The organism is Limnoglobus sp. (assembly GCF_059499385.1).
This window is the reverse complement of record NZ_JCABYM010000028.1, coordinates 55,999-113,146: the sequence shown is the minus strand read 5'-3', so window position 1 is coordinate 113,146 and position 57,148 is coordinate 55,999. Positions and strand designations below refer to the sequence as shown.

Sequence of the window (57,148 nt, the reverse complement as noted above, 5' to 3'; positions counted from 1 at the left end):
ACCCCCCTCCCTAACCCTCCCCCCCAAGGGGGGAGGGAACAAAACCAAAACCACGTTACGACAAGATCGCCCGGATCGGCGTCCCGGCGCTCAGCGTGTACGGCTTGTCCAGCGGGTCCCGCAGTTCCGTCGTCGGATCGACGCCCAGCGCGGAATAAATCGTCGCCGCCACGTCCTCCGGGGACACCGGGTTCTCGCTCGGGAACGCCGCCGTTTTGTCGCTCGACCCGTAGACCGCCCCGCCCGGCACGCCGCCGCCCGCGAAGAGCACCGTGTAGCAGTACGGCCAGTGGTCGCGGCCGTTGTTCTTGTTCGCCCCGGCGTTCGACGTGACCTGGCCGACCTTCGGCGTCCGCCCGAACTCGCCCATCACCACGACGAGCGTGTCCTTCAGCAGCCCCCGCTCGTGCAGGTCTTCCATCAGCACCGACAGCGCCCGGTCGAACGGCGGGCAGAGCGCCCGCCGCATCAGGCCGAAGTGGTCGCGGTGGGTGTCCCACGCCTGGTCGATCCGCCGGCCGGTGACGAGCGTGACGAGCCGCACGCCGGCCTCGATCAGCCGCCGGGCGAGCAACATGCACTGACCCAGGTGCGGCAGCCCGCCGAACTTCCGGGCCTCGATACTCCGGTCCGTGCCGGGGTCCAGGCCGTAGCGTTCCCGCAGCTTCGTCGGCTCCCGCGACAGGTCGAACGCCGCCCGCGTCTGCGGCGAGGTGATGATCTCGAGTGCCTTCTGCTGGAACACCGTCATCCGCTCCGTCGAGGTCGCGTCGCCGAGCCGCCCGACGGCGCGGTCCAGTTCTTTGCGAAGGTCGTCACGCTCGTTGAGCCGGTCGAGCGGCAACTCCGGCAGGAGGTCCAATCCGGGAATCGAGTAGTCCTTCAAGCTCGGGTCGCCGCCGACGAACGGGTCGAACTTCGGGCCGAGGAAGCCGGCCTTTTGCCCGCCGATGTCCACCCCGTTGTTCCACTGGAACTCCGGCAGCAGCACGTAGGGCGGGATCGGCGTCTCGATTGGCCGCAGTTTCGCCATGACGCTGCCGATGCACGGGAACGTCGTCGGCGAGTCGGCGATGACGAGCTTCCCGCCGTCGCTCGGCGACTTGCCGGTGAGCATGTAGTACGCGCCGGCGTTGTGGTCGTTGATGGCGTGGTGGACCGACCGCACTTGTGCGAAGTGGTGCATCTGCTTCGCGAGGTTCGGCAGCAGTTCGCAGACGCGGACGCCGGGGACGGACGACGCGATCGGCTTGAACTCGCCGCGGACCTCCACCGGCGCGTCCGGCTTCAGGTCGAACGTTTCGAGGTGGCTGGGGCCGCCCTCCATGAAGACGAGCAGGCACGACTTCGCGGGGCGCTTCGGCTTCGCGTGGGCGAGCAGCGACGCGAGCGACAGCCCGCCGACGGCGAGGCCGCCGACGCGGAGGAACTCGCGGCGGGTGCGGCCGGAGCAGAGGGTTCGGGCCGGTCGGCCCGCGAGGGAGATCATGGGTGTCGCCGGCGGGCGTGGGGAGAATTGAGAGTTATTATCGACGAACGGCCGCCGGTTGCAACAGGCAACCCCGACTTCCGAAGTCCGGCTTCGCCTTCGGAAGTCGATCCCGCGCGGGGGCGAGTGCCCCTTTCGCAACCGCCCCTCTATCCCTCGACTTCCGAAGTCGAAGCCGGACTTCGGAAGTCGGGCGCTCACTTCTTCGGCGGCGGCGCGGCCGGGACGGGGGCCTTGCCGTTGATGATGTCGATCGCCTCCGCCGCGGACTCCTTCAGGTCCTCGTTCTTCGAGGTCGTCTTGATCTTCTCCAACTCCGGCAGCGCCGGCCGGGCGTGCTCCCGCATGGCCGCTAGCGCGTTCATCGCCTCCAGCTGCGTCACCGGGTCGTCCGTCTTCAGGGCCGCGATGATGACCGGCACGAACGGCTTCGCCCGCTCGTCCAGCATCGCCAGCGCCCGCAGGGCCGCCAGCCGGCCGCCGAGGTCCGGGCCGGGCACGAGGTCCGCGATCTTCTTGATCGTCGCGTCCGTCAGTTGCGACCCGTCGTACAGCATGAGCAGCATGTGCAGCCACACCTGGATGGCCTTGTCCTTCTCGTCCTTGATCCCTTCGTTGATCGCCTTGAAGTACGGCGCGATCACCCGCGGGTAGTCGGCCGGGTTCGGCACGACCGGCGGCCCCATGACGACCATCGCCTGCACCAACTCCAGCCGGACCGGGGCGGACTTCTCGGACCCGATCTTCTTCGACACGGCGGTGAGCGCCTGCGCGTTCGGCGACTTCTTGTTCTCGTTCGGCCGGCCGACGATGCCGAGCACCTGCGCCACCGTCCGCCGCGTCTCCCACGCCGTGTCGTCCATCCCGGCGCTGACCAACTCCGGGATCGCCTCCGCGGCGTACAGGGCGCAGTTCCCCAGCCCGCGGGCGGCGTGCAGCTTGTACGGGCTGCCCTGCGGGGCCGTGGACAGCGTGATCTTCAAAATATCGACGACCTTCTTCCCCTCCTCCGCGTTCTCCGGCCCGATGTTGCCGAGGACGATGAGCAGGTTCACCTTCACGCCGGGGTCCGTCTCCCGCCGGACGGCGGTGATGAGCGGCTGCATCGCCTCCTTCCGGGCGGACGGGCCGAACATCGGGATGGCCTTCGTCGCCGCCTCCCGCATCGCGCCGTCCGGCGAGTCCTTCAACTCCGCCAGCCAGCCCTTGAGGTCCTTGCCGCCGACCTCCTTCGGCCATTCCGGCGGCTTGTTCCCGCCCGGCGGCGACGGCGTCGGCACGGCCGGGGGCGGCGTGCCCGGCGCGGGCTGCCCGGCGGCGACGGCGGCCGCGAGCAGCGTGAGAGCGAGTGCGTGGAGTGTTCGCATTCGTGATTCCTCGGCTTCTTCCCCAGACACAGGATACCAGGAGGGGTGTGAGGTGAATACCGCAACTCCGGGTTCCCCGTTACGGATGAAAACGGGTTCCCACCCCGGAAGTTGGCCCGATCTTTCCCTGGGTCGGGCCGGGGTCGTCGGTTACAATGACGCGGTACCGCGGGCCTGTTGGGTTCCTCCATGCCGATCAACGCGACGTGTCAGCAGTGCGGGGCGACGCTCCCCGTGCCGGACGAGTACGCCGGGCAGAACGTCCGGTGCGGCGGCTGCCAGGGCGTCGTGACCGTCCCCTCGACGGACGCGGCGGCCCCCCCGCCGCCGGCCGCCGTCCCGGTGGCGCGGGCCGTGAAGGCGCGGCCGGTGGCCGTCCCGGTCGCGGCGAAGGCGAAGCCGGAGCCGAAGGCGGACGCCCCCGTCCACAAGGCCCGCAAGGTTCGCGAAGACGAGGACGACGAGCCGGAGGAGGAAGAGGACACGCCCCGCGAGCGGAAGCCGAACCGCCGGCCGATCGCGAAGCGGCGGCGGGAGTCCATGATGACGCCGACGGCGTTCAAGTGGTTGGCCCTGTTCCTGCTCACCGGGACCGTCGGCCTCGGCGTGCTGGCCTACGCCGCGTGGGGCAGCTCCCGCAAGAACGACGGCACGGCCTACGTCCCGCCGGACCTCGACGACGACCCGAAACCGCCGCCGCCGATCGTCCCGCAGCCGGTGGCCGCGCAACCGGCCCGCCGGATGGAGTTCGCGCCGCCGGAGGAGCAACGGTTCCGGCCCGCCGACGGGCAGATCGACGGCCGCCAGATGCAGTTCCAACCCGCCTTCCCCCCGCCGCAGGTCGGCGGGCCGGCCCCCGGCGTGGCCGACCAGGACCCGCCGTTCAAGCGCGGCCCGAACGCCGTGCTGAAGGGCCAGCGCGACCGGGCGACGTTCACGGCCAGCACCGAGTGGCAGCAATGGCCGGCGTCCCACGCCTTCGACGGCGACACCCGCACGTCCTGGTTCTCGAAGGCGGAACCGGCCGGCGGCAAGCCGTGGGTCCGCGTGACGTTCCAGAACCCGGTCCTCGTCAGCCGCGTCGTCGTCCTCGGCAACCGCGACCCGTCGTACGACCGGGGCTACACCGTCCGCTCGGCGAAGATCGAACTGCTGGACGCGAACGACCGGGTGATTCAATCGAAGGAGCTGCAAGGCCAGGGCGCGCGGCACGACTTCGAGTGGCAGTTCCGCGGCATCCGGGCGAGCGCCGTCCGCGTCACGGCGCTGACGGCGGATAACATCAACTCCGTGGCCGTGGGCGAAATCGAAATCGACTAGAAGCGTGGTTGAAGAACCGAGGGCAAGGCGGCCCTGGGACCGCGGGCGTCCCGCCCGCCCACCTTCCCGGCTCCGGGGATCAGCCTCAAGTGGCTGGGGCCGCGGCGGGCGGGACGCCCGCGGTCCCAGGGGATTGAAGCCACACGAACCGGGGGAGAAATCGCGATGCCGATCGACGTGACGTGCCCGACGTGCGGGGCGGTGTTGCCCGCCCCGGACGAACTCGCGGGGAAGAAGATCCGCTGCGCCGACTGCGAGGCGCTGGTGGCCGTGCCGTTGGCGAATGCGTCGCCACCGCCGTTCGCCAACGAGGAACCGCTCTCCCCGCCGCGGCCGCGGGACCAGGACGAACGCCCGGTCGCCGTGCCGCGGCCGGAGCACAAGTGGGAGGAGCCGCTCACGCCGCCCGGCCAGAAGCCGAACGTGCTGACCGGCGGCGCGATGGCGTGGCTGTTCTTCCTCGCGATCTTCTCCCTCGGCGGGCTGGCCGTCCTGGCGCTGGCCCTGATGCCGCTGAAGGCGTGACCGTGGAACTCGTCGAACTCCCGCACGACGGCCTCGACCGGCGGTACCTCCTCTTCCGCCCGCCGGCCGGGGCCGAACCCCTTCCCGTCGTCATCTTCCTGCCCGGCACCGGCGGCACGGCCGAGTGGTCGGCCGACGAGACGCAGCTGCCGCCGTTCGCCGCCGCGAACGGCTTCCTGCTCGTCGTGCCGGAGGCGCTGCGGCCGTACCCGGACCAGCCGCCGAAGTTCCTGACCAACCCGCCGCGGTGGAACGACGGCTCGCACGCCCCGGCCGAGGAGCTGCGAACCACCGCCGACGACGTGGGCTTCCTCGCGGCCGTGATCGACGACATGCTGTCGCGGTCGCCGGCTGACCCGCGCCGCGTCTACCTGACCGGCTTCTCGAACGGCGCGGGGATGACGTTCCGCTTCGCCGCCGAGCGGGGCGACCGGCTCGCGGCCGTCGCCCCCGTCGCCGGGCACTGCTGGACGGACGCGGTCCCGGTCCGGCCGCTGCCGACGCTCTACGTCGTCGGCACGCTCGACCCGCTGATCCCGTACCGCGGCGGCTCGGTCGAAGTCCCGTGGGGGAACAAGCTACAACCCCGCCCGCCGGTGCGAACGACGCTCGAACGCTGGGCCGCCGCGAACGGCTGCACCCGCACCTCGACGGTCGAGTCCGACGCGGACGGCGTCCACGAGGAGCTGTTCCCCGGCCGCGTGGAGTTTCGCGCGATCTCGGTCGTCGGCCACGGCCACCACTGGCCCGGCGGCAAGGGCCAGCTCAACCCCCGCATCGGCGGCCCGACGACGACGCGGCTCGATGCGAACGCGCGGCTGTGGGAGTTTTTTCAACGACACGCGCGAGCGTAACTCTTCATTCGTCCTTCCTCGTCCCGAACCTCCGGTTCGGGACGCGACGCCGCGAACCTCTGGTTCGCGTGCGAGCGGGGATGCCAGCCCGTTGGCGGCGGTACGGATCGCAACGGCGAGCGGCGTGAGCGCGATGTGGCTCGGGCACGTGCAGCCACGTCGCGCTCACGCCGCGACGCTCGCCATTGACTCGGGAGGCAGCGCCACCTTGTCGCGAACCAGAGGTTCGCGACGCGGCATCCCGAACCAGAGGTTTGGGACGAGAAAGCGCGAGTGCTTGGCGGTGGGACTTCTTCCGATGGCACGGGCGACCCCAAAACGACCGCGTGCCGTGTCAACGGCGAGCGTCACGGCGTAAGCGTGACGTGTCTGGATGTCACGCCACGACCGGTTGCATGGCGGTCGGCGGAGCGGAAGGATGGGCGGCTAGTTCTGTCCAGCACCGATCCTTGACAACCGCTCAGCCGCATCGAAATCAAATTGCATCCAGAGGTTGGCGTCCGGCTGCATCCAACTGCCGTTCTGCTTTCGCACCAAGTACCGAGCAAACTCCCCACCCTTGCCATACACGGTCTGGTAAGTCAGTCCGCGTGCGTCGAACCATGCCACGACCTGTTCGCGGGATGAACCGACCGGGAGGGCGGACCTTGCCTCGTCCAAGAGGCTGCCGACGCGGATGCCGTTGTGGGGCCGGAACGCGATCTCGCACGATACGACGCAACCGGCGACCAGCAAGCCTGCCAATACGCTCAAGACAGCGCGAGGGATACGGGCGCGAAGGATTCGAGTCATGACTTGGCACTCGATTACTTACCTTCACCCTACCGCGCCCGGCGGGTGGTGTCTTGCCGAGTGGCGTTCTTGCGGTCGGGGCGGACATCTCAAAGTGGCGTTTTCGGAGGTCGGCGAGTGCATGTGCAAACTGCTTGACACATGAACATCCGTATCTTATCGTGGTCTGCCCACTTCTTGAGGAGGACCACACCATGACCGCCACCCTGCCCCGCCCGGCGACCAACCGCATCGCCGAACACCTGCCGCCGGCCCCGATCCCCGTCCCGGTCAGCCCGGAGGACCGCCGCGACGCGTGGGCCGAAACCCTCGCCGCGGCCGCGACGTTCTACCGCTCCCGCCTCGGCCACCGCGACGCGGACGTGGCGGAACGGGCCGCCCGCGCCATCTTCGACCTGGAGAAGACCCGCCTCCGCCACGGCCGCGACCTCGCCGGCTCGACGCCCGCCCCGGCCCCGCTCGCGCCGATCGTACCGCCGACGCCCGCGGACGACGACGAGCCGAGCGACAAGCAACTGATGATCGAGTGCGACGAGATGATGAACGAGATCGACGAGGGCCGCGGCCCGGCCGACCGGTCGGCGACCGTTCCCGAGTTGCAGGCGGCCGAGGACTTCGTCGGCACGCCGTTGCACGCGAAGGTGATCGAGTGCCTCCAGACGCTCTGCCGGGACGACCGCGGCCTCGACCTGTCCCGCCGCGAGTACGAGAGCATGGCGAAGGAGTTCGCCGTCCGCCGCGTCCGGCTCGGCCGCGGGCTAGAAACCTTCACAACCTGCGGATAGCCTGTGAGCGTCATCTTCCTTCAGGACTTCCCATGCTTCCCTTACTGATGCTCGCCATGCCGCTGACCCCGACCGCCGACCCGAACCCGGAGGACGCGAAGCTCGCGGCCGCGTTCAAGGCGTACCTCGACGACGAGTTCCGCCGTCACCCGGCGTTCGCGACTTCGCAAGGCAACCACGACCACGACGACCGGCTCGACGACCTCTCGCCGGCGGCGCGGGCCGAGGACATCGAGCGGGCGAAGAAGTTGCTCGCCGAGCTTCCCACGAAGATCGACGCGAAGAAGCTGTCGCGGTCGGCCCAGATCGACCTCGAAATCTGGACGCACGCCCTGAAGTACGGCCTCTGGCAAGCGGAGAACGACTCTCGCTTCAAGAACGACCCCCGCGTCTTCGGCGAGTACATCTCGGACAGCGTGTTCAGCTTGTTCACGCAATCGACGCTGCCGAAGGAGCGGAACACGGCGAACGCGGCCCAGCGCATCACGTACATCCCGAAGGTGATCGAGGACGCGAAGAAGTCGCTGGCGAACCCGCCGCGGGTGCTGACGGAGATCGCCATCAAGCGGAACCTCGGCGCGATCGCGTTCTACGAGAAGGACATCTTCGGGTTCGCCGGCACGACGCCGGGAACGGGCGAGTTGAGCGAACCCGCGAAGGCGGCCGTGAAGGCGCTCAAGGAGTACCAGACGTTCCTGGAGAAGGACTTGCTACCGCGGTCGAACGGCGACTGGCGGCTGGGGAAGGAGAAGTTCGCGACGAAGCTGGAGCTGGAACTCGACGCCGGGCTGTCGGCCGAGGACGTGATCCGCGAGGCGGAGGCCGAGGCCGACCGCGTGGAGCGGGAGATGTACTACGTCGCGAAGCAACTGTGGCACAAGAGGTTCCCCGGCAAGGCCGTCCCGCCGGACGACGCGGCCGGGCGGCGGGCGACGGTGAAGGCCGTCCTCGACGAGTTGGGGAATGACCACGGCACGCCCGAGGGCTTCGTGAACGACGCGCGGAAGTCGGTGGACAAGATCAAGCAGTTCATCCGCGAGAAGCGCATCCTCACGCTGCCGGACCCGGACCGGTGCAAGGTGATCGAGATGCCGGAGTTCCAGCGGGGCTTCTCGGCCGCGTACCTGAACCCGGCCCCGACGTTCGACCCGACGGCGGACAGCCTGTACGCGGTGTCGCCGCCGCCGGGCGACTGGCCGGCCGCGCGGCAAGAGGCGTTCTTCCGCGAGTACAACCGGGCGATGCTCCAGATACTCACGATCCACGAGGCGTACCCCGGCCACTACGTCCAGTTGGAGTACGGCAACCGCCACCCGTCGCTGATCCGCAAGGTGCTGTACTCCGGCGTGTTCGCGGAGGGGTGGGCGGTCTACACGGAGCAGATGATGCTCGACCAGGGGTACGGCGACGGCGACCTGTCGCTGCGGCTGCACCAGTTGAAGTTCTACATCCGGGCGGTGCTGAACGCGATCCTCGACCACAAGATGCACTGCGCGAACATGACCGACGCCGAGGCGTTGAAGCTGCTGATGGACCGCGGGTTCCAGACGGAGGGCGAGGCCGTCGGCAAGGTGCAGCGGGCGAAGCAGAGTTCGTGCCAGCTCTCGACGTACTTCGTCGGCCGCACGGCGTTCTACCGCCTGCGGCAGAAGGTCCAGCGCGAGCAGGGCGACCGGTTCGAGTTGGGCAACTACCACGAGGCCGTACTGAGCCACGGCACGCTGCCGGTGAAGTATTTGCCGGAGTTAGTGAAGTGACTCGCCGGGTTCGGACAGGAGAAGTGAATGGCCGTAGTGCTCCCGCAACTGGTTACGCTGTTCGTTACCGATGGTGTCGTTCAACCGCAGGTCGAGCGTCGTCAGTTCGGGTGGCGGCGCGACCGCGAGCAAGTAGCGGGCAGCTTGATCGGTGAGTTGGTTGTCGCGGAGGTCGAGTTCGACGAGGTTGTTCCAGAACGGGGCGGTCACGAGTTGGGCAAAGAAGCCGTCATCCGGCGACAAGCCCCTCAGCCCCAGCGCCCGCACCCCGGCCAGCGGTGGGACGAGGATCGACCGCAGGTGGGGACGGAACCCGTACCCGCCCGTGATCCGCAACCGCTTCAGCGACCGGAACTTGGTGGACGACAACCCGGCGAAGATGTCGTGTTCCGAGGGTCGGAAGCCCATGCCGACGAACGACAGGGATTGCAGCCCCGGCCGGATGCTTTGGAGAAGGCGTTGGACCTGGCGTTCGTCGAAATTCATGTCTTTGAACGTGAGTTCTCGAAGGGTGTCGAACACTGGCGATGCCGCCAACCGCCGCCCGGCCGCGTCGTCCAGCCCCATGTTGTCGAACGTCAGCCGTTCGAGCCTCGGCGGGCCGCCGGCCTCGAACGCCTCGACGAGATCGAGTTGCGACCCGTCGCCGACATGAAACGAGAGTTCGCGAAGTTGCTGACCGAGCGGCGACTCGAACAGCCCCTCGACGAGGAACGACATGCCGGGGCTGCTCGCCTTCTCGAAGTGGATCGTGTCGATCCCGGTCGCGAGCGGCGAGGCGCACAGGGCGCGGACCGGCTCGGTCGGCGTGGTAAGCGTCCAGAAGCGGATGGCCCGCACCTTCGGCAGCCACGGTTGGGCCGCGAACGCGGTGTACTCCTGCATGTCGCCGCCGGGCAGATGGAGTTCGCCGACGGGGGCCGATGCGAAGAGTTGGTCGCCGTAGTCGATGAGGTTCTGAACGGCGTTCGTCTTGACGGCGTACCCGAGGCCGCGGCGGAATGGGAACCGCGGGTTCCACGAGTCGTGCCACGGCAGGCTCTCCCGGAAGCCGTCCCCGGCCTGCGTCGCGAGGTCGGCCCGCCGCCACCGGACGGCGAACGGCTCCCAGTCCGGCGTCTTCGCGAGTTCGACCTGCCCGCGAATGAACTCGGCCCGCCGGTCGTCGCCGGCTTCCTGAATGAAGTCGGCGTACACCAGGCGGGCCGTGTCGTCGTCCGGGTTCGCGAGGATCGCGTGCAGCAGCGCGTCGTGGTCGGTCATACGACCGATTCTACACGCGGTCAGTTCACCAGCTTGCGGGCCGCGTCGAGGACGCCGCGGAAGTCGTCGAGCTTCAGGGCCGCGGCCATGTCCTTGTCCTTCTCGATGTCGGCGAAGTTGCGGTAGCCCTCCCGCAGCGCCTGGCGGAAGTACGCGAGGGCCGTCGCCCGATCCTGCGGCTGCTCGGCCGACGTGAGGGCGTAGACGCACGCGGCCTGATACACGAGCCGCGGGTCGCTGTTGACGGCGAGGGCCTTGCGGACGGCCTTATGAGCCTCGTCCCGCTGCCCGGCCCGCGCGAGCAGGACGGCGTGGTTCGACAGCCCGGCCGCGTAGCTCGGGGCCAGCTCGACGACCTTCTGACTGGTTTCGAGCGCCAAGTCGAGTTCGTCGAGGTTATCGCTGAGGACGCAGACCTTGTTATGCCAGGCGAGGAGGTAGTTCGGGTCGAGTTTGATTGCCCGGTTGAGTTCGTCTAGTGCCCGCGACGGGTTCTGCTTCCTCATGGCCCAACCCCGCGCCGCGAAGTCCTCGGCCGTCTTCGCCTCCAGTTGGTCGATGGCCGCTCGATCGGCGTTGACGAGAGCGGGCTTGTCGAGAAGGTTGTAACAGTCGGCCCGAAGGACGTAAGCGGTGATGCTGGGGGCGCGGTCGATGACGGCGGTGCAGTCCTCGACGGCCTGTTGGTACTTGCCTTGCCCGCGCAAGATGGTGGCCCGAAGCAGGGTCGTGCGGACGTCGCCGGGGGCGGCCTTCAGGGCCTTGGTGGCTTCCGCCTCCGCCTGTTCGAGCTTGCCGAGGGAGAGCAGGACGATCGCGCGGTTGTGGCACGCGAGCCGGGCGTTCTTGGCGAGCGGCTGGGCGATCTGGAACCGCTCCAGCGCCCGCAGCGGCTGCCCGCTCGCCTGGTAGCACATGGCGAGGAGGCACTGGCCCGCGTAGTGGTCCGGCCGGTCCTGGGTGAGGTGCGCGAGCTGCGTGACGGCGTCGGCGATCTTGCCATGCCCCACTAGTCGGACGGCCCGCACGTAGCGCTCGGACCGCGTGTCGGCCGAAGGATTCGACGGAACGCCGACGCGGAGGGCGTCTTCCCTCGTAAGCTCGCCGAGTTCTTGGCGTTGCTCCCACAGGACGGCCGGGGCCGCGGCCCCGAAGCCCTGCTCGGCGATGCGGTTCCACCGCACGGCGCGGGCCAGCGTTTCGACCTGGTCGGACCCGTCCTTGCCGCGGGCTTCGAGCATCTCCGCGTGGGCGAGCAGCAGGGCCGCCTCGCCGATCTGCCCGAGGAGGGTCGAGCGGGTTTGGTCGTCGAGGATGCGAAGTTCGGGGGTGGCCGTCCAATCGCCCGACTCGCCGACGCGGTACTTGGCGAGCCACTCGGCGGTCGCCTTCATCCCGGCCCGGCGGGTCGCCACGTCGGACGGGACGGCCAGGTCGAGTTGGTCGGTCGCGAAAGACGTTTGGAACTCATGGGCCTGGGCGACGGCCGCGACCTTCGCCCGCTCCCGGACGCCACTCCAGAGGGCGAACCCGCCGCCGGCCACGACCAGCATGGCGACGACGGTAGCGATCTGGGCCACGGCCCGCGGGTTCCGGCGGTGCCACTTGTTGAACCGCTCGACGACATCCCGGTCCGCCGCGTACCGGAGCGGGCGGTGTTCCTGTTGACGTTGGAGGTCTTCGCGGAGCTGATCGACCGACTGGTAGCGGTCGTCCGGCTTCGGGGCGAGCAACTTCCGGACGATGGCATCGATGGCGTTCGGAATCTCCGGGACGAAGTCCCGGACCGAGTGCGCCCCCTGTTCCCGCTCCGCGATGGCGTCCGGCAAATCCTCCGGGACGGTGCGGATGGGAGAGAACGGCAGCCGGCAGGTCAGAAGCTCGAAGAAAATGACGCCGAGGGCGTACAGGTCGGTCCGCTCGTCGGCCGTCTCGTCCGAGAGCTTCGCGTACTCGCGGATGGCTTCCGGGGCCATGTACGGCCACGTCCCGCCGACCCGCCGGCGGTCGTTCGTGGTGCGGTCCGCGGACAGGTTGAAGTCGAGCAGCATCGGCTGCCCGTCGTCGCTAAACAGGACGTTGTGCGGCTTCAGGTCGAGGTGGAGGATCTTCCGGTTGTGGGCGTGGGCCAGGCCGTCGGCCAGCCGCCGCATGACGGACAGCACCGCCTCCGCGTAGGGCATCCCGGTGAGGGATTCCTGGAGGGGGTTAACGTCCGCGACCTCCACCTCCGGGGACACGCCGGCGTGGGAACCGGGGCGGGCTGCCGGCTGAATGTAGGTGACGCCGGAGTCTTGCTTGGCCGAGTCGTGCTTTGTGTTCCGTTGGGTCGATGCCTTGGCGACCGTGGTGAACACGTGGCCGCTGACGTTCGGGAAGCCGGTCTCCTCGCGGACGTGGTGGATCACGTCGGCCAGGGTCTTCCGCCCGAAGAACGGCATCTGCAGGACGTGGAACGGACCGCGACGGAAGGCGTTCTGGATCGGGACAATGTTCGTGTGCTGCAACCGGGCGAGTCGGAGCTGCTCGTTGTTGTCCTTGAGCGTGACCTTGAGCACGACGGGCCGATTCGCGAGTTGGCGTTCCTTCGCCAGGAAAACGCGGCCGAACGCCCCGCGGCCGAGTTCCTCGACGATCTCGAAGCCGTAGAAGTCGTCGCTCGGCTGCGGGAACAGGTCCGCGGGCGGATCAGCCGCTTCCTCGGACCGAAAAACGTTGATGCTAGAGTAAACCGTACCGTGTGCCCCGCGGGGCATGGGTGTTTGGGAGAGATCGACACCTTCAATTTTGGCTACGGACGGCCGTTCCGGTAAAATTGCGGTGGGCTGCATGGGTGGGCATCAGGCTCGGCGGACTCGACGATCGGGTCAACGACGTACACGTTTCGTTCATCCTGAACACGTGGGCGGCTCCGGGCGATGGGGGACCGAAAAGCCTATTACGGGTTGCCCGGAGCATTGCACGGAATCGGACGGGTCGCAACGGGAATGCTAGAAAAATAGGATAAATCGATTCCACCCCCCGCGTGATTCTCACCCGAAGCCGGAATCGGTCGGTTGTTGAGGTTAGTTGTTTACTCCGGCCCGACACGCCTTGCGGCTCGATTCACGAGTTGAGAGAATACTTTTACCCACCCAAAACCATTCCCCTGGTTTCCCGATGCGATTCTTCTCGACAGTCGCCGTCTGCTTTTTGCTAGTGCGCAACGCCGGGGCGGAACCGGCCATCGACTTCGCCCGCGACATCCGACCGATCCTGTCCAACAGCTGCTTCAAGTGCCACGGCCCCGGCACGCAGAAGGCGAAACTCCGCCTCGACGACCGCGCGTCGGCGGTCAAGAAGGAAGCCATCGTACCGGGCAAGCCGGAACAGGGGACGCTAATCGAGCGGTTGACGGCGAAAGACGACGAAGGCCGGATGCCGCCGCCGGAGGCCGGGGACGCATTGACCTCGGACCAGATCGAAAAACTGAAGGCATGGATCGCGGCCGGGGCGGAGTACACGCCCCACTGGGCGTTCACGGCCCCGGTTCTACCGCCCGTTCCCAAGACGGGTATCAAGGCGACGAGCGGCAACGCTATCGACTCGTTCATTCTGGCCCGACTGGAGAAAGCGGGGATCAAGCCCTCGCCGGAAGCGGATCGGCCCACCTTGATCCGCCGCGTGACGCTCGATCTCGTCGGCCTCCTGCCGATGCCGAAGGAAGTGGACGATTTCGTCAACGACGGGTCGCCGAACGCCTTTGAGAAGGTTGTAGATCGCCTCCTCGCGTCGCCACACTACGGCGAGCGGCAGGGACGACACTGGCTCGACCTCGCCCGGTACGCCGATAGCAACGGGTACACCATTGACGGCGCACGCATCATTTGGCCGTGGCGGGACTGGGTGGTCAAGGCGATGAACGACGACATGCCGTTCGACCAGTTCACCGCCGAGCAACTCGCCGGCGACCTGCTCCCGAAGCCCACGACGGACCAACGAATCGCCACCGGCTTCCACCGGAACACGTCCTTCAACGAGGAAGGCGGGACCGACCCGGAGCAGTTCCGCGTCGAGCGGGTCGTCGATCGCACGAACACGACGGCGGCCGTCTGGCTCGGCCTCACGATGGGCTGTGCCCAGTGCCACGACCACAAGTTCGACCCGGTTTCGCAGAAGGACTACTTCCGCCTCTACGCTTACTTCAACAGCACCGACGAGCCCACCATCACCCTCGGCGGCAAGCCCGACCTCGAGAAGAAGATCGCGGAGCTGAACGCCAAGATACTCGACCTGCAAAAGACGGGCGACGTGTCCGCGATCAACAAGGTGAAGGCCGAGATCAAGAAGATTCAAGGCAACATCCCCTCGACCCTCGTGATGAAGGAGCGGGCCAAGCCGAGGGACACGTTCGTGCAAATCCGCGGCGACTTCCTCCGCCCCGGCGACCGCGTCGAACCCGGCCCCCCGGCCGTGCTACCGGCCGCGCAGGGTAAGACCCGGCTCGATCTGGCAAGGTGGTTGGTCTCGAAGACGAACCCGCTCACGGCCCGCGTCGTGGTGAACCGGTACTGGCAGCAATTCTTCGGCCGCGGCCTGGTCGAAACGGAGAACGACTTCGGGATGCAGGGCAGCCTCCCCACGCACCCGGAGTTGTTGGATTGGCTGGCCGTCGAGTTCATGGACCCGACGAGCGGCCCGGCGTGGTCCATGAAGCGGACGCACAAGCTGATCGTGATGTCCGCGACGTACCGGCAGTCCTCGCACGCCCGGCCGGAATTGATGGAGCGCGACGCCCGGAACCTGTTGCTCGCTCGGCAGAATCGAATCCGCCTGGAAGCGGAGGCGATCCGCGATGTCGCCCTGTCCGCGAGCGGGCTGCTTTCCAGAAAGATCGGCGGCCCGCCGGTTTACCCGCCCCAGCCCGCGGAAGTTTTCAGCTTCACCCAGAGCAAGCACCCGTGGCCGGAGAGCAAGGGGGAGGACCGCTACCGCCGGGCGATCTACACGCACATCTGGCGGCAGAGCCAGCACCCGCTCCTGACCACGTTCGACGGCGCGGACGGCCAAACCGCCTGCACGAAACGTAACCGGAGCAACACGCCGCTGCAGGCCCTCCACCTGGCGAACGACCCGGCGTTCGTCGAGTTCGCCGACGGGTTCGGGAAGCGCGTCCTGAAGGACGGGCCGACCGACGACCGGGGGCGCGTGAGATTCGCATTCGAGTTGTGCTTCGGCCGCACGCCGAGCGACGACGAGTCGGCCCGCGTGCTGAAGTACGCGAACGGGATCGACGAACCGAAGCGGTGGGCGGCGGTGGGCCGCGTGCTGATGAACCTCGACGAATTCATTACCCGCGAGTGACGCATGGACCCGAACTTCCTCCCCCCGGCGGCACGCCGCGAGTTCCTCCGCGATTGCGGGCTGGGCATCGGCTCGATGGCCCTGGCGTCGCTGTTGGAACGCGAGGCGACCGCGACCCCGACCGCCAAGCACCCGCTCGCGCCGAAGAAGCCGCACTTCCCGGCGAAGGCGAAGGCCGTGATCTTCCTGTTCATGGCCGGCGGACCCTCGCAGCTGGAATTGTTCGAGCCGAAGCCGGAGTTGAACAAGCTCGGCGGGCAGAAGGTTCCCGAATCGTTCACGATGGGGAAGCGGTTCGCCTTCATCAAGGGCGACGCGAAGATTCTGGCGTGTAACCGTAAGTTCGGGAAGTACGGCCGGTGCGGGATGGACCTGAGCGAGCTTCTCCCGCATCACCGCGACATCGTCGATGACGTGTGCTGGCTCCGCGGCATGAAGACGGACGTGTTCAACCACGGCCCGGCGAAGGTCTTCCTCAGCACCGGCTCCCCGCAGTTCGGCCGGCCCGGCATGGGGGCGTGGGTGACCTACGGTCTCGGGTCGGAGTCCGACAGCCTGCCCGGTTACGTCGTGTTGCAATCCGGCCCGCGCGGCCCGCGCGGCGGAGCCGCCATCTGGTCGAACGGCTTCCTGCCGAGCGTCTACCAGGGCGTGCCGTTCCTGAAGGGCGAGAACCCGATTCTCGACCTCGCGTCGCCGAAGGGCGTGGACCGCAAGCAGCAGGGGGAGTTCGTCGAAGCGGTCGGCGAGCTGAACAAGCTCCGCAAGGCGACGGTCGGCGACCCGGAGATCGAGACGCGGATCGCGGCCTACGAGATGGCCTTCCGGATGCAGACGGCCGCCCCGGAGCTGATGGACCTCAAGACCGAGACGAAGGAAACCCTCGCCCTCTACGGGGCGGAATCCGGCAAGGCGTCGTTCGCGAACAACTGCCTGCTCGCCCGCCGGATGGTCGAGCGGGGCGTGCGGTTCATCCAGCTGATCCACACCGACTGGGACCACCACGGGGGCGCGATCGACCTCGGCAAGTCGCTAGACAACATTTGCAAGGAGGTCGATCAGCCGTGCGCCGCGCTGGTAAAGGACTTGAAGCGTCGCGGCCTGCTCGACAGCACGCTCGTCGTCTGGGGCGGCGAGTTCGGCCGCACGCCGATGGGCGAAACCCGTGAGACGGTCGGCCGGGACCACCACATCGACGCTTACACGATGTGGCTCGCCGGCGGCGGCGTGAAGCCGGGCTACATCCACGGCAAGACCGATGACATCGGGTACAACGTGGTCGAGAATCAGGTCCACGTCCACGACCTGCAGGCGACGATTTTGAATCGATTGGGCCTGGAGCACACCAAGTTGACGTACCGATTCCAGGGTCGCGACTACCGCCTCACCGACGTTCACGGCAACGTCGTGAAGGACATCCTGACGTAGTCAGGTTTCGAGGACCGCGACAATACCCGTTCTCCCATCCACGCAAACGCGCTGGCCCGTCCGCAGTTGGCGCGTGATATCGGGCAATCCCGCTACGGCCGGCAGCCCGAACTCGCGGGCCACGATCGCCCCGTGCGAGAGGACGCCGCCCGTCTCCATGACCAGGGCCGTCGCGCGGGCGAAGAGCGGAACCCACGCCGGGTCGGTCGAAGGACAGACCAGCACGAAGCCGTCCGAGATTTCGGGCGGGTTCGTCGGCTCCGTCAGGACGAAGGCCGGTCCCTCCGCGACGCCGGCGGACAGCGGCGTGCCGGTGTACTTCGTCGCCCCTTCCGGCATGGCGGCCGGCCGCCCGATCGCTTCGAGATCGGTGCTGAACAAGACCGCGGGGACCTCCAGCGTCAGTTCAATTTTCCTTCGCTCCATCCGCTCCCTGATCACGGTATCGAACCTCTGCCCGCCGACGAGTTGAGGCAGCTCCGCCGGCAATAGGTAGAAGATACGGTCCCCCAACTCGAACCGGCGGCCGAGTTCGACCAGCGCACGACGGACGAGCGCGTACCCCATCAACAGGTAGTGCTTCGCCGATTCCCGAAGTCCCAGATAGGTCCGGAGGTCGAGCGCTTGCTTGCGGACCGCCGAGGCGAGCGGCGGGGCGAGCTTAAAGCGTTCGAGAACGGCGTCGATCCCGTCGCCCGTCGGCGCGTGCATGCTCGGCCCCACGGGCAACGGTTGCGGCGCGGGGGGTTGTTCGTTCCACCGCAGCGCGGCCAACTCCATTTCGTTCGCCGCCCGATGACCGAACCGTTCGAGGAACGACTCGCGCGTCGTCGTTCCGGTCGCCAGGTCGCGGAACGCCGACGCCAGGTCGGTCTCCGGGTCCGGCGTAACGCCCCGAGCGAATTCGGCCGCCGCGGCGCGGGCCTCGTCTTGGCCGAGGGTGGGTTGAAGCAGGGAGACCACGGTTGCCCACGCGTTCTCGGCAAGGACCGTCGGCTTCAGGCTGTGCCGCGCGAACTCGACGAGCGACAGCCGCACCCATTCTTCAAACTTCGCGAGCAGGGGTTGGTCGCCGAGGTTCGACCAATCCTCGGCCCTAGCGGCTTCGATCAGGCGAACGTACCGCGGCACGATTTGACTTCGGAATCGGTCCGCGAACGTGTCGGCCTCCTTCCGGGCGATCGACGCCATCCGCCAAAGCCGCCACACGGTCGCGGGCAGTCGGAGCAGCCCCTTGACCGCCCCGTCCCGCAACGGGTTCAAGACCGCCTTCGGGTCGAGAGCGAGTTCTGGGTTGTCGCGGAACGTTGCGAACGGGAATTCGAACGGCGGGTGACGGAGTTGCAACCGCGGCATCCGCGAGAGGTTCGCCATCGGCCGGCCGGCGACGAGGTCGAACGCCCCCTGCCCGTTCAACGCCGGGTCGGGCCGACAGCCGAGGTCGCGGTTCATCAATCCGATGCCGCCGTCCGCGGCGAGCAGCTGCTGAAGGACGGCCCACGTCATCGGCGTCGGCCGCGGCAGGATTTCGCTAAGGTTGTACCGGACCCAGACGGTCCCCCGCGGGTCGGCCAGGGGTTTGAGGCTCGCGATGACTTCCGTGCGAACCGCCTTGCGATCCAAGCCCGTGGTCGTGATCGGACGGGCTTGCAGTAGGAACAGTTCGTCGTTCGCGATCGCCCACTCGATGTCCCGCGGGTGGCCGACAAACGCTTCCACCTTCCCGCCTAACTCGGCCAGCTGCACGACGGCCGTGTCGCTGAGGCAGAGGGCCTGTTGAAGTTCTGTGGGAACCCTTTCCTCGCGACCGCCAACAACTCGCACCGACTTCTTGCCGAGGTGTCGCTCCACGATGCGGCTGGTCGATTTTTCAATCACGTACCGGTCGGGCGTCACCCGGCCCGAAACGACAACTTCGCCGAGGCCGAACGCGGCTTCGACGACCATACGGCCGGCCGTGGGGTCCGTCGGGTCTTGCGTGAACAGAACACCGGCGGAATCGGCCGGGACGAGCTTCTGAACCACGACCGCCATCGCGACGCCGACCTCGGACACGCCCTGTTGCTGTCGATACGCGACCGCCCGCTCCGTGTGCAACGACCCCCAGCATCGTTCGATCGCGTCCAGAACGCCGTCTTCCGTTTCGACGCCGAGGACCGTTTCCTGTTGGCCGGCGAAACTCGTCTCGGTCCCGTCCTCGTCCGTCGCGGACGAGCGAACGGCGACTGCCCCGCCTAACTTGCGGAAGGCGTCGCGAACGGCGGTCGCGAGGCCGGCGTCCGAGCGAATCCCCGTGCTGTGAAGTCGTCGGTAAGCGTCGGTCGTGAGCGCGAACCCCGGCGGAACCGGGAGGCCGTTCGCCGCCATCGCGGCGAGGCTCGCGGCCTTCCCGCCGACCCGTGAGGCGTCAGCCGGGGTGATCGAGTCGAACCATAGCAGGTCGGCCATTCGTACCCCTACCGCTTTTTCAGTACGCCACCTTCTTCGAGGATCGACCAGAGTTGCTCCCACACCATCGCCGGTGGCGGGTTCCGCGGGCCGTTGTCCGCCCACGCCTCGGCGGCGGCCCGTAGGCACTCGATGGCGTCGTCGCGGACGCGCTCGTCCCCCACGACCGCCGCGGGTTTGACGGCCGACGGGCGGGCGGCGTTCGCCGATTCCTTGTAGATTTCGCCCCGCCGCCGCGGCCGGCCGTCGAGGGCCTCGTTGCACAAGAAGTCGGCCCGCTTGTTCTGGTCGCGGCGGACGTGCGTGATGCTCACGGTCCGGAACTGCCGCCGCAGGTCCGTCGCCCGGCGGAACAGTTCCTGAAGGTCGGCGTTCTTGACCCGGTACTCGCCGTTCATCTGCTTCACGAGCAACTCGCTGTCGCTCCTGACGTTCAGGGACTCGATCCCGTTCTCGGCCGCCAACTCCAGCCCGCGGACGAGGGCCGTATACTCCGCAATGTTGTTGGTCGCCGTGCCGATGGTCTCCGCCTCCTCGACGGCCGCCGCCCCCGGCCGCGTCAACACGACCGCGTAGGACGCCGGGCCGGGGTTCCCGCGGGAGCCGCCGTCGATGTGGACCGTCGCTTCCAAGCTCATGAGTTTCCGGTCGGCGTTGGCCGCCCGCCTTAGAATGAACGCGATTCTATTCGCGAGGCAACGATGAGCGAGTGGCGGTTGGTCCTGGAAACGTCGGGCCGCGTCGGGAAGGTCGGGCTGGGCCGTGGGAATGAATTGATTTACTTGACCGTGATGGACGAGAAGCGCCGCCACGCCCGCGACCTCACCGAGGTGATTCGCCAACTGCTGAGTAAGGAATCGCTGACCCCGTCGCGACTGGGGGCCGTGGCGGTGAGCATCGGCCCCGGCGGGTACACCGGCCTCCGGGTCGGGCTAACCACGGCGAAGGTGCTGGCTTACGCGGCCGGCGTGCCGATGATCGCCGTGCCGACGTTCGCCGCGGTCGCGGAGCAAGCGCCGGCCGAAGCCGAACGGCTCTGGGTCGTCGCCGACGCATTACAAGGGTCAATCTACCTTCAGCGGTTCGAGACGCAGGACGGCCAACGACAGCCGTTGGACGAGTTGCGAATTGTGCCCGTTGGTGAGTGGTTGCCCTGGGCGAATCGCGAGGTGTGGGTCACCGGCCCCGGCGTGTCGGTTCACGCGGACAAGCTGCCGTGTAACGCCCGCGTGGTTCCACCTGCGGACCGAGACCCCCGATTGGACGGCGTCCTACGGGCGGCCGAGGGGTTCACGCCCCTCGACCGCGACGAGTTGATGCGAATCGAGCCGCTCTACCTCCGCGGCAGTTCCGCGGAGGAGAAGGCGAAGCGCGACCGGGCGTAAGTCACTTCGCCCCGGCTACCTTCCCGCCCGCGTCCGAGTATGCGAACGGGGCCGTCGTGCCGGGCTGCACGGCGTAGGCCGGCGGGACGATCGGGACGCCGGCGGATTGGTACGGCACGACCGGCGAGCTGCCGCAGGTCGCGCACCCCGGATCGCCGATCGGGCCTGGGTGCATCACCGGCCCGGCGTAGCTCGGCGCGACGACGGCCGGCTCGGCGTACCCGCCGAACGCGGGGTAGCAGCCGTTGCAGTGCCGAATGCGGTAAACGAAGTTGCGAACGACGCCGCAGCAACCGGTCGCGGACAGGGCGACGGCCGCGAACGTAGCGGCGAACAGAATGCGACGAGTCATGGCGAACGAACCTCCTTTTCGTGGCACGGCCTCACCGAGGGGTGCGTGCCAGTGTCCGATCCGTCGGAGGTCGCGGGATCCGTCCCGTGCGGCCGGCCTCGGCCGTCAGGAGGAGTATGCGCCGGTTGGCGGGACGGGCAAATCGTGGAAGAATGGTTTCACGCCGCAAGCGGGTTAAGCGCCGCGGCGTCTGGCGGTCAACGAAGGTGTGCCGGTCGGACGTGTCCTAACTGATGCGGTGTCGGTACGGGCGACGAGGTTTCTACTCCCGCTCACGGGTTCGGACAGTAGTCCACCGGCACCGGCGGCAGGTCGGCCCGCGTCGTCGAGTTGCACCCGCGGCGGAGGAACCGGCCGTGGCAACCTGTCGCGGTCGCCACGAGGAAAATGACGAGCATCAGCAGGGAGAATCGCGTTCGCATGGTTAATTCCAACTCGGTCGTCGGGGTGTCCGCCTAGGCGGGAGGTTTCGCGGCGAGCGACAACCGGCGCGGTCGCTGCGACTCGTACCCGTAAACGATGAAGGCTAGGTCGGGCTTGCGCGGCGTGCAACGCGGGTCTTGAGGGAAAGTGTGCGGATTGTGCCGGGACGCTGCCGGTCGTGCGACGTGGCGAAGCTGCCGAAACATTTCCGGTCGTCAGGATTCTGCCGGTTGGGAAGAGTCTTCCTTCTGGTCGTGCGTCGGCAACTGTGCCCGCGGAAGTTCCGGCAGTTCCAAGTAGCTTCTCGCCGTCAACACTTCGTTCATCAACGCGATCCGGGTCGGGAGGTGTTCCTCGAACCGATCCGCCGGCAGGGTGAACGGGGCCGACATCCCGATTCTGATCGGCCGGCGGCGTTCCTTCGGCTTGTTCTTCGTAGGCGGTCCGCCGCAGTACGAGGCGTAGCTGCCCCACCCGCCCTCGATCCAGCACGCGACCACCGGCGTGTTCGGCCGTGCCTTCAGAATTTCCCAAACGCCGCGGCCGAACCGCCGGAGCGGGACTTCCTCTTTCCGCCGGAGGTACCCCTCCGGAAAGATGACGACGCACTTTCCCTCGTCGAGCGCCCGAATCGCTTCCTGAATCTCCGGCGTCTCCCGGCGAACGCGGGCGTCGGCCACCCGGATGGTTTGGAAGACGTGGACCATCAACGGCCGCAGGAACCACTTGTCGAAGAAAACGGAGGTCATCATCGGCGTGACCGGTCGCGGCAGCACCTTCGCGAGGAACAGCGGGTCCCACCAACAGGCGTGGTTCGCGATCACGAGCATCGGCCCGTCGGTCGGCAGCCCCGACGAACCAGGGCCGGCCGCGGATATGCGGTAGTTCCGCCAGACCACGGCCTCCACGCACAGCTCGAAAAACGGGCGGAACAAGCGTACCCACGAGAAGACGAGTAGGAAGAAGGTTACGCCGAACGTGTACCACCAGAGGTAAGGCAGGTTCGGCCAATCCGTCGGCTCGCCGCTACCCGTGAGGACGGACAGAGGGTAACAGACGAAGGCGGCGAGAAGACCGAACGTCAGTACCGTGTCGAGGGTTGACCATTTCCTCCGCCAGCCGTGCCCGGTTGCGAGTCGTGCCCGGTCGAACAATCGCAAGTAGCGAAGCTCCGCCCCCGAGACGATCCCGACGGCGAGGCCTAGGAGCATCCCATTCCAGGCAGCCGTCCCGAACGCCCAGGCCGTAACCACACTGACCAGCACCCCGACGTTCGCGGGCGGTATCAACCCCAGTACACGGAACGGGTGCGGGAAAAGCTTTAACGGAATGAGCAGCCCGACGAGTACCATCGAGAAGGAGTAGACCAAATGCATGTACCCGTCGGACCGCCCGACCATCGGCAGCGAGAAACAAATTAGCGAGTAGGCGGCCGTGTGGCAGACTGACGCCGCGCCGGCGAACTGATCCGTCGCACGGGGGGCGGGTTTGGCGTCGCCGGCTGGGGTCATGCACGCTTCCCGAAAGATTCCTGAAATTCTATCACCTCACATTGGGGACGTTCACGCCCGCTTCGCGTGGAGGTCTTCCGCCGCGGCTTGGGCCGTTCGGAACCCGGAGGTCATCGCGCCGTCGATGGACGCCTGGTCGCGGTGGTCGCCGCACACGTACAGGCCGGGCCGCAGCCGCACCGGCCGCTGCCACGAATCGAGGACGCCGCCCGATTGGTCCGGGAGAGCGTACGGAATGCGGTCGATGCGGAGCAGCTTCCAGTCGCTAACGGGCGGGCCGAACCAACTTTGAAGCTGAGTCCGCACTTCTCGTTCAAGTTCCGCGTCCGCCGCCGCGGGCACGCCGACCACGGACGCGGAAATCAGGGACCGACCATCGGGGGCATACGTCGGGGCCGCGTCCGAGAGCACCACGAGGCTGTTCACGACGCCCTCCCCTTCCCCGTTGAGGATGAGGATCGGCTCGGCGACGGGTGACTTCGCGGCCGAATAGTAAAGGGTGACCGAGCCGCGAAAGTTGACAGTGGCGGCTTGGCCGTCGATCAGCCGGGCGGCCGCGGTCGCCTCCGTCGCGACCACTATGGCCCGGCCGCGGACCCGTTCGCCGTTTTGAAGAATCACCTCGCCGCGATCGACCGCCGCGACGGACGAGTTCAGCCGGATCGATCCTGCCGGCAGCCCGTTCGCGATTTGATTCGGGATCGTCCCCATGCCTTGCGCGGGGATCGCGGCCCCGCCCTCGGCGAACATCCGGAACACGAAGCGGCCGAACCGGCTCGATGTCGCCAGGCTCGGATCGAGCGTTACGCCGCCGAGCCACGGGCGGAAGAAGCGGTCGATCATCTTCGGCGAGAACCCGCCGGCCCACCGCAGTTCGTCGAGCGTCAGGCGGTTGTCAGCTTCGAGCACTTTCTCAAAGGGTAACCGCAAGAGTCGGGCCGCGTACCGGCCGACGCGGAACTTGTCGCCGACCGTGCCGACGGGGTTGAACAAGCTCCGCGCCGCGCCGAAAAAGCTCTCGCGCGGGTCCACGACTCGATGGAACGTTCCGCCGAACCGGACCAGCGCGCCGCGGCGGAACGGCCGCAGGTCGAGGGCGGGCAGGTCGAGAACGCGCTTCCCCTCCGGGTACGCCGGCAAGTAGACCTGAAACCCGCGGTCCAGCTTGAACCCGTCCACCGTGTCGGTTCGTACCCGCCCGCCGACGCCGTCGGACGCTTCCAAGATTTGAAACGGGATGCCGCACTGGTGCAACCGCCGGCCGCAGCACAGCCCGGCCAGTCCCGCCCCAATGATGACCACGTCCGAGTTGGGCACACTCATCCGTCACTCGTCCGTGTTTTCGATGGGCTTTCGCTTCGGCTTGATCGTCGGCACGTCTTCCCCCTCGTCCTCCTTCGGCCGCGGCGGGTAGACGAGCTGGTGCAGCAGCGCGTAGCCGGGGAAGAAGTTCGGGGCGCTGACGGGCAGCGAGTAGAGCGAGTCCTGGCCGCCCTTCTTGAAGAGGAAGAAGTAGCCGTCCTGGAGCGTGAACGTGCATTTGTCGTAGGCGACCAGCCGGCTCTTGCCGGCCGAGAGCCGACCGCCGGCGAGTTCCACCTCGAGACCTTCCGGCGTGAACCGCAAGCCGTCTGTCCACCGGACGGCCTTGCCCTCGTCGAGCCGGTCCTTCATGTGCTTCGCGATGACACCACTGACGTGGTCGCGGAGGTTGTCCAGCTCCACGTCGATCTTCTTCATCGTCGCCGCGTAGTGGATCGTCTGCTTGTCCGACCCCTCGGCCGGTTCGAACGTCATCGTGACGGTCGTGCCGGTGTACCCGCCGTTCACGTACTGCCGGATCGCCTGGTAACTGAAGACGCGAACGTCCTTGTACTCCAGCTCCTTCGTAGACTTCGTCGTGATCCGGGAGACGCCGCGCGAGTGGCAGCGGAGGACGCTGATCCGGTTGAACCACACGGCCACGGCGATGCCGGGGCCGAGCAGGACGAGGACGACGGCGAGGATGATCGGCCCCGTCGGGTTCCGCTCTTGCGTCGCGAAGTACGCGGCGACGCACCCGCCGAGGAACATGATCGCGCCGACGATGACGGCGAACACGCACAGGCCCTTCGAGGTGGAGTTGTCCCGCTCGAAGATGATCCGGCCCAGGCCCGGCCCGTCGTCGTCCGGCTTCGTGCCGCGTGTCTCAAACCGCTTGCCGAGGACGCGGGCCAGCACGAGGGCGTTCACCGACGCCGCGGGCACTTGCACGACCGGCTTCGGCTCGCCGCGGACCCAGACGCACACCTTGTTGTCCACCACGTCCACGGCCGACAGCTCCTCGGCCCCGAACGCCTCGCTCCGCCGCTTGTCGTTGAAGACGAGTTCGTTCTTGTCCAGCTCCCAGTCGTCGCCGACGAGGGCGTCGCCCTTGTCGATCCGCGCCGTCGCGTCCTTCGCCAGCCGGTCGAGGTTCCGTTCGAGGAACTCGCCGAGCGGGTCGAGCTTGGTCACGGGGAAGGCGAACGAGAACCGCAGGTCGCCGCGGTAGTCGCCGGCGGAAAGGACGATCAGGCAATCGCGGACGATCGACTTCGGGACGCCGTTCGAGAACCGCGTCCTGGCCCACGTCCCCAGTTCGGCGACATCCTCGTCCCGGAACTCGAACTCGCCGTTGCGGTCCGCGTAGACGAACCCGTCGTCGGTGGGCGTGAACCACTTCCGGCCGCGGGCGATGGCGAACCCGTGGGCCGTTCCGATCAGCGCGAACAGGGCCGCGACGCCGAGGACGATCGCGGCCGGGCCGGGATGGAACGCGACAAGCGAGAGGCCGCCGAAGGCGGCGAGCGCCGCGACCACGACGGCCGCAACGAACCACCCGTTTCCGAATGACGTGCCGACCGAAATCCGCTCGTCCATCGAAGCCCCCCCCGCGAGCGTCCTACTTGTCCACCTTCTTCTTCTCGACCGGCTTCCACTTGTACACGAACCGGTTAAACGCGAACGCCCCGGCCTTGAAGATGATGCCGAGCGACATCACGACGAACGGCACGGTACAAGCCCCCGGCGGGAAGACGAAGTCCTTCTTCTTCGTGATCGGGTTCTCTTCCTCGTTCTGCAACCCGATCTCGATGAACAGCTCCGGCATGTACATGATCGCCAGCACGATGAGCGTGATGAACAGGATGACGGCGAAGACGCACGCGAACGTCGAGGCGTGGTACTTCATGTAATCGGCCGGCGTGAGGGCGTAGACCTTCTTGCTCTCGTGCCGCCGCCGCTGGACCAGGTCGTACCCGCAGTTCAGGCAGATCATCGTGTCCGGCGGGTCCAGCTCCTTCGCGCAGAACGGGCAGCGGGCGATGTCGAGGTCGTCGTCCATCCTCCCGTAGGGGTTCGCGTCCTCATCGTCGTCGTCGTGCCGGCCGGCCGGCGGCGCGGGCTTCGGCTCCTCCTCCAGCCGCGCCTTCTTGACCTTCGGCGCGGCCGCCGCGACCTTGATGACCGTCTCGCACTCCTTGCAACGGATCTTCTTCCCGGCGACGGCCGCCGGGACGTTCATCTTCTTCTGGCACTCGGGACAGGTTACCGGGATTGTGTCGGCCATTCGGCGACCCCATCGGGCTAGTGAACGCGGCAGATACGACGACGGACGGATGATTTAATATGGTAGCAAACGAGTCCCGCGTTGCCATTCACGGCGAACCTCCGCTGAAACCGATGACCACCGAACCCCGCCTGCTCGTCTCCCTGGCCACGTACAACGAGGCGGGCAACCTCGCGAAGCTGATCGACGAGATTCACAAGTACGCCCCGCACGCCGACATCCTGGTCGTGGACGACAACTCGCCGGACGGGACGGGCAAGATCGCGGACGAACTGGCCGCGAAGGATTCGCGCATTCACGTGTTGCACCGGCCCGGCAAGCTCGGCCTCGGCACCGCGACGCTGGCGGCCATGAAGTACGCCATGGACAACGGGTACGACTACCACCAGAACATGGACGCGGACTTCAGCCACCCGCCGCGGTACCTGCCGGGCATCCTCGCCGGGATGGCCAAGAACGACGTGATGATCGGCTCGCGGTACGTCGCCGGCGGCGGCACGGAGAACTGGCCGCTGAAGCGAAAGGTCATCAGCCAGGGGGTGAACTACCTCGTGCGGTTCCTGCTGCGGATGCCGGTGAAGGACGCGAGCGGGGCGTTCCGCTGCTACCGGGTGAGCAAGCTCCGGGAGACGGCGCTCGACCGGATTCGCAGCCGCGGGTACTCGTTCCAGCAGGAGGTCCTGTTCCGCTGCCACAAGGCCGGGGCGAAGCTCGGCGAGTACCCGATCCTGTTCGAGAACCGCCGGGCCGGCGCGAGCAAGGTGAACGGGAAGGAAGCCCTGCGGTCCATCAGCATGATTATCCTGCTCGGCCTGCGGAACTTTATCGGCCTCGAACGGCCGACGAAGCGGCTCGCCCCCGCTACTTCGTGAAGATCACGTTCCCCGGCCCGAGAATTTTTTCCAGGTCTTCGACGATCACCTTGTTCGGATCCACGGCGTAGTCGTTCGCCAGCTTTAGTTCCGCGACGTTCCCGCCCTTGTCCCGCACGGAGAGGTGAACCGGGCACCGCCCCCGCGACCGGGTCAGCACGCCCTTCAGCCCCTCGAACTTGTGTAGCGTCTCGGCGTCGTCGGCGTAGGTCATCCGCAGCAGCATCACCCGCGTCATCTCTCGCTTCGCCTGGTCCACGTCCAGCACCCGCTTCACGATTACGTCGCCGGTGCTCGACCCGTCCCGCCATTCGAGGGTCCCCTCGAACAGGACGATGGCGTCGTCCTGGATCACGTTCTGGAACTGGAGGAACACCTCGCTCCACAGGATGCACTTCGCCTGCCCGGTGAAGTCTTCGAGGAACAGCATGGCCCACCGCTTGCCGTTCTTTTGGACCGTGCGGTGCTGCAACCCGGTAATCATCCCCGCGAGGAGCACGCTGGACCCCTGCGGCAGCTTAACGCACTCCGCGGCCGTGTGCGTGCGGAACCTCCGCAACTGGTCGTCGTACTGCGCGAGCGGGTGGGACGAGATGTAGAAGTCGAGCGCCTCCTTCTCGTACTTCAGCTTCTCGACCTCCGGCCACTCCGCGATGTCGGGCAGCCCGTGGTGGCCGCCCGCGGGCGCGCCGTTCGCCTCGGCCTCGTCCCCGCCGTCGAACAGGTCGAAGAAGTTCTTCTGCCCGCGCTTCCTGTCCGCCATCCGCTGCTCGGCGGCGGAGAACGCCTTCTCGACGGCGAGCGTCAGCGCCGACCGCCGGCCGAAGGCGTCCATCGCCCCGGCCTTGATGACCCGCTCGACCGCCGCCTTTGACACGATCCGGCCGTCCACCCGCTCGCAGAAGTCGAACAGGTCCTTGAACCGCCCGCCTTGCGCCCGCGCCCGGACGATCTCTTCCGCCGCCCCCCGGCCGAGGCCCTTGATGGCGGTCAGGCCGAACGTGATCTGCCCGTTCTTCACGTCGAAGTCCGGCTGCCCGCTGTTGATGTCCGGCGGCAGCACGTCCACGCCGAGCTTCTTCGCGTCCGCGATGTGATCGACCATGACCAGCCGCTTGTTCCCGTCGTCGATCTCGCTGGACAGCAGCGCGGCCATGAACTCGGCCGTGTAGTGCGTCTTCAAGTAGGCGGTCTGGTAACCGATCTGGGCGTACGCGGCCGTATGTGACTTGTTGAAGCCGTAAGAACCAAACTTCTCAATCAGTCCGAAGATTTCCTCGGCCGTCTCGCGGTTCAGCCCGCGCTCGACGGCCCCCTTCACGAAGTCGGCCTTGCTCGCGTCGATCACGTCCTGCTTCTTCTTGCTGATCGCCTTGATCGCCGCGTACGCCTTCGACAGCTCGATCCCGCCGAGGCGGTTCAAGAGCCGCATCACCTGCTCCTGGTAGACCTGGACGCCGTAGGTCTCGTCGAGAATCTCCTTCATGACCGGGTGCGGGTAGCCCCACGTCTCGCGGCCGTGCTTGCGATTCACGTAAGCGTCCACCATGCCGCCGCCGAGCGGGCCGGGGCGGTACAGCGCGAGCACCGCTATCAGGTCGCGGATGTTGTCCGGCTTCATCCGCTGGAGGAGGGCGCGGATGCCCTCGCTTTCGAGCTGGAACACGCCTTTCGCGTCGCCCCGTTGCAACAGGGCGTAAGTCGCCTTGTCGTCGAGCGGGAACGCCATCGGATCGACCTTGATGCCGCGGTTCTTCTCGATCAGCTTCACCGTGTTGTCGAGGACGGTCAGGTTCCGCAACCCGAGGAAGTCCATCTTGAGCATCCCGACCTTCTCGAGGATGCCCATCTCCCATTGCGTCGTGACGACCACGTCGCCGGTCGCCTTCTCGCCGTTCTGCCCGTCGCTCTTGCGGACCGCCCGCTGGACCGGGACGTAGTCCGTGATGTCCCCGTTCGCGATGACCACGCCGGCGGCGTGCGTGCCGACGTTGCGGTTCATCCCCTCCAGCTTCATCGCCACGTCGATGAGCTTGCGGGCCTGCGGGTCGGTGTCGTACTCCCGGCGGAAGTCCGGCGTCGCCATCGCGTCGGCCAGGTCGAGCGAGATCGCCCCCTTCATCGGCACGAGCTTGCACAGGAAGTTGACCCGCTCCAACGGCACGTCGAGCGCCCGACCCACGTCCTTGAGCGCCGCCTTCGCCGCGAGCGTGCCGAACGTGCCGATCTGCGCTACGCTCCGTTGGCCGTACTTCTGCTTCACGTAGTCGATGACGAGTTCCCGCCGGTCCTGGCAGAAGTCGATGTCGATGTCCGGCGGCTCCGTCCGGTTCGGGTCGAGGAACCGCTCGAACAGCAGGTCGTACTCCAGCGGGCAGACGTGGCTGAGGTAGAGCGCGTAGGCCACGATCGCCCCGCACCCGGACCCGCGGGCGGTGGACGGGATGCCGTTCTCGCGGGCGAACCGGACGAAGTCCCAGACGATCAGGAAGTACGCCGAGTACCGCATCCGCGTGATGATGTTCAGCTCGTGGGCCAGCCGGTCCCACACGGCCTTCGGCGGGTTTTCGCCGTACCGCTCGCGGACGCCCTGGTCGCACAGCTTGCGGAGGTACTGGTCTTCGGACATCTTCCCCGGCGTGGCGAACACCGGGAAGTGCCGCTTCTTGAAGTCGAGCTGCACGTCCACCTTGTCCGCGATCTGCTGCGACATGCCGACCGCTTCAGAGTGTTTCGGGAACAGGTTGTACATGTCCTCCGGGCTGCGGACGTAGTACGGGTTCGGCATCCGCCCTTCCGGGTAGAGCCGCTTGTTCGGGTTGTGCTTCCGCTCGGTGTTGATGCAGAACAGCACGTCGTGCGCGTCGGCGTCCGAGGCGCAGAGGTAATGCGCGTCGGCCGTCGCCACGAGCGGAATGCCGACCTTGTTCGCGATCTCGGTGACCGCGACCGTGCATTGGTCCTGGAGGTCGAGGCCGTTGTTCTGAATTTCGAGGTAGAAGTCGTCCTTGAAGACCCGCTCGTACCACTTCACGAGGGCGTGGGCTTCCTTCGTCTTCTCCTTGAGGACAAGTTCGCTCAGCTCGCCGGCGAGGCAGCCGCTCAGGCAGATCAACCCCTCGCTGTGGGCTTCGAGTACCTCCTTGTCGATCCGCGGGTTGTAGTAGAACCCTTCGAGGAACGCGATGCTGGAGAGCTTGATGAGGTTCTTGAACCCGACGTTGTTCTTCGCCAAGAGCGTCAGGTGGAAGTAGTTGTTGCCGTCCACCTTCTTCCGCTCGCGGCGGTCGCCGGGGGCGACGTAGGCTTCGTACCCGATGACCGGCTTGACGCCCTGCTCGGTGCATTTCGTGTAGAACTCGACCGCGCCGTACAGGTTGCCGTGGTCGGTTATCGCGCACGAGTTCATGCCGAGCCTCTTCGTCTGCTCGACGAGCTCCGGGATGCGGTTGAAGCCGTCGAGGAGGCTGTAGTGCGTGTGGCAGTGCAGGTGGCAGAACGAGCGGGCGGCCATCGGGTCGCGTCTCAGGTGGACAAACGAATAAAAACCAATTCTATCGGTATAGACAACTTGCGGGGTTCGCGGAAGGGCGGCACGAGAGTTTGGGAGGTTTCGGAGGCCGCCACGCCCTTACCGTCGAGTCAAGCTGTCAAATCGGCAGCGCCGCCGCCACCGCCGCCACCGCCACGGGTGGCCCCCCGTGGCGGAATCGCCACCTGGGTTGACGCGACAGATACAATTGCGGACTTTTGCCAGGCCGTCCGCCGGCTTCACCTTGATCGTTCCGCCGCCCGCGACTATATCCCTCGGCCCGCGCGGTCCGGCGCGGTCAACGAGGTGCGGATGGCCGGGATTCGGCTGCAACTCCTGTTCGCTCTGCTCCTACCCGCGCTGCCGGCCTGTGCGGTGACGAAGTTCTTTTCCCCGGAGCCGGCAAAGCTGCCGCCCGTTCCGCCGCCGAACGTCAGCGAGTTCACGGCGCTCGCACCCGGCCAGCGGGTCACGAAGGCCGAGGTCGTCGCGCAATCGCAGCGGCCGCCGGCGGCGGACCCGGCGACCGAGTCCATCGTCCCGGCCCCGCCGGTCCCGGCGTCCGCGACCGAGCCGAACCCACTCCCTTACGGCGGGTCGTTCCTCGACCCGCGGGACCGTGCCCCGCGGCCGGACGGCCCGCTCGTTGCGGCGCTGCGTGCGCACCTCGATAACCAGTTCGCCGCCGCCGTCGGCCACCTGTCCACCTTCGAGCGGCCGAATCAGGAACTGTTGTTGTTACTTCTACCGTTGATCGACACGGCCCGGACGACCGACCTCACCGGCCGCGACCCGCGGGCGGCGGCCGCCCTCGCCAAGCAACTCGACACGGTCGTCGATTTGGTGAACAAGTCCGCCCCGCTCGAAATCCGAACCACGGCGTTCGTCCACAAGGTCGTGCAGTACGGCGTCTACCACCCGCTCCCGGCGAACCACAAGTTCCTGCCCGGCGGCATCGGGCTGCTGTACGCCGAGATCGACCGCGTGCCGTCCGAGCCGGCGGTGATGGCCAGCGGCGAGGCCGGGCACGTCTCGCGGCTGAGCGGCAGCCTGCAGCTGAAGGACGCGATGGGCCGGGTCGTCGAACTGTACGACATCGAGAAGGGGAAGATGGTCGCGGAACTGCCGTTCGTCCGGGCCGACTTCACCCGCAGCCCGGTGCGGGACTTCTTCTTGAAGATCGAGTTCCCGGTCCCGGAGAAGGCCGGCCGGTACTCGCTGACGCTCGAAATCCGCGACCCGAACCCGCAGAGCACCCGCCGGGTGCGGAAGACGGTCGAGTTCCTGGCGGAGTGAAGCGGCATCCCCACCTTTTCCAATCGTTCCTATCACAGCACCGGTTTTCAGGCTGAAAGCCTGAGAGCGCTCAGCCCAGGGCAACGCCCTGGGCGCGGTGCCGCGGGGACGCATGCGTGTCCGCGACCGCCTTGTCGCAGGCTTTCAGCCTGCCAGGTGGTTGCGGCCGCGACCCAGGGCGGCGGGCCTGCGGCCCTTGCCCTGGGCTGAGCGCTCCCGGGCCGTTGGCCTGAAAACCGGGCCGTCTGTATCACTTCTGCAAGCAACCATTCCCGACAGGTCACGATGGCCGACATCCAACTGACGCAGATCGTTTACCACCCCGGCGCGGTCACCCGTGACGAGCGGCAGCAGCTCCTCAAACAAACCGGCGCGACCCTGTGGTTCACCGGCCTGTCCGGGTCCGGCAAGAGTACGCTGGCCGCGGCCCTCGAACAGGAACTCATCCGCCGCGGCCACGCGGCGTATCGGCTCGACGGCGACAACGTCCGATTCGGGCTGAACGCCGGGCCGAAGATTCTGATGGATACCCGCGGCGTCGGCGAGGGAACGGCCAAGCGGTTCGGCCTCGGCTTCTCGGCGGAGGACCGGGAGGAGAACGTCCGCCGCATCGGCGAGGTGGCGAAGCTGTTCGCCGACGCCGGGCTGTTCGCGCTGACGAGCTTCGTCAGCCCGTACCGCCGGGACCGCGACGCGGTGCGAAGGATTCACGCCGAGAACGCCGGCGGACCGCTGCCGTTCGTTGAAATCTTTGTGAACACGCCGATCGAGACGTGCGAAGCCCGCGACCCGAAGGGGCTGTACAAGCAAGCCCGCGCCGCCGCCGCGAGCGGTCGGGGGATGGGGTTCACCGGCGTGGACGACCCGTATGAGCCGCCGACCAACCCCGAACTGACGTTCGACGCCTCGAAGCAGGCCGTGGAGGTCGGCGTGGCGATGATCCTGACCTACTTGCAAGACAAGAAGCTGATCGCGTAGCGGCGGCGGGGCGTTGGGTGCGGCATAATCGGTCGTATGCGGAGGGTTACCGATGCAGCTCCCGATAGCGTTCCCTAGCCAGGAAGAGGTGATCCGCGAGGAGGTCGCGCGATTCCGCGCGCTAACGCCGGACGACCGGGTTCATGCGTTCGACGAAATGTTCCGCCTCTACCACTTCCTGCGAGAAACGTCCGGGCGGCAGGAGCGCATCGACCGTATCGCCGACCGCGAGGAGGACGAGGCCCGTCGATCCATTCTTGCCTTCGCGAGCCGCCATGTTTGAACAAGAACTGTCGGACGCCGTGCGGGACATCGCGAAGGCGTTCGCCCGGCGAAAGGCGAATCACGCCCTGATCGGTGGCTGGCCGTAGGCCTCCGCAGCCGTCCCCGGTCCACGAAGGACGCCGATTTCATCGTTCACGTCCCGGCCCTATCCTTCCCCCCGCTTCTGGAAGACTTAGCGACCGATGGGTTTGCCATCGACGTGATGGACGTGATTCGCCGGTGGCCGACCGAACGGTTCACGGTGTTTTATCGCGACCGCGTTCGGATCGACTGGATGCAACGGATTCTGCCGGTCTATAACACCGTCATGACCTCGGCCAAAGTCGAAACGTGGGCCGGAGAGCCCCTCCGGGTTGCCTCCCCGGAAGGGCTGATCCTCACGAAACTCCTGTCGTTCCGCGCGGAAGATCTGGCGGACATGGAAACGCTGTTGATCGCCAACCGGAACGAGATCGACGTGAATCTCATTCGCCAGGAGTGGGCCGCGTTCGCGGCCACGGAACCCGAGCGCACGGCGTGGCTCGAATCGGCGGTCGCCCGGTTGGGGCCACGACCGCCGGGCGAAACCTGACACGCCGACCGTCCCAAACGCGGGAGCGAATCCGAGATGAGACTATTCGCACTCCTCGTCGTGCTCGCGGTCCCGCACGCCGCTGCCGCCGACGAGCAACTGGACAAGGCCCAGACCGCCTACACGCAAGCCATCGAGAAGGCCGAGAAGGCACTCGCGGCCGCGTTCGAGAAGAACACGGACCTCATCCGCCAATCGTCGAAGAAGGCGGAGGAGAAGCAGAAGCTCATCGAACAGCTCAAGGCCGAGAAAACGGCGTTCGAGCAGCACGGGTGGTACCCGTGGTCGGCCCTGTCGCGGCCGGCCCTCGTGGAATTCATCCGCACCCGGCTGGCCGCCGAGAAGGCGCTGGCCGAGGCGTTCGACAAGGTGATCGACGCCCACACGAAGGCGAAGGAGGACACGCAAGCGGCCGCGGTTCTCAAGTTGAAGAAGGATGCCCTCGCCCCGAAGCTCGTGGCGCGGTGGGAAATAACCGGGGTTACGTGGACGGGCAAGTGGGTGGCCTACCTCTACTCGAACGGCCGGTACACCGAGCCGGACGGCACCGCCGTCTGGTCATACGACCGCGGCGTGATTCTGCTCAGTCAGCCGGAGAAGGGGCTGCCGAACAACACGAAAGTGTTGAAGTGGACGCTCAAGGACACCGGCACGGAACTCGACGAGGTCGGCAACAACAACTCGAAGTCCGTCGGCAAGCTCGTGAACCTCGCCGAGAAGAAGTAGCGCCGTCAGTTCTTCTTCGGCTCGTCCGACTTCGGTAACGCGGCCACGAACTTCTTGAACCCGTCGTGGCCGCGGATCGGGTCGAAGTCCGTGTCCGCGGCGAGGTGGCGGACGTTGCCCGCGCTCTTGTAGTACCCCTTCGCCTTGAGGTCCTCCAACAGGGTGACCGCGCGGTCGGCGTACTTGCCCCGGTCGGCCGTCGGCGCGGACTTCGCGAGTTGGGAGTAAGCGCACGCGACGTTGTACTGCACGATCAACCCCAGTTGCGGCTCTTGCGTCTTCAACAGTTCCTCGGCCGACCTCTCGACCGCGTCGGCGAGGCCGTCGGCGGCCTGCGCGACGAGGAACATCGACCGCTGCAACATCCCGATCCGCCGGACCCACCCGGCGGACGGCGACTCGGCGACCATCCGCTCCTCTTCTTGTTTGAGAATGCCGAACACCTTCTCCGCCTCGGCCCGGTCGTTGTCCCGCATCAGCAGGTCGGCGTAGGTCGCCAGGAATTGCAGCTTCTTGACCCGTAGCGGGAACGACTTCGGTTGAACCACCAGCAGTCGGTCGATCAGTTCGAGGCCGCCGCGGATGCCCGCCAGCCCGTCCGGCTTCTTCCCCGTGCGGTACAGCAACATCCCGCGGAAGACGCCGAGCGTGGCCTTCGCGAGGCCGTAACTCTCGGCGGCGCGGGCGGACGGTGGCGGCACGGCGTCCATCCCCGGAATCATCCCGTGGGCGCGGTCGAACTTTTGCAGGGCCGGCCCGACCCGGCCCGTTTGGATGTCGGTCGTGGCCAGGTTGACGAGCGCGCTGAAGACGACGAGCCTGCCGCGGAAGGAGGCCCGCCCGCCGCCGGTCAGTTGTTCGCCGATGGCGAGCGCCTTGTTGTGGAACTCGACGCTCTTCTCGGGTTGTTGGAAGCTGTAGAAGAGCGCGAGCGACGTGTTCATCTCCGCGACGGCGACCTTCGCGTCTTCCGAGGTCGGGTCGATGCCGCTCGCCGCCTCCGCGAGCCGGAGCGCCTCGGCGTACTTCTCCTGGGCCGTCGCGTAGTCGGCGGCGATGGCGGCGACGTGGCCTTGCAACGCGACCGACTCGACCAGCCCGCGGCGGGACGGCATGTCGGCCGGGAACTCGGCGACCAACCCGGCGTACAGGTCGCGGGCCGGGCCGACGGCCCCGGCGCACTCGTCGTACTCACCGAGGGATATGTAGGCGACCCCGGTGAGCAGGTACGCCCGCGCCGTTTGCCGCCGCACCGCCGGGTCGCGGCTGTCGGCCTCGTCGAAGCTGCGGAAGAAGGCGACGGCCTCTTCGAGCATCTCCCGCCGCTCGGCCTGCATCTCCGGCCGCGCCGCCCACCGCTCGCCGCTCACCCGCGTCATCAGCTGCTCGACGGCGCTCACCGCCTTCACGAGCCGGTCCTGGGCCTTCTGCCGCTGGTCGGCTTCGCCTTGCTTCGCACTCTCGGCGTCGGAGCGGGCCGCCCTCGCTCGGATCATGCCGAGGGTCGTCCCGACGATGCCGACGGCGAACGCCGCGCTGATCGCGAACGCGGCGACGAACATCGCCCGCCGCCGCTTCTGCTGCTCCGCCGACCGGACTTCCGCCGCCGCCCGGCTGACCTCGGCCTGCCGGGCGCGGTCGTCGGCGGAGGCGCGGATGGCCGCAATTCTTTCGGCGACCGCCGTGCCGTCCGCCGGGCGGTCCTTCGGATCGAAGCTCAGGCACGCCTTGCAGAGGGCGACGATTTCGGGATCGACGGCCGCGGCGTCGAGCCGGCGGAAGGCGTCGGCCGTGTCGCCGCGGGAGGCCGCCGCGCGGAGGGATGCCGCCGACTCCCCGGTGTAGGGCGGATGGCCGGTGAGGATCGTGCAGAGGATCGCGCCGAGGCCGAATACGTCCGCCCGCTGGTCGATCTGTTCGATGTCGCCGTTCGCCTGCTCCGGCGGCATGTACGCCGGCGTGCCCATGACCGACCCGGCCTGGGTGAACGACCCGTCGGCGTCGCGATGAGTCGCGAGGTCGGCGTGCGGCTCGGTCCGCTCCGGGGCCGAGAGGTGCTTCGCCAACCCCCAGTCCATGACCTGCACCTCGCCGAAGCGGCCGACCATGACGTTCGCCGGCTTCAGGTCGCGGTGAATGACCCCCTGCGAGTGCGCGAACCCGACGGCCTGGGCGATGGCCTCCATGACCGGCAGCGGGCTGACCGGGGTTGCTAATTTCAGTTTCTCTTCGAGGGTTTCCCCGCGGATCAGCTTCATCGCCAGGTACGGCCGCTCGTCCGGCAGCTGGCCAACCTGATACACGGCCGGGATGCCGGGGTGCTGGAGTTGGCTCGTGATCTGGGCTTCTTCGACGAACCGGGCCGCCGTCGCCGACCCGGCGGGATAACGGTCCTGCAGAACCTTGATCGCGACTTCGCGGTTCAGCGTCAGGTCGCGGGCACGGTAGACGACGCCCATGCCGCCCTGCCCGATTTCCTCGTGGACCTCGAACCCGGCCGGCGAGACGACCGGTTTCGCCGGCCGTCGCCCGGCCGGGGCGTCGGGTTCGTTCGTGTCGATGTGGTCGATCGTCTGCGCTTCGTTGGACATGGGTTGGTCCGCGAGTCTTTCCCCGATTTGACGGGAAGCGGGGGCGGGATTCCAGTGCAAAACGGGCCTCACGGAACCTTCTCGCGGGCCGGTGGACGATCAATCTCTTCGGCATACGATTAACTCGTAGCCTCTCTTCCGTGCGTGGGCGAACTTGGCGGTCCGCCCGGTGTCACGAATAATGGCTGTTCCGTCCCGCAAGCCGACCGAGGCGTGTGCCCCCGGCGGTCGTTTGTTTCCTCGTGCGAAGGGAGCCGGCTCACACAGAAGGCCGGCCGATGACGATGCTCGACAAAGTACGCAATATCGGAATCATGGCCCACGTTGACGCCGGCAAGACGACCACGACGGAGCGGATTCTGTACTACAGCGGGACCAAGCACAAGGTCGGCGACGTGGACGACGGGGACACGACCACCGACTTCGACCCGCTCGAACGCCAGAAGGGCATCACGATTAACTCCGCCGCGGTGTCCATCGACTGGAAGGACCGGGCGGACAACGACATCGCCATCAACATCATCGACACCCCCGGCCACGTGGACTTCACGGCCGAGGTCGAGCGGTCGCTCCGCGTCCTCGACGGCGCGGTCGGCGTGTTCTGCGCCAAGGGCGGCGTCGAGGTGCAGTCCGAGACCGTGTGGCGGCAGGCGACCAAGTACAAGGTCCCCCGCGTCGCCTACGTGAACAAGCTCGACCGCATGGGGGCCGACTTCTGGGCGTGCGTCGAGCAGATGAAGACGAAGCTGCACGCCAACCCCGTCGTCGTCACCATCCCCGCCGGGCAGGACGACAAGCTGGAAGGCATCATCGACCTGATCGAGATGAAGCTGATCACCCGCGACCTGTCGGACAAGACGAACCGCAAGTTCTTCACCACCGACGTGCCGGAGAAGTACCGGGCCGAGGCCGAGAAGCGCCGCGAGCAGATGCTCGACGGCGTGTCGGCCGCGTCCGACGCGATCATGGAAGCCGTGCTCGAAGGCAAGCCGGTCAGCAACGATGAGATTCGGGCCGCCCTGCGGAAGGGGACGCTGGACAACACCTTCACGCCGGTCCACTGCGGCAGCAGCAAGATGTTCCACGGGGTCCAGCACCTGCTCGACCTCGTCGTCGATTGCCTGCCCAGCCCGCTCGACCGGCCGCCGGTGGACGGGCTGCACCCGAAGACGAAGGAGGCCCAGCAGCGGAAGCCGGAGGCGTCCGAGCCGCTCAGCGCGCTGGCGTTCAAGACCGTCGCCGAGACGAACGGCGACCTCGTGTACATCCGCGTCTACTCCGGCGAGCTGAAGCCGGGCGAGTCGTACACGAACACGACGACCGGCAAGAAGGAGCGGATCGCCCGGTTCTACCGGATGATGGGCGACAAGCGGATCAACCTCGAAAAGGCCGGCCCCGGCGACATCGTCGCGGCGATGGGCCTCGCGGACACGTACACCGGGAACACGCTGTGCGACCCGGACCAGCCGATCGCGCTGGAAGCGATCCAGTTCCCGAAGCCGGTCATCGCGCAGGCGCTGAGCTTCAGCAAGACGCTCGACGCCGGGAAGGTCGGCGAGGCGCTCAACCGGCTCGTCCGCGACGACCCGACGTTGAAGACGCACACGGACGAGGAGACGAAGGAAACGATCCTCTCCGGGATGGGCGAGCTGCACCTGGAAATCTCCATCGAGAAGCTGAAGCGGGCCATCGGCGTGCCGCAGGAGAACACCGAGTTGATTAAGCTCGGCAAGCCCCGCGTCGCGTACCGCCAGTGCTTCAGCAAGGTTGTGGACTTCGAGTACAAGTTCGTCAAGCAGACGGGCGGCCGCGGGAAGTTCGCCGTCATCGTGGTGAAGTACAGCCCGCTGACGCCGGAGGCGATCGAGGAGAAGGTCCGCGAGATCGAGGAGCTGAAGGACCCGAAGGTCAAGCCGGACCCGAACAACGTCTACTTCGTGAACAGCATCACCCAGGGGTCGATCCCGAAGGAGTACATCCCGAGCGTGGAGGAAGGTCTCCGGGAGGCGGCGAAGAAGGGGTACAAGTACCCGTTCCCGTTCGTGGACCTGGAGTTCGACCTGCACTTCGGGAAGTACCACGACGTGGACTCGTCTCAGGACGCGTTCTACCTGTGTGCGCTGGAAGCGTTCCGGGAGGCCGAGTCGAAGGCCGGGATCACGCTGCTGGAGCCGATCATGAAGGTGGTGGTGGTTTCCCCGAAGGAGTACCAGGGGCCGATCACCGGGAACATCAGCAGCAAGCGGGGCATCATCGAGGAGACGAGCGAGGACAAGGGCGTCGCGCAGGTGATGGCGAAGATTCCGCTGGCGAACCTTTTCGGGTACACCAGCGACCTGCGGAGTGCGACGCAGGGCAAGGCGAGCTTCAGCATGGAGTTCAGCCACTACGCCCCGGTGTCGGTGGAACTGGCCGACCTGCCGCCGAACATCGCGCGGAAGTGACAGTGGCGAGAAAAGCGAAACCTCACGAGCTTGCTCGTGAGGTTTTTTCACGGAGCGAGTGATGTCGGCACGAAACATTCACCATCACATCGTTCGGGAGGCCCTCATCGCCGACGGGTGGACGATCACGGCCGACCCGTTGCGCTTGCAGTTCGGCGGACGGGACGTGTTGATCGATCTCGCCGCGGAAGACGCGGCGTTCTCGGCGGAGAAGGCCGGGCAACGGATCGCCGTGGAAGTACAAAGCTTCCGCGGTCCCTCGGACGTGCGAAACCTCGAAGAAGCGCTCGGCCAGTTCATGCTCTATCGGTTCGTGTTGTCCGTCCGCGAGCCGGACCGCAAGCTCTTGATGGCGGTGGAATCCGAGGTTTATAATGACTTCCTGAGCCAGGAATTCGGGCGAACGATTCTCTCGGCCTACACTGTCCCGTTGATCGTGTTCGATGTCAGTTCGCGTCGGGTGACCCGATGGATCAACTAGCCGAATACAAAGCGATCATCCGCCAAGTCTTCCAACAGTACGCCGAGTGGACGGGCGGTCACGGCATCACGGCCGAGATGGTCGAGGACGTGGGCGGCCGGCACTTTGAACTCATTCGATTCGGTCGGGAAAACAACACCTACGTCCACGGCGCGATCCTGCACGCCGATTTGATCGACGGCAAGGTTTGGATTCAGTACGACGGTACGAACCGACCGTTAGCAGAGGCGCTGGTCGAGGCCGGGATTCCGAAGGATCGCATCGTTCTCGGTTTTAAGTCTCCTCGCAGTCGCCAGCTAACCGATTACGCCGTCGGTTAAGCGATTACCGCCCGCAGCGGCCACTTCTCGCAGCGGCGGCAGACGTACACCTGCACGGCCGTGTCGGGCTTGCCGAAGTCGAGGCCGGCGGCGCGGCGGAAGCCGTCCGCGTCGCGGTCCTCGGCCGGCTTCCACCGGGCCGCGCCCGCCGCCGTCCACTCGCACGAATCGACCGTCAGCAGGTAGTCCATCGGGTGAACGCACGTCAGGCACTTCGGGGCGTCCGGAACCCGCGGCCAGCCGCCGAGCTTCGTGCCACGGGCGGCGGCGAGGTGCGTCGCGAACGGAACCGGCGGCGTCCACGCATCGACCTTGTCGCGCATCTGCTTCGGCATGAGCGCCGGCGGCGGCAACTCCGCGACCCGTTCCGGGAACAGGCGGCACGGCACGGGGACGAAGCCCCAGTCGGCGGAAACGTGCGGCGTGCCGTGGTACAGGATCGGCCCGGTCGCGTCGCGGCCCCGCCAGACGCCCGCGACGTGCGGCGGGCCGGCCTTCGTCGCCCGCGGCGTCCAGAAGAGTTGGAACAGCTCGGCCTTCGGCTTCATCGGGAACTGCGGCGGCGCGTCCTCGGCCCGCAGTTGCAGCACCGGCGTCATCGGAATGTGGAACTCCGGGCACTGAGGCCATTCGTCGGCCAGCGGCCAGAGAAACGCCCCGCCGAGCTTGGACTCCCCAACGCCCGGCTCGTCGCCGAACCGCGGGTGCAGCCGCACCGCGACCCGCACGAGCGGCTTCAGCTCCGGGAACCGCTCGACGACATCGACCGCCGCCTTCGGCGTCGTCCGCGTCGCCGTCGCGGGCAGGCGGTAGCCTTCGAGCATCGCGAGGTGCGCGTCGCGGGCCGTGCGATCGGGAACTGGCGCGGCTTGCGGTCGGCAGCCGGCCACCACGAGTGGGATCGTTGCAAGGAAGGTTCGGCGGTTCATTTTCGCGCCAGCGCCCAGACGACGATGGGGTACGTCGGCTCGTTCCGCAGCGAGTGCAGCCACTTCTGGTAAATCACCCACCGCGGGCCGAGGTTCGCCGTCACGCACTTCCGGTTGCCCCACGACGCGGTGACGATGTTCTCGAGCGCGAACCCGCACTCCGCGAGGAAATGCTTGAGGCCGAGTTCCGTCCACCGCGAGCAATCGACCGGGTGGTTGTGGACCTTCAACAGGAACGGCGTGCTGATGAGGAAGTGCCCGCCGGGGTTCAGCATCTGGTAGACGTTCCGCCCGGCCCGGTACGGCCACAGCAGGTGCTCGAAGACCTGCTCGGCGAAGATCAGGTCGAACGTGTCCGGGTACGGCCCGGCGCACACGTCGTATTCCGGGTAATCGACGGCCTTGTACTCGCGGAACAGGTTCGGGCGGTCCCAGTTGTTGCCGGAGATTTCGAGCGCCTTCAGCGTCTCCGGCTTCAGCCCGGCGACGAGATTCTCGGTCTCGCGGTTCATGACGACCCGCAGCCACTGGTTGTCCGGGCCGCCGGACCAGACGAACGGGCCGATCAGCCGGTTCAGCCACTGCCACCGCGGACTGGACAGGGTGCGCTGCAGGTAGTTCATGCGGGAATGATACGACTCATCGTGGAACCCAGAGCGGAAGCGACGGGGTGTGGGGGCTGATCCCACACCCCGTCGCTTCCGCTCTGGGTTCCAAAAAGTACTGCTACCGCTGGAACCGCTTCACCCGCGTCGCGCCGTTCTCCAGCGAGAAGTGGTAGCCGTCGTTGAACGCCTCGGCGAACTCCTCCTGGTGGCTCACCAACAGGATGCAGTGCAGGTGGCCGCGGAGGTTCTGCAGCTCCTGGATCATCACCTGCCGGCCCTGGCGGTCGAGGCAGCCGAACCCCTCGTCGATGATGACGCTCTCGATCGGCCGGTGCTGGCGGCTGGCGTACTGCCCGATGCCGAGTGCGAGGCTGACAGCCACCCGGAACTTCTGGCTGCCGGACAGGAACAGGACGTTTATCGGCGCGCCGCCGGTCGTGCGGTTGTAGCACTCCAAATCCAGGGCGCGGTCCGTGCCGGCCCCCTCGTCGCCGCCGACGAGCTTGAGGAACAATTGCCCGCCGGACAGCCGGTCGAGGACGGCGTTGCCGTAGTCCACGATCTGCCGCTCGGCTTGCCGGACGAGGTGCCGCTGGAGCCGGTCGCGGCCGAGCAGTTCGGAGAGAATCTTGAACCGGTTGAACTCCGCCTCGGCCGCCTTCCACTGCTCGCCGAGCTTCGTTCGCTGTTCGCGGTGGCCGTCGAAGACGGACTTCCGCCGCTGCGCGTCCCGCAGTTCCTTGTCCTTCTCGTCGAGCGCGCCGCGGGCCGTCGCGATCCGCTGCTTCACCTCATCCGGTTGAAGTCGGGCCGTTTCGGGGAACTCGTTCGCTTCCGTTTCCTGCCTGCGAATCTCGCCGCGGATGGCGTCGAGGCCGCCGCGGGCGACTTCGAGCTTGCGGTACGTCACCTCCGTGTCGGCGGCGACGAGGTCGTCGTACTCGGCCTTCCACCCGTGGTACTCGGCCATGCCCGCCTTCTCGACCCGCATCTGCCACGCCGGGTCGAGCTTCCTCATCTCGCGGTCGATCGTCTCCCGGCAGTGCGTGCGGGTCACGTCCTCCGTGTGGAACTTGCCGACGATCTCCGTGAGCGTGGTGACGGCCGCGTGCGACTCCCGGCCGAGGCGGTCGATCTCCGTCTCGATCATTCCGAGGTTCGTCTTCGTCGAACGGATGGCGTTCTGTAAGCTCGTCTCGCCCGCCTGCAGGTTGCCGCTCTCCTCACGAAGTGTGAGAAGGTTTTCCTTCGGCAAACTGGCCTTCAGCTTGGCGAGCGTTTGCTTCGCGGCGTCCCGCTCGGCCCGGAGTTGCTTCCACTTGTCGAGCGTGTCCGTCGCGGCGCGGAGCGTCCGCCGGGCGGCGTCGAGGCCGGCCGCGTCCTGGTTCATGCGGGCGAGTTCGTCGCGGGCCGGGAACGCCGTCGCCGGCCAGTCCGCGGGTTCCGACGGCGAAATCTTCTTCGCCAGGTACGGCGGCAGTTCCGCGTAGGCGAGCTTCAGCGTCTTCAAATGGCGGGTGATGTCGGCCGCGGCCTGCTTGCGTTCCGTGTCCGCGTCCTTGTAGTCCTCGCGGAGCTTGTCGAGTTCCGCCTTGCCGTCCTGCTCGCGGTCGTGCAGTTCCTTCTCGCGGGCCGTCGCCGCACGCTGGGCGGTCGTCGCCGCCGTCAACTTCTGCTCGGCGACCTTTGCCTCCTCCGTGCGGCGGCTCTTCTCCTCCTCGAAGTGCTGCGGCGTCAGCGGCTGCCCGCACGCGCGGCAGGACTTCTCGCCGGTCAGTGACGAGAACTCCGCGAGCAGTTCCTTCGCCTGTCGGGCGAGGACGGCGGCCCCGGCGGCGCGCTCGTCGGCCGCGGCGCGGGCGGCCTTCGCGTCGGCCAGTTCGTCCGCCAGTTTCTTCATCGCGTCGCGCTTCGTCTCGCCGAGAACCTTGATCTCGTCGGCTCGCTTCTGCGAAACCTGCTGCCGTTGATTCGCACCCTTCAGTTCCGTCCGCTCGTCGTGGACCCGTTGCAGCACCGGCAGGACGCGGCCGAGTTCCTGCAGCCGGTCGAGTTCGTCCTGCGCCGTCCGCACTTCTGACGCGGGATCGGCCGGGAGCTTGGACAAATCCTTGTCGAAGTTCGTGACGCGGGTTTCCTGCTCCTCGGCGAGTTCGACAGAACGCAGCACGCCCGCGAGTTCGCGGAGGCGGGCGACGGTTTTCGCAAGCGTCTCCTCATCCTTGTCACGTTGTTTTTTCAAAGTTTCGCGCTTCTGTTTCGCCGTGCTGAGCGTGTTGTCCGCGAGCGTGCGGCGCTCCGTCGCGTCGTCGCGATCCCGTTGAAGGCGTTCCGTCTTCCGCTCGGATTCGAGTAGTTTCGCGCGGGTCGTCACGACCGCCGACGCCGCCGGGAGCGCGTCCTTCAGCTCCGCCATCCGAGCGAACGCCTTCTCGATCTTCACGGCCGAACCGAGCAGCGATTCCGCCTGCCGCAGTTTCTCCCGCGTGGCGGCCAGCCGCGTCTGCGCGTCGGCCCACTTCCGCGACTGCACCTCCAAGTCGCGGAGCGCGTCGAGTTCCCGCTGCGCCGCCAGCCGCTCGTCCTCGACGCTGTCGATGGCCTCGACCGCCGCGGCGTACTCGAACTCGCTCACCTCCGGCACGGCGCTCTGCTGGTGCGACAGCGCTTCGAGCTGCCCCTTCAGCGCGAGCTTCTTCTGGTTCGCCCGCTCGTACAGTCGCTGGTAGCGCTCGAGATCGACGATGCCCGCCAGCACCTCCGCGCGGCCGCTCGGCTTGCTGTCGAGCAGCTTCTCGGCCTTCCCCTGGAGCAGCAGCACGGACGACGTGAACGTCTCGTAGGTCAGGCCGATGTGCTCGTGGACCCACTTGTCGAAGTCCACCTTCTTGTTCGTGTCCTCGACGGCCTCCCAGTCGTCGCCGCCCAGCGAGCGGAAGATCTGCTGCGTGCCGCTGGCCGTCCCCTTCGCGGACCGTTTCAGCGTCCGGCGGATGCGGAACAGCACGCCGTCGGACGTGAAGTCGAACTCGACGGCGAGAGAAGTCGAATCCTTGTTGATGAGTTCGATGGCGTTCTGGCTGCCGCCGCGGTGGTGGCCGAACAGCGCATACGTGACGGCGTCGAAGATGGACGACTTCCCGGACCCGTTCGTCCCGGCGAGCATCCAGACGGACGCCCCGGCGAACGGGATCTCCTGCTCGTCCTTGTACGAGAGGAAGCCGGACAGTTTCACGCGCTGCGGGATCACGGGTCAGTCCATCTCCTGGAGCAAGCCGTCGAGCCGGGCCAGCAGCTCGCCGCGCTCGGCGTCGTCGTGGTTCGTCAGCTCGGCATCGACGTAGCCGCGGACGGTGTCGGAAAAACTCTTCGACCGGTCCGCCTCGTCCACGGTCAGCGTCGGGCCGAGTTCGCCCGCCTCCTTCCAGTCGCGGGCGTACCACCGCGGGAAGAGCTGGTCCAGCTCGCGTAGGATTTCTTCGAGGTTGTCCCGACCGGACGTGTAGCCGATGTGCAGGCTCACGAGGTCGTCGCACGGCCCGCCCTGCTCCGCCCGCAGCCGCGGGATGTCCTCGGCCGGGTTCGCAATCTGCAACTCGTAGACCGGCGTGGACGGCAGCGGCAGCGTAACGATCTCGCCGACGCGGCCCTTTTCATCCAATTCAAAGAGGACGACGCCCTTCGCGTCGTTCTGCTCGCCGAGGTCCATCTTCTCGATGCTGCCGCTGTACCGGACGTGGGCGTGCCCGCCGAGGAACTGCGGCTTGTGGATGTGGCCGAGGGCGACGTAGTCGTAGTCCTCGTGCAGCCGGGCCTCGCTCACCAGCACGTCGTCGTCCGGCTTGAACCGGGCGTCGAACCCCATGACCGCCCCGCGGACGGTGGCGTGCGCCGAAAGCACGGTCGGCAGCTTCTGGAAACGCGGGTGTTCGCGGAACTCCAGGAGCGTGCGCTCGAACGCGGCGTTGAGCAGCTTCTGCTTCTCCTCCGGCGACGAGTACTTCTGCCCGGCCTCGCCCTTGAGGTAGCGCGTCGGCGTGGGGTACGGCATCAGCACGAACTGGACGCCGCACAGTTGCAGGAACGTCGGCTCGGCGGCGAGGTAGAGGCGGCCGGGCGGGACGCTCTGGCCCACCTCGCCGACGGTCGGCGCGGCCAGCGACATGGCGTGTGTCAGCGTCCGGCAGAAGTTCTCGTTGTCATGGTTGCCGGTCAGCGTGAGGATGGTGCCGCCGCCGGCGAGGAACCCGGCGAACACGTCTTGCCAGTGCCGGATCGTCTCGCGGAGGCCGTCCGGCCGGGCGAGTTCGCTGAACAGGTCGCCGGCGACGAGCAGCACGTCCGCCTTCGTTTCGCGGAGGTGGGCGGCGAGCCGCTCGACGGCCTTGCGGAGGTCGTCGGTCCGGTCGATCCGCCCGAGGCGGTCGCCGAGGTGCCAGTCGGCGGTGTGGAGGATTCGCATTACCCCGTATTTTGCCGCCGGTTGCGACCCGCGCGAAGGTCAGATGCACGGCGAACGGCACGGCGTGAGCGTGCCCGTGTTACCTGCCGGGAGAAACCGGCACGCTCACGCCGTGCCGTTCGCCTCTTACTTCGCCACCCACGCCGGCGGCGGGGCGATAGCGTCCGTCGGCCGCTTCCCGGCGTCGGCCCGGCCGCTGCCGGCCAGCCGCGAGATCACCTTCACGCTCATGTCGTGGTCGCACGCGATCTGGCAACTCAGCCGCACGCCGGTGACGCCCTTCGCGGCTAGGACCGTCTTCTCCGCCTCTGTGATCTGCGCCGGCTCGCCGGTCACGAACTCGACGCGGCACGTCGTACATCGGGCATTGCCGCCGCAGGCGTGGAGCTGGTCCACCTTCGCGTCGTCCGTCAGGGCCAGGACCAGCCGCTTGCCGTCGGCCACGTCGAACTCGCCCACGCCCTCGACCGTTAGCTTCGCCATGATACACGCCCCGTTGGAAGGAAAGTGGCCCGCCGATTCAATTTGTAGGCGGCCGCGGCGAATCCCGTATCACAGGAGTTATACGCGATCCCCCGGAGGCCGCCCGTGTCTGCCGAAAACGCGGTGATAGTCACCGACCGCCTGCGGAAGACGTACGGCGCGGTCGAGGCCCTCAAGGGCGTGTCGCTGGCCGTGAACCGCGGCGAAATCTTCGGGCTGCTCGGCCAGAACGGGGCCGGGAAATCGACGCTCATCAAAATCCTCCTCGGCATCGTCCGCAAGACCGACGGCGGCGCGACGCTCCTCGGCGAGCCGGCCGGCCGCTCCGGCATCCGCACGCGGGTCGGTTACCTGCCCGAAGACCACCAGTTCCCGCAGTACCACACCGGCGCGAACCTGCTCGACTTCTACGGCCAGCTCTACGGCATGGCGCGGTCCGAGCGGCGGCGGAAGATTCCCGAAGTGCTGGAAACCGTCGGCATCCGCAAGCGGATGGACTACAAGCTCCGCACGTACTCGAAGGGGATGAAGCAGCGGCTGGGGATCGCGCAGGCGATCTTCCACGACCCGGACGTGATATTCCTGGACGAGCCGACGGACGGCGTGGACCCGGTCGGCCGCAAAGAGCTTCGCGAATTGTTCGAGAAGCTCCGCGACCAGGGGAAGACGGTGTTCGTGAACTCGCACCTGCTCGGCGAAGTCGAGTTGATGTGCAACCGCGTCGCCATCCTTCAGCGCGGCGAGTTGATGCAACAAGGGACCGTCGCCGAACTGACGCGGCAGGAAGGCCGCTACCAGATCGGCCTTGCGAAGGGCCAGGAGTTCCCGACCGAAGAAGTCGCGAAGCTCGGTTACCGGGCCGAGAAGATCGACGGCCGTTGGGAAGTCGTCCTGAACGACCCGTCGAACATCGACCAGGTCCTTTCCCTTCTCAACGAGCGCGGGCTAAAGTTGCGGCATCTCGTCGAGAAGAAGCAATCGCTCGAAGACGTCTTCGTGCAGATGGTGGACCAGGACGACCCCGGCACGGACGGCCGCCGGAAGAAAGTCAGAGAGGTGGGGGCGTGAACAAGTTCCTCGCGATGCTGAAGGACTCCTATAAGGAGGCGGTGGACGGGTGGATTTTCACCGTCATGCTGGTCCTCTCCGGCATCGTCACGCTGCTCGTCTTCAGCATCTCGTTCAAACCCACGCCCACGGAACAGGCCGTCGCGAAGATGATCCCGACGGGCGGCGGTCCGGGGAACCCAGGGCCGGTTCAGACCGTATCGCCGGACCGCGGGACCGGGCAGCGGATCATCGTCTACGGCTTCACCACGACCGCGAAGGACGTGTCCACCGCGGCGAAGGGCGGCGACCCTTGGAAGGACGACATCGCGTTCACGCTCGCCGTCTCCTCGGGCCAGTTCGGCGGGATCGGCCGGGAAGTCGGTGAGGGGAAGCCGAACAAGATCGACTTCAACGACCTCTTCCGCGACCCGTTCAAGGAGGCCGTGCGAACCTGGGCCGGACCGAGCGAGGGGGATAAGCCGAAGTACACCGACGAATTGGCGAAGGAGTTTCTCGCCGCCCAACTCAAGACGATCACGCGGCTGAACGTCTCGAGCGTCGAGAAGGTCGGCGACGGCGAGTTCCGGGTCACGACCTCCGGGGCGAGTAGCCCGCTCGCCTGGCCGCACCGGCCGAGCCTGTTCTTCGGGAGCGTGCCGTTGTCGTTCCTCGAAATGCCGCTCGGTCAGTTGATCCACCTCATCGAGAACAACATCGTCAACGGCCTCGGAGCGTGGGTCGTGCTGATGGCCGGCGTGATCGTCACGGCCGGGTTCATCCCGAACATGCTCCGCAAGGGGGCCATCGACCTGCTGCTGACGAAGCCGCTGGCGCGGTCCACCATACTGCTGTACAAGTACATCGGCGGCCTCATCTTCGTGTTCGTCCTCGCGGCCGTTGCCTATGGCGGCATCTGGCTCGCCATCGGCCTACGGACCGGCGTGTGGGCACCGGGCCTGCTCTACTGCGTCCCCGGCGTGACGTTCTACTTCGCCATCCTCTACGGTTGCTCGACCCTCTTCGGTGTGCTGACCCGCAACGCCATCGTCAGCATCGTTGTCACGATCGTGTTCTGGTTCGTGATCTGGCTCATCGGGTACGTCCACAACATCCTAACCGTGCTCGACAACCTCGAAATCCAGGCTCCGCCGCGTCAGGCCCGGCAGAAGGCCGACCCGCCGAAGAAGGCCGAGAAGAAGGAAGATGACTCCGAGGAGCCGGAGTTCCAAGGCCCGCCAAAACCGCCGGCGACGCTCGTGAAGGTCTTCAAGATTCTCAACACCTTCACCCCGCGGACCAAGGACCTGGACACCCTGACCGGCAACTTAGTCAGCCGCGACTTGCTCTCCGAAGGCGAGCAGCGCCAGGAGGGGATGAAGCTGCGGGCCATCTCGTGGGGTGAAGTGCTGGCGGTCGCCGGAACGTACCTCGTCATCTTGTTGGGACTGTCGTTGTTGAGATTCACCACCCGCAGCTACTGACCGCCGCGTGAAGTTTCCGCGAGTTCCGTCCGCCCGGTTGCCGTCGTCGCGCGTGTACATACACTCAGAGGGCGGCACGAGGGTGGTCCTCCGTCGCCGCGTCACATCGCTCGGATGGAGATCCGTCATGAAGGCAGTTCGCGCGTTGGCGTTCGCCGTGGTCGTGGCTCTGGTGGTTCCGGTCGTCGCCGAGGACAAGAAGGAAGCGAAGTTCGACGCCGAGAAGGTCGTCGGCGACTGGACGATCACCGGCGGCAAGAAGGCCGGCAAGGACATCGGCGACGACGCCAAGAAGGGGACGTACACGATCTCGAAGGACAAGATCACCCTGAAGGAAGACGGCAAGACGCAGTTCGTCTTCACGTACACCGTGGACGCGAAGGCCTCGCCCGCGGCCATCGATATGGAGATTACCGAGTCCGCCATCGACGGGCTGAAGGGGTCGAAGGCGAAGGGCATCATCGAGCTGAGCGGCGAGGACCTGAAGCTCACCTACGACGGCATGGGCGGCGACCGGCCGAAGAAGTTCGACGACGACAAGGCGTTCGCGTTCACGCTGAAAAAGAAGAAGTAACCGCACCGGTTCGCAACTCGAAGCCCGCGGCGACGCCGCGGGCTTTTTCGTTTGTCTCATCGAATCCTCACGGCGACGGGTCGAGAATGTCGCCGTTTAGGACGGATACCCCTTTCGGAGGCGTCTCATGAAATCCCGATGGCTCCTCGCGTCGTTCGGCGCGTTCACCCTGGCAACCGCACACGCGGGCGACTGGCCGCAGTTCCGCGGGCCGAACGCGAACGGCGTCGTGACCGACGTGAAGCCGCCGACCGAGTGGTCGGCCGACAAGAACGTGGCGTGGAAGGTGGCCGTGCCCGGCGTGGCGTGGTCGTGCCCGATCGTCGTCGGGGACAAGGTCATCGTGACGACGGCCGTGGCCGAAGGCCAGCCGAAGCCGCGGGGCGGCGGCGGGTTCGGCGGCGGTGGCGGTCGCCCGCCGGGTGGTGGCGGCTTCCCCGGCGGTGGCGGCCGCGGCGCGGGGCCGGACAAGGTTTACACCTGGAAGGTCGTCTGCCTCGACCGCGCGACCGGCAAGGAGGTCTGGGCGAAGACCGCGGCCGAGGGGAAGCCGAAGTACGGCTCGCACAACAGCAACACGTTCGCCAGCGAGACGCCGGTGTCCGACGGCGAACGGGTATATGCCTACTTCGGCGCGAGCGGGACCGTGATCGCCTACGACCTCGCGGGCAAAGAAGTGTGGAAAAAGGAGGTCGGCGCGTTCCCGATGATGGCCGGCTGGGGCACGTCCAGCTCGCCGGTGCTGCACGACGACACACTGTTCGTCCTCAGCGACAACGAGGAGAAGTCGTTCCTCCTCGCGCTCGACGCGAAGACCGGCGAGCAGAAGTGGAAGATCGACCGCAAGGAACGCTCGACGTGGAGCACGCCCTACGTCTGGAAGACGAAGGGCCGCACGGAACTGGTCGTCGGCGCGAGCCAGAAGGTCATTTCGTACAACCCGGCGGACGGGAAGGTGATCTGGGAACTGGCCGTCGGAGGCGGGCAGGCGAATGCTTCGCCGGTCGGGGACGAGGAGCGGCTATACGTCGGCACGGGGATGGGCGGCGGCGGGCGGCCAGGCGGCGGTGGCCCGCCGGGTGGCGGCGGCCAACCGGGCGGCGGTGGCCGTCCCGGCGGGTTCGGCGCGGGCGGCGGGGGAACCCTGTACGCGATCAACGCGGGTACGACCGGGGACATCAGCTTGAAGCAAGGCGAAACGTCGAACGCCGGGGTCGCGTGGTCGGCGGCCCGGACCGCGCCGGGGGCGGCGTCGCCGCTCGTGTACGACGGCTACGTGTACGCATTCGAGCGGAACGGCGGGCTGGTCTCGTGCCTGGACGCGAAGACCGGCAAGCCGGCGTACAGCAAGGAGCGGCTCCCGAACGCGGCCGCGTTCTGGGCGTCGCCGTGGGCCGCGGACGGCAAGGTGTTCGCCATCGACGAGAACGGCGTTACGCACGTACTCAAGGCCGGGCCGTCGTTCGAGGTGCTGGGTAAGAACGCGCTCGGCAAGGACGTGTACTGGTCCAGTCCGGCCGTCGCGGGCGGGAGCATCATCCTCCGCGGCGTGGATAGCCTGTACTGCATCAAGTGACCGACGGGAAAAGGCTCAGACTTCCGAAGTCCGGCTTCGACTTCGGAAGTCCATCCCGCGCGTAAGCGTTCGTTGCGGTGTCAACCGCCCCTCCTCCGCATCGACTTCCGAAGTCGAAGCCGGACTTCGGAAGTCTGGTCGCCGCGCTCCGCTTTGTAAAGGCTTCGCGTCGCGGCTAAACATCTCCCTTCGCCCGCCATACGATACCCTCACTACCACCGAGGGCGTCATCATGTCCGGCATCGCGGTCCAGAAGCGGCAACTCTTCATCAACGGCAAGTGGGCCGACGGCTCCGCGGGCAAGAAGCTCGCCGTCGAGAACCCCGCGACCGAGGACGCCATCGCCGAAGTCGCCGTCGGCACGAAGGCCGACATCCAGCAGGCCATCGACACCGCCGCCGCCGCGATGCCGGCGTGGATGAAGCTCACCGCCTACGACCGCGCCAAGATTCTCAAGAAGACCGCCGACCTCCTCCGCGAGCGGGCCGACGGCCTCGCCCGCACGATGACGATGGAGCAAGGCAAGCCGGTCGCCGAGGCGAAGGGCGAGGTCAACGCCACGGCCGACACGTTCGAGTGGTTCGCGGAGGAAGGCAAGCGGGCCTATGGGCAGGTCATCCCGAACAGCGTTCCCGGCAAGCGACACCTCGTCCTCAAGCACCCGGTCGGCGTCGTTGGCAGCATCGGGCCGTGGAACTTCCCGATGATGCTCCAGGCCCGCAAGATCGCCCCGGCGCTCGCCGTCGGCTGCACCGTTGTCGCGAAGCCCGCCAGCCAGACGCCGCTGTCCCTCATCGGGCTGTTCGAGTGCCTCCAGGACGCCGGGCTGCCGCCGGGCTGCGCGAACCTCGTCATCGGCAGCGCGAGCGAAATCTCGGACGCCTTCATGGCCGACGCCCGCGTGCGGAAGATCAGCTTCACCGGCTCGACGGACGTGGGCAAGCAGCTCATGCGGCAGGCCGCCGACCAGGTGAAGCGGCTCAGCCTCGAACTCGGCGGGCACGCCCCGTTCATCGTCTTCTCGGACGCCGACCCGGAGGTCGTCGCGAAGGCGGCCGTCCTCGGCAAGTTCCGCAACAACGGGCAGGTGTGCATCAGCCCGAGCCGGTTCTTCGTCCACAAGGACATCGAGAAGCGGTTCACGGAGGTGGCCGTCGAGGAGGCGAAGAAGCTGAAGCTCGGCAACGGGCTGGACGCGGACACGGTCGTCGGCCCGATGTTCGAGAAGAAGGCGATGGACGGCACGCTCGACCTGATCGGCGACGCGAAGGCCAACGGCGCGAACGTCCTCACCGGCGGCAAGCGGTCCGACAAGTTCGGCAAGGGCTACTTCTTCGAGCCGACGGTCCTGAAGGGGCTGAACGAGAACTGCAAGGTGCTGACCGAGGAGCCGTTCGCACCGGTCATGCCGATCCTCGACTTCTCGAAGCTGGACGAGGTGATCGCGGCGGCGAACAACACCCGGTACGGCCTCGCCGCCTACGTGTTCACGAACGACCTGAGCGTCGCCATGAAGATGGCCGAGGGGATCGAGGCCGGGATCATCGGCGTGAACGACCCGGTCCCGGCGACGCCGCAGTGCCCGTTCGGCGGGATGAAGGAGTCCGGCCTCGGCCGCGAGTGCGCCCACGAGGGGCTGGAGGCGTACCTGGAGACGAAGTACGTCTCGATGAAGCTGCGGGATTGACCGATTATCCGGGTCGAACCGTCCCGTTCGCGCCAACGAAACGCGGGGGAACTGCGTAACATGTTGGGGCAAAGTGCGAAATTGGCTTTGCCCGAACCCGTGACCGACGGGTAAGATGCAAACTTAATTGATCTCGTACCCATCTCCTCCTCTGGACTCAACCGCCGGCCGATCCGCCCGCCGGGAGTGACCCCATGGCCAAGAGCTTCAGCGTAACCTGCCCGAGTTGCGAAGCCGACGTTCTCGTCAAAAACGAGGGCATGATCGGCAAGAAGATCGACTGCACGAAGTGCAAGTACCGGTTCAAGGTTCCGGACCCGAACGCGACCGCCGGCGACGACACCGCGACGGCGGAAGTGCCGGCCAAGAAGGCGAAAAAGAAGACCAACCCGAAGGTGCTGATCGGGGCCGGCGTCGGCGTGGCCGCACTCCTAATCCTCGGCGTCGTCGGGTTCCTGATGTTTTCCGAGGACGAGAAGCCGAAGCCGAAGCAGCCGGTCGCGACACGGCCGCAGCCCCAGCCGCAACCGCAGCCGGACCCGATGGCCGACCCCATGAAGGAAGGCGACCCGACCAAGAAGCCGGAAGGGGACCCGACCAAGCCGGAAGGCGACCCGGCCATCGCCCCGCCGATGATCGCCCCGCCGATGAACCCCGGCAACAACACCCCGGCCGCCGCCGCGAAGGTGGAGGCCCCGGTCCCGGTCGCGGCGGGCCAGCTCAAGGACATCACGAACCTCCTGCCGGGCGAGAGCCGGGCGGTGCTGCAACTCAACCTGTCGCGGCTCCAGAACACGCCGTTCTACAGCGCGTTCTTCGACCGCCAGACGCTCGACTTCTTCCGCAACTCGATGCAGTTCGACGCCACGGACATCACCCAGGTCATCCTGGCCCTGGTGGGGAACGACCGGCAGCCGTTCGCCGTCCTCCGGACGAAGGCCCCGGTCCCGTCGCTGAACGCCATGTCGGACCGGACGGAGTTCACGGCCGGAAAGAGTTCGCCGATCAACAACCGGCACTACGCGGTCATCAAGACGAACCCGTTCGTGACGGCCATCAGCCGGGCGCTGTCCACGGAAGCCCTGCTCGGTCAGGCCGGGATGCCGATCACGGACGAGGACAAGAAGCGGTGGCAGGAACGGCCGCTCGCCATGTGCGTGTACGACAGCCAAACCGTGCTGATCGGCGACGTGGAATGGCTGGAGCGGTTCCTGTTCGACATCGGCGACAACGGCTACCCGCCGTTCCAAACGCAACTCACTGCCCCGGCCGCGCCGGCCGCCCCCCCGCCGGCGGCGGGCGGCGGCCCCGGCGAGGAAGGCGCTGGCCCGATGGGGCCGGGCAACCCGATGGGCCGGCCGATGGGACCGCCGGGCGGCGGCCGGCCGATGGGGCCGATGGGCTTCGGCCCGATGGGGCCGGGCGGCGAAGGCGGCGCGGCCCCGCCGGCGGCGAAGGCCCCGCCGAAGCTCTACACGTCGGTCCCCAGCTTCCGGTCCGTGAAGCCGGAGCTGAAGCGGATGCTCAACCACCTGGACGAGGACGACAAGAACCCGCCGGGCATCCTGTATGCCGACATCCTCGACAAGCGGCTGTTCAACCGCGACTACCAGTCCGTCTACGCCCAGATCGGGATGCTGGTCGGGGCGATCGTCGAGCACACGCAGATCATGGGCATGGCGATCACGAACTTCACGAAGGACAAGTTCACCGCCGAGCTGGCGTTCGAGTTCGTCTCGGCCGAGGACGCGAAGACGACGGCGAACGAGCGGCTCGACGGGCTGTTCAAGGCGCTCGCCGTGCTGCTCAGCAAGCCGCTCGGCACGCACATCGAGATGCGGAACGCCGCCAGCGGGCAAGGGAACAACTCCGGCTTCCCGATGGGGCCGCCCGGCAGCGAGGGCCAGTACGGCCCGCCCGGCGGGTTCAGCTTCGGCAGTTCCGGCGGACCCGGTGCCGCGCCCGGCGGACCGGGCAACGAGGGGGACATCGGCCCCGGCAACCCGATGGGGTCCGGCGGCCGGGTCGGGCCGGGACAAGTCCCCGGCGGCGGCGGGAAGCAGCCGTCGAAGATCGAACTCGGCGTCCGCGACACGCTCGTGACGGTCGAGGCCGAGATCAACTGGAGTTCGGACGCCTACACGAAGGTCGTTCAGCCCGGCGTGGCGACCGCGGCCGCGTCCCTCAAGGGGCGGATGTCCGTGCTGTCCGGCGCGGCCAAGCAGTACGACCTGGCGACCCCGTTGAAGAAGCTGATCGACGAGAAGCAGATGGTCCCGCCGAGTACGTTCGCGCGGAACGCGAGCATCGACCGGTACGGGCTGCCGTACCCGCCGGACCACCGGGTCAGCTTCATGGCCGACCTGTTGCCGTACCTCGGCCGCGGCGGCCTGCGGCAGTCGATCGAGGAGAAGAAGTACCCGTGGTACGCGAAGGAGCACGAGACGGCCGGCACGACGTGGGTGGCCGAGTTCCTCGTCCCGTACTACCCGCAGTCGTCCTGGCGGGCGACGCACCCGCTGGCCGACGGCAAGTCCTACGGCGGCACGAACTACGTGGCCCTCTCCGGCCTCGGCCTCGACGCCGCCCGGTACGACCCGGCCGACCCGGCGATGGCGAAGAAGGTCGGCATGACCGGGTACAACTGGGGGTCCAAGCCGGCGGAAGTGGCGGACGGCATGTCGAACACGATTTACATGATCCAGGTCCCGCCGACGCACGCCCGGCCGTGGATCGCCGGCGGCGGGGCGACGATCCAGGGCGTGGACGACACGCTCCCGAACCCGGTCGCGGACTTCGTCCACACGGCCCCCGGCAACAAGCGGGGCACGTTCGTGATGATGGGCGACGGGGCGGTCCGGTTCGTCCCGGAGACGATCAACCCCACCGTCTTCAAGGCGATGGTCACCCGCGCCGGCGGCGAGGCGATCGCCGACCTGGACAAGGAAGCCCCGCTGGTCGCCGGCCCGAAGAAGGGCGAGGGCGAGCTAAAGGGCACGGTCGGTTCCAACCCGGTTCGGCCGAAGGGCGGGAAGCCGGAGACGACGAAAAATCCGGCCAACGAGGCCGATCTCGACAAGATGCAAGGGAAGTGGAGGATTACCAAGGCCTACCTAGGCAAGGAGGGCAAGGCCGCACCGGCCGAGGCCCTCAAGTTGATGCAGGTGCAAGTCCTGGGCAACCGCGTCATCGTTACGGCGAACGGCAAGGAGGTGACGTCCAGTGAATTCACCATCGACGCGAGCAAGACGCCGAAGACCATGGTGACGAAGTTGACGAGCATCATCGTGGCCACCCCCGAAGCCAAGGTCGGCGACGAGGAGTACGGCACTTACGAAATCACCGGCGACAAGATGGTCATGAGGAACTCCCCGAAGGGAAGTAAGGACTTCCCGAAGGACACGAACATGCCGGAGGCCGGGTCCAAGGACGACTACACAGAGTTCGAGCGGATCAAGGAGTGACTTCTGACTGTCGGCCCCGCGTACCGCCCTTCGATTGAAGGGCGGTTTTCATTTGTCGGCCGCGGATGTGTGGTCGTAGACTACCCGCCACCCCTCGGGCAGTCGCT

General features: G+C 67.1%; 44 protein-coding genes (1 of these 44 cut by a window edge). 23 read left to right on the top strand and 21 right to left on the bottom strand.

From position 1 onward, the window contains the following. Positions 1-55 precede the first annotated feature (55 nt). On the bottom strand, positions 56-1,489 hold the full coding sequence (locus tag AC5JJ2_RS05370; protein ID WP_495856936.1) for a DUF1501 domain-containing protein: 1,434 nt from the start codon (positions 1,487-1,489) through the stop codon (positions 56-58). Between the two features lie 197 nt (positions 1,490-1,686). Beyond that, the gene (locus tag AC5JJ2_RS05365) at positions 1,687-2,856 is read right to left on the bottom strand and encodes a HEAT repeat domain-containing protein (protein WP_495856935.1); all 1,170 of its coding nucleotides are present in this window, start codon (positions 2,854-2,856) and stop codon (positions 1,687-1,689) included. Positions 2,857-3,045: 189 nt separating this feature from the next. Here AC5JJ2_RS05365 and AC5JJ2_RS05360 point away from each other — a divergent pair, with 189 nt between their 5' ends. The 3 genes from AC5JJ2_RS05360 to AC5JJ2_RS05350 all read left to right on the top strand — a co-directional run bounded on the left by AC5JJ2_RS05360 (position 3,046) and on the right by AC5JJ2_RS05350 (position 5,555). Continuing rightward, positions 3,046-4,176: a discoidin domain-containing protein gene (locus AC5JJ2_RS05360; protein ID WP_495856934.1), complete on the top strand. Its 1,131-nt coding sequence runs from the start codon at positions 3,046-3,048 to the stop codon at positions 4,174-4,176. Between the two features lie 165 nt (positions 4,177-4,341). Next, on the top strand, positions 4,342-4,701 hold the full coding sequence (locus tag AC5JJ2_RS05355) for a hypothetical protein (protein WP_495856933.1): 360 nt from the start codon (positions 4,342-4,344) through the stop codon (positions 4,699-4,701). Positions 4,702-4,703: 2 nt separating this feature from the next. Then, the gene (locus AC5JJ2_RS05350) at positions 4,704-5,555 is read left to right on the top strand and encodes a CE1 family esterase (protein ID WP_495856932.1); all 852 of its coding nucleotides are present in this window, start codon (positions 4,704-4,706) and stop codon (positions 5,553-5,555) included. Positions 5,556-5,981: 426 nt separating this feature from the next. Here the strand turns inward: AC5JJ2_RS05350 and AC5JJ2_RS05345 are convergent, their stop codons facing one another. Further along, the gene (locus tag AC5JJ2_RS05345; protein ID WP_495856931.1) at positions 5,982-6,347 is read right to left on the bottom strand and encodes a hypothetical protein; all 366 of its coding nucleotides are present in this window, start codon (positions 6,345-6,347) and stop codon (positions 5,982-5,984) included. A gap of 194 nt (positions 6,348-6,541) precedes the next feature. On the opposite strand from AC5JJ2_RS05345, the gene AC5JJ2_RS05340 reads away from it, so the two are divergent. Next, a complete protein-coding gene (locus tag AC5JJ2_RS05340) occupies positions 6,542-7,132 on the top strand; it encodes a hypothetical protein (protein ID WP_495856930.1) in 591 nt (196 codons plus the stop codon). A gap of 32 nt (positions 7,133-7,164) precedes the next feature. Beyond that, on the top strand, positions 7,165-8,889 hold the full coding sequence (locus AC5JJ2_RS05335; protein WP_495856929.1) for a DUF885 domain-containing protein: 1,725 nt from the start codon (positions 7,165-7,167) through the stop codon (positions 8,887-8,889). Here the strand turns inward: AC5JJ2_RS05335 and AC5JJ2_RS05330 are convergent. After that, positions 8,878-10,152: a TIGR02996 domain-containing protein gene (locus AC5JJ2_RS05330; protein ID WP_495856928.1), complete on the bottom strand. Its 1,275-nt coding sequence runs from the start codon at positions 10,150-10,152 to the stop codon at positions 8,878-8,880. The two genes, AC5JJ2_RS05335 and AC5JJ2_RS05330, sit on opposite strands and share 12 nt — an antisense overlap. 20 nt (positions 10,153-10,172) lie before the next feature. Further along, a complete protein-coding gene (locus tag AC5JJ2_RS05325; RefSeq protein WP_495856927.1) occupies positions 10,173-12,908 on the bottom strand; it encodes a protein kinase domain-containing protein in 2,736 nt (911 codons plus the stop codon). 403 nt (positions 12,909-13,311) lie between these two features. Here AC5JJ2_RS05325 and AC5JJ2_RS05320 point away from each other — a divergent pair, with 403 nt between their 5' ends. Continuing rightward, positions 13,312-15,495: a PSD1 and planctomycete cytochrome C domain-containing protein gene (locus AC5JJ2_RS05320; protein WP_495856926.1), complete on the top strand. Its 2,184-nt coding sequence runs from the start codon at positions 13,312-13,314 to the stop codon at positions 15,493-15,495. A 3-nt stretch (positions 15,496-15,498) separates the two neighbouring features. After that, a complete protein-coding gene (locus tag AC5JJ2_RS05315) occupies positions 15,499-16,923 on the top strand; it encodes a DUF1501 domain-containing protein (RefSeq protein WP_495856925.1) in 1,425 nt (474 codons plus the stop codon). Here AC5JJ2_RS05315 and AC5JJ2_RS05310 read toward each other — a convergent pair whose 3' ends face one another. After that, positions 16,924-19,371, bottom strand: a complete 2,448-nt coding sequence (locus AC5JJ2_RS05310; protein ID WP_495856924.1) for a PEP/pyruvate-binding domain-containing protein — start codon at positions 19,369-19,371, stop codon at positions 16,924-16,926. A gap of 8 nt (positions 19,372-19,379) precedes the next feature. Further along, complete coding sequence (locus AC5JJ2_RS05305) at positions 19,380-20,009, bottom strand: ribonuclease HI family protein (RefSeq protein WP_495856923.1); 630 nt, start codon at positions 20,007-20,009, stop codon at positions 19,380-19,382. 63 nt (positions 20,010-20,072) lie between these two features. Between AC5JJ2_RS05305 and tsaB the strand changes: the two genes are divergently transcribed. Beyond that, on the top strand, positions 20,073-20,756 hold the full coding sequence (gene tsaB / locus AC5JJ2_RS05300; RefSeq protein ID WP_495856922.1) for a tRNA (adenosine(37)-N6)-threonylcarbamoyltransferase complex dimerization subunit type 1 TsaB: 684 nt from the start codon (positions 20,073-20,075) through the stop codon (positions 20,754-20,756). Between the two features lies 1 nt (position 20,757). Here the strand turns inward: tsaB and AC5JJ2_RS05295 are convergent, their stop codons facing one another. The 6 genes from AC5JJ2_RS05295 to AC5JJ2_RS05270 form a co-directional block, all read right to left on the bottom strand. Next, positions 20,758-21,108, bottom strand: a complete 351-nt coding sequence (locus AC5JJ2_RS05295; RefSeq protein ID WP_495856921.1) for a hypothetical protein — start codon at positions 21,106-21,108, stop codon at positions 20,758-20,760. 272 nt (positions 21,109-21,380) lie between these two features. Then, positions 21,381-21,530, bottom strand: a complete 150-nt coding sequence (locus AC5JJ2_RS05290; protein WP_495856920.1) for a hypothetical protein — start codon at positions 21,528-21,530, stop codon at positions 21,381-21,383. Between the two features lie 216 nt (positions 21,531-21,746). Then, a complete protein-coding gene (locus AC5JJ2_RS05285) occupies positions 21,747-23,042 on the bottom strand; it encodes a lysophospholipid acyltransferase family protein (RefSeq protein WP_495856919.1) in 1,296 nt (431 codons plus the stop codon). Positions 23,043-23,093: 51 nt separating this feature from the next. Then, complete coding sequence (locus tag AC5JJ2_RS05280) at positions 23,094-24,365, bottom strand: NAD(P)/FAD-dependent oxidoreductase (RefSeq protein WP_495856918.1); 1,272 nt, start codon at positions 24,363-24,365, stop codon at positions 23,094-23,096. 3 nt (positions 24,366-24,368) lie between these two features. Continuing rightward, on the bottom strand, positions 24,369-25,943 hold the full coding sequence (locus AC5JJ2_RS05275) for a hypothetical protein (RefSeq protein WP_495856917.1): 1,575 nt from the start codon (positions 25,941-25,943) through the stop codon (positions 24,369-24,371). 22 nt (positions 25,944-25,965) lie between these two features. Beyond that, entirely contained in the window at positions 25,966-26,631 is a 666-nt protein-coding gene (locus AC5JJ2_RS05270) for a zinc ribbon domain-containing protein (protein ID WP_495856916.1), read from the bottom strand. A 113-nt stretch (positions 26,632-26,744) separates the two neighbouring features. On the opposite strand from AC5JJ2_RS05270, the gene AC5JJ2_RS05265 reads away from it, so the two are divergent. Then, positions 26,745-27,503, top strand: coding sequence for a polyprenol monophosphomannose synthase (locus AC5JJ2_RS05265; protein WP_495856915.1), 759 nt, complete (start codon positions 26,745-26,747; stop codon positions 27,501-27,503). Here AC5JJ2_RS05265 and dnaE read toward each other — a convergent pair. Next, positions 27,493-31,017: a DNA polymerase III subunit alpha gene (gene dnaE, locus AC5JJ2_RS05260; protein WP_495856914.1), complete on the bottom strand. Its 3,525-nt coding sequence runs from the start codon at positions 31,015-31,017 to the stop codon at positions 27,493-27,495. The genes AC5JJ2_RS05265 and dnaE overlap by 11 nt on opposite strands. Positions 31,018-31,347: 330 nt before the next feature. Here dnaE and AC5JJ2_RS05255 point away from each other — a divergent pair, with 330 nt between their 5' ends. The 5 genes from AC5JJ2_RS05255 to AC5JJ2_RS05235 all read left to right on the top strand — a co-directional run bounded on the left by AC5JJ2_RS05255 (position 31,348) and on the right by AC5JJ2_RS05235 (position 34,891). Next, entirely contained in the window at positions 31,348-32,331 is a 984-nt protein-coding gene (locus AC5JJ2_RS05255) for a hypothetical protein (RefSeq protein WP_495856913.1), read from the top strand. Positions 32,332-32,616: 285 nt separating this feature from the next. Then, on the top strand, positions 32,617-33,309 hold the full coding sequence (gene cysC, locus AC5JJ2_RS05250; RefSeq protein WP_495856912.1) for an adenylyl-sulfate kinase: 693 nt from the start codon (positions 32,617-32,619) through the stop codon (positions 33,307-33,309). A gap of 52 nt (positions 33,310-33,361) precedes the next feature. Beyond that, on the top strand, positions 33,362-33,592 hold the full coding sequence (locus tag AC5JJ2_RS05245) for a hypothetical protein (protein WP_495856911.1): 231 nt from the start codon (positions 33,362-33,364) through the stop codon (positions 33,590-33,592). A 204-nt stretch (positions 33,593-33,796) separates the two neighbouring features. Then, complete coding sequence (locus tag AC5JJ2_RS05240) at positions 33,797-34,165, top strand: hypothetical protein (protein ID WP_495856910.1); 369 nt, start codon at positions 33,797-33,799, stop codon at positions 34,163-34,165. A 36-nt stretch (positions 34,166-34,201) separates the two neighbouring features. Next, positions 34,202-34,891, top strand: a complete 690-nt coding sequence (locus tag AC5JJ2_RS05235; RefSeq protein WP_495856909.1) for a hypothetical protein — start codon at positions 34,202-34,204, stop codon at positions 34,889-34,891. 5 nt (positions 34,892-34,896) lie between these two features. Here the strand turns inward: AC5JJ2_RS05235 and AC5JJ2_RS05230 are convergent, their stop codons facing one another. Beyond that, positions 34,897-37,482, bottom strand: a complete 2,586-nt coding sequence (locus AC5JJ2_RS05230; RefSeq protein WP_495856908.1) for a serine/threonine-protein kinase — start codon at positions 37,480-37,482, stop codon at positions 34,897-34,899. Positions 37,483-37,760: 278 nt separating this feature from the next. Here AC5JJ2_RS05230 and fusA point away from each other — a divergent pair, with 278 nt between their 5' ends. The 3 genes from fusA to AC5JJ2_RS05215 all read left to right on the top strand — a co-directional run bounded on the left by fusA (position 37,761) and on the right by AC5JJ2_RS05215 (position 40,727). Continuing rightward, positions 37,761-39,926, top strand: coding sequence for an elongation factor G (gene fusA / locus AC5JJ2_RS05225; RefSeq protein WP_495856907.1), 2,166 nt, complete (start codon positions 37,761-37,763; stop codon positions 39,924-39,926). A gap of 61 nt (positions 39,927-39,987) precedes the next feature. Next, positions 39,988-40,407: an element excision factor XisH family protein gene (locus tag AC5JJ2_RS05220; protein ID WP_495856906.1), complete on the top strand. Its 420-nt coding sequence runs from the start codon at positions 39,988-39,990 to the stop codon at positions 40,405-40,407. Beyond that, positions 40,395-40,727 (top strand): XisI protein, encoded by a 333-nt coding sequence (locus AC5JJ2_RS05215; RefSeq protein WP_495856905.1) that lies wholly within the window; start codon positions 40,395-40,397, stop codon positions 40,725-40,727. Before AC5JJ2_RS05220 ends, AC5JJ2_RS05215 begins: the two co-directional genes overlap by 13 nt. Here the strand turns inward: AC5JJ2_RS05215 and AC5JJ2_RS05210 are convergent. The 5 genes from AC5JJ2_RS05210 to AC5JJ2_RS05190 form a co-directional block, all read right to left on the bottom strand. Then, complete coding sequence (locus tag AC5JJ2_RS05210) at positions 40,724-41,656, bottom strand: hypothetical protein (protein WP_495856904.1); 933 nt, start codon at positions 41,654-41,656, stop codon at positions 40,724-40,726. The genes AC5JJ2_RS05215 and AC5JJ2_RS05210 overlap by 4 nt on opposite strands. Continuing rightward, entirely contained in the window at positions 41,653-42,279 is a 627-nt protein-coding gene (locus tag AC5JJ2_RS05205; RefSeq protein ID WP_495856903.1) for a class I SAM-dependent methyltransferase, read from the bottom strand. Before AC5JJ2_RS05205 ends, AC5JJ2_RS05210 begins: the two co-directional genes overlap by 4 nt. Before the next feature lie 103 nt (positions 42,280-42,382). After that, complete coding sequence (locus AC5JJ2_RS05200) at positions 42,383-45,514, bottom strand: AAA family ATPase (RefSeq protein WP_495856902.1); 3,132 nt, start codon at positions 45,512-45,514, stop codon at positions 42,383-42,385. Between the two features lie 3 nt (positions 45,515-45,517). Continuing rightward, on the bottom strand, positions 45,518-46,726 hold the full coding sequence (locus tag AC5JJ2_RS05195; RefSeq protein WP_495856901.1) for a metallophosphoesterase family protein: 1,209 nt from the start codon (positions 46,724-46,726) through the stop codon (positions 45,518-45,520). Positions 46,727-46,852: 126 nt separating this feature from the next. Continuing rightward, a complete protein-coding gene (locus AC5JJ2_RS05190; RefSeq protein ID WP_495856900.1) occupies positions 46,853-47,209 on the bottom strand; it encodes a 2Fe-2S iron-sulfur cluster-binding protein in 357 nt (118 codons plus the stop codon). Between the two features lie 105 nt (positions 47,210-47,314). Between AC5JJ2_RS05190 and AC5JJ2_RS05185 the strand changes: the two genes are divergently transcribed. From AC5JJ2_RS05185 to AC5JJ2_RS05160, 6 genes are all read left to right on the top strand, one after another. Then, positions 47,315-48,277, top strand: coding sequence for an ABC transporter ATP-binding protein (locus AC5JJ2_RS05185; RefSeq protein ID WP_495856899.1), 963 nt, complete (start codon positions 47,315-47,317; stop codon positions 48,275-48,277). Continuing rightward, positions 48,274-49,740 (top strand): ABC transporter permease, encoded by a 1,467-nt coding sequence (locus tag AC5JJ2_RS05180; RefSeq protein ID WP_495856898.1) that lies wholly within the window; start codon positions 48,274-48,276, stop codon positions 49,738-49,740. Before AC5JJ2_RS05185 ends, AC5JJ2_RS05180 begins: the two co-directional genes overlap by 4 nt. A gap of 127 nt (positions 49,741-49,867) precedes the next feature. Next, the gene (locus AC5JJ2_RS05175) at positions 49,868-50,314 is read left to right on the top strand and encodes a TIGR03067 domain-containing protein (RefSeq protein ID WP_495856897.1); all 447 of its coding nucleotides are present in this window, start codon (positions 49,868-49,870) and stop codon (positions 50,312-50,314) included. Positions 50,315-50,441: 127 nt separating this feature from the next. After that, positions 50,442-51,890 (top strand): outer membrane protein assembly factor BamB family protein, encoded by a 1,449-nt coding sequence (locus tag AC5JJ2_RS05170; RefSeq protein ID WP_495856896.1) that lies wholly within the window; start codon positions 50,442-50,444, stop codon positions 51,888-51,890. 232 nt (positions 51,891-52,122) lie between these two features. Then, positions 52,123-53,577, top strand: coding sequence for an NAD-dependent succinate-semialdehyde dehydrogenase (locus tag AC5JJ2_RS05165; RefSeq protein ID WP_495856895.1), 1,455 nt, complete (start codon positions 52,123-52,125; stop codon positions 53,575-53,577). A 194-nt stretch (positions 53,578-53,771) separates the two neighbouring features. After that, positions 53,772-57,041, top strand: coding sequence for a TIGR03067 domain-containing protein (locus AC5JJ2_RS05160; protein ID WP_495856894.1), 3,270 nt, complete (start codon positions 53,772-53,774; stop codon positions 57,039-57,041). Positions 57,042-57,089: 48 nt separating this feature from the next. On the opposite strand, the gene AC5JJ2_RS05155 is transcribed toward AC5JJ2_RS05160, so the two are convergent. After that, a protein-coding gene (locus tag AC5JJ2_RS05155) for a YybH family protein (RefSeq protein ID WP_495856893.1) crosses the window boundary here: on the bottom strand, positions 57,090-57,148 show its 3' end. The gene runs 415 nt beyond the window's last position; only the last 59 of its 474 coding nucleotides appear in the window; the start codon falls outside the window, past its right edge; its stop codon occupies positions 57,090-57,092.

Excerpts from the sequence above, each read along its gene's own strand:
- AC5JJ2_RS05370 (WP_495856936.1), bottom strand. The coding sequence starts at position 1,489 with ATGATCTCCCTCGCGGGCCGACCGGCCCGAACCCTCTGCTCCGGCCGC.
- AC5JJ2_RS05365 (WP_495856935.1), bottom strand. The coding sequence starts at position 2,856 with ATGCGAACACTCCACGCACTCGCTCTCACGCTGCTCGCGGCCGCCGTC.
- AC5JJ2_RS05360 (WP_495856934.1), top strand. The coding sequence starts at position 3,046 with ATGCCGATCAACGCGACGTGTCAGCAGTGCGGGGCGACGCTCCCCGTG.
- AC5JJ2_RS05355 (WP_495856933.1), top strand. The coding sequence starts at position 4,342 with ATGCCGATCGACGTGACGTGCCCGACGTGCGGGGCGGTGTTGCCCGCC.
- AC5JJ2_RS05345 (WP_495856931.1), bottom strand. The coding sequence starts at position 6,347 with ATGACTCGAATCCTTCGCGCCCGTATCCCTCGCGCTGTCTTGAGCGTA.
- AC5JJ2_RS05340 (WP_495856930.1), top strand. The coding sequence starts at position 6,542 with ATGACCGCCACCCTGCCCCGCCCGGCGACCAACCGCATCGCCGAACAC.
- AC5JJ2_RS05335 (WP_495856929.1), top strand. The coding sequence starts at position 7,165 with ATGCTTCCCTTACTGATGCTCGCCATGCCGCTGACCCCGACCGCCGAC.
- AC5JJ2_RS05330 (WP_495856928.1), bottom strand. The coding sequence starts at position 10,152 with ATGACCGACCACGACGCGCTGCTGCACGCGATCCTCGCGAACCCGGAC.
- AC5JJ2_RS05325 (WP_495856927.1), bottom strand. The coding sequence starts at position 12,908 with ATGCCCCGCGGGGCACACGGTACGGTTTACTCTAGCATCAACGTTTTT.
- AC5JJ2_RS05320 (WP_495856926.1), top strand. The coding sequence starts at position 13,312 with ATGCGATTCTTCTCGACAGTCGCCGTCTGCTTTTTGCTAGTGCGCAAC.
- AC5JJ2_RS05315 (WP_495856925.1), top strand. The coding sequence starts at position 15,499 with ATGGACCCGAACTTCCTCCCCCCGGCGGCACGCCGCGAGTTCCTCCGC.
- AC5JJ2_RS05310 (WP_495856924.1), bottom strand. The coding sequence starts at position 19,371 with ATGGCCGACCTGCTATGGTTCGACTCGATCACCCCGGCTGACGCCTCA.
- AC5JJ2_RS05305 (WP_495856923.1), bottom strand. The coding sequence starts at position 20,009 with ATGAGCTTGGAAGCGACGGTCCACATCGACGGCGGCTCCCGCGGGAAC.
- tsaB (WP_495856922.1), top strand. The coding sequence starts at position 20,073 with ATGAGCGAGTGGCGGTTGGTCCTGGAAACGTCGGGCCGCGTCGGGAAG.
- AC5JJ2_RS05295 (WP_495856921.1), bottom strand. The coding sequence starts at position 21,108 with ATGACTCGTCGCATTCTGTTCGCCGCTACGTTCGCGGCCGTCGCCCTG.
- AC5JJ2_RS05290 (WP_495856920.1), bottom strand. The coding sequence starts at position 21,530 with ATGCGAACGCGATTCTCCCTGCTGATGCTCGTCATTTTCCTCGTGGCG.
- AC5JJ2_RS05285 (WP_495856919.1), bottom strand. The coding sequence starts at position 23,042 with ATGACCCCAGCCGGCGACGCCAAACCCGCCCCCCGTGCGACGGATCAG.
- AC5JJ2_RS05280 (WP_495856918.1), bottom strand. The coding sequence starts at position 24,365 with ATGAGTGTGCCCAACTCGGACGTGGTCATCATTGGGGCGGGACTGGCC.
- AC5JJ2_RS05275 (WP_495856917.1), bottom strand. The coding sequence starts at position 25,943 with ATGGACGAGCGGATTTCGGTCGGCACGTCATTCGGAAACGGGTGGTTC.
- AC5JJ2_RS05270 (WP_495856916.1), bottom strand. The coding sequence starts at position 26,631 with ATGGCCGACACAATCCCGGTAACCTGTCCCGAGTGCCAGAAGAAGATG.
- AC5JJ2_RS05265 (WP_495856915.1), top strand. The coding sequence starts at position 26,745 with ATGACCACCGAACCCCGCCTGCTCGTCTCCCTGGCCACGTACAACGAG.
- dnaE (WP_495856914.1), bottom strand. The coding sequence starts at position 31,017 with ATGGCCGCCCGCTCGTTCTGCCACCTGCACTGCCACACGCACTACAGC.
- AC5JJ2_RS05255 (WP_495856913.1), top strand. The coding sequence starts at position 31,348 with ATGGCCGGGATTCGGCTGCAACTCCTGTTCGCTCTGCTCCTACCCGCG.
- cysC (WP_495856912.1), top strand. The coding sequence starts at position 32,617 with ATGGCCGACATCCAACTGACGCAGATCGTTTACCACCCCGGCGCGGTC.
- AC5JJ2_RS05245 (WP_495856911.1), top strand. The coding sequence starts at position 33,362 with ATGCAGCTCCCGATAGCGTTCCCTAGCCAGGAAGAGGTGATCCGCGAG.
- AC5JJ2_RS05240 (WP_495856910.1), top strand. The coding sequence starts at position 33,797 with ATGGACGTGATTCGCCGGTGGCCGACCGAACGGTTCACGGTGTTTTAT.
- AC5JJ2_RS05235 (WP_495856909.1), top strand. The coding sequence starts at position 34,202 with ATGAGACTATTCGCACTCCTCGTCGTGCTCGCGGTCCCGCACGCCGCT.
- AC5JJ2_RS05230 (WP_495856908.1), bottom strand. The coding sequence starts at position 37,482 with ATGTCCAACGAAGCGCAGACGATCGACCACATCGACACGAACGAACCC.
- fusA (WP_495856907.1), top strand. The coding sequence starts at position 37,761 with ATGACGATGCTCGACAAAGTACGCAATATCGGAATCATGGCCCACGTT.
- AC5JJ2_RS05220 (WP_495856906.1), top strand. The coding sequence starts at position 39,988 with ATGTCGGCACGAAACATTCACCATCACATCGTTCGGGAGGCCCTCATC.
- AC5JJ2_RS05215 (WP_495856905.1), top strand. The coding sequence starts at position 40,395 with ATGGATCAACTAGCCGAATACAAAGCGATCATCCGCCAAGTCTTCCAA.
- AC5JJ2_RS05210 (WP_495856904.1), bottom strand. The coding sequence starts at position 41,656 with ATGAACCGCCGAACCTTCCTTGCAACGATCCCACTCGTGGTGGCCGGC.
- AC5JJ2_RS05205 (WP_495856903.1), bottom strand. The coding sequence starts at position 42,279 with ATGAACTACCTGCAGCGCACCCTGTCCAGTCCGCGGTGGCAGTGGCTG.
- AC5JJ2_RS05195 (WP_495856901.1), bottom strand. The coding sequence starts at position 46,726 with ATGCGAATCCTCCACACCGCCGACTGGCACCTCGGCGACCGCCTCGGG.
- AC5JJ2_RS05190 (WP_495856900.1), bottom strand. The coding sequence starts at position 47,209 with ATGGCGAAGCTAACGGTCGAGGGCGTGGGCGAGTTCGACGTGGCCGAC.
- AC5JJ2_RS05175 (WP_495856897.1), top strand. The coding sequence starts at position 49,868 with ATGAAGGCAGTTCGCGCGTTGGCGTTCGCCGTGGTCGTGGCTCTGGTG.
- AC5JJ2_RS05170 (WP_495856896.1), top strand. The coding sequence starts at position 50,442 with ATGAAATCCCGATGGCTCCTCGCGTCGTTCGGCGCGTTCACCCTGGCA.
- AC5JJ2_RS05165 (WP_495856895.1), top strand. The coding sequence starts at position 52,123 with ATGTCCGGCATCGCGGTCCAGAAGCGGCAACTCTTCATCAACGGCAAG.
- AC5JJ2_RS05160 (WP_495856894.1), top strand. The coding sequence starts at position 53,772 with ATGGCCAAGAGCTTCAGCGTAACCTGCCCGAGTTGCGAAGCCGACGTT.